Source organism: Paenibacillus praedii, from assembly GCF_049725345.1.
Taxonomy (GTDB): Bacteria; Bacillota; Bacilli; order Paenibacillales; family Paenibacillaceae; genus Pristimantibacillus.
In genome coordinates this window covers 57672-115342 of record NZ_JBMWAM010000012.1, presented here as the reverse complement: position 1 = coordinate 115342, position 57671 = coordinate 57672, and the positions used below count along the sequence as shown (strand labels likewise).

Below are 57671 nucleotides of genomic sequence, written 5' to 3'. Positions count from 1 at the left end.
CTTCCTCGGCAATGGCAATCGGCTTCTCGATCATGACATGCTTGCCTTCCTCCATCGCTTCGATCGCGATATCCTTATGAAAGGAAGGCGGGGTCAATATATAGACCAGGTCCGCTTCCTTGATACCGGCTCTCCAGTCCGTGCACGCCACAGCCCCGCAGGAAGCCGCAAGCTCCGCAGCCCGCTGGTTATCCACATCGCAGGTGGAGATCACCTGCGCATCTCCGATGCGTTTCAGGCTTTCAACATGATGCCGGGAAATCCCTCCGCTTCCGATGATCGAGATCTTAACCATTGCACACGCCTCCCGTCAATTCTCAATCTCCCCAATGGACCGGTTCCAGCCTGCTGGAAGCGACGGAACGCATCAGGGCGTCCGTGACGATGTAGTTGGCGAGCGAGTCCTTCACCGGAAAATGTGGGGCAGCGCCTTCTGTAATGCAGTGGTACAGATTGTCAAGCTGCAGCCCGTAGCTGCTCATGACATCGAACGAAAAGGTCTCGGTACGCATCGGTCTCAATTCATAAGCGCCGTCCATCTCCAGCACGATTTCCCGCTTCTGCGTCTTGGTGACGATAAGATGGGGAATAAGCAGCGTCCCCTTCGTGCCGCATACTTTGATTTCCTCCCTCCATACGGAGCGGTGATTGGTTTCGAACTGGGCGGTCACTCCGTTCTCATACAGAATCGTTCCCGTTTCGCCGACCTCCACATTAAAATCCGGATTCGTCGATTCAATACAGAAGGCTGCCTTTGCTCTCGAACCGGAGAACAGATTGCATGCGTCCACGAGATAACAACCTTTGGCGGTCATGGAACCGCCTCCCTGACTGCGGTTATTGCGCCAGTTGCCCGGGTTGTCGCTGGCATAATCGCTGAATTGCGCATGAATGTAGCGGATATCGCCGATCGCGCCGGATGCCAGAAGCGCCTTGGCTCTGGCCATCTGCGGATGGCTGCGGTACATCAATCCCTCCACGACCAGCGTGCCGCTTGATTCTGCAAGCTCCATAATCTGCCTGGCTTGCTCCGAGTTCAGTGCTAGCGGCTTCTCGCAAAGAATATGCCGGATCCCATGCTCGATGGCTTCCCGGATCAGCACCGGATGAACGGTCGGAAAGGCGACGATGATCAACAAATCCAGCTTATGGCTGGCGGCCATATCCTTCAAAGAGCCGTAGCTGTTTGCAATGCCATATGTGCGGGCGAACTGCTCCGCTCTGGCCGGATCAATGTCCGCACAGGCTGCCAGGACAGCGAACGAACTGTTCCGAATTGTGGCGGCATGCGTGTTCGCATGCCCTCCGCATCCAACGATGCCTACTGTAATCATTTTTCTAATCACCGCCTGCTTTCTATTCGAAACGTCACTTGTGTGCTTAACCTTTCAAGCCGGTTGTGGATACGCCTTCGATAATAAGCCGCTGGAAGAAGGTAAAGAAGACCAGGATCGGAATCAGCGACACGATGGACATAGCGAACATTGCTCCCCATTCCGACGCTCCCTGGTTATCGAGGAACATCCGCAGTCCCAGCGCTACGGTAAACAGCTTCGGATTACTGATATAGATCAGCTGACTGAAGAAATCGTTCCACGTCCAGATGAAGGTGAAGATAGCGGCGGTCACAAGCGCCGGCTGCAGCAGCGGAAGAATAATGCGTACGAACGTCTGAATCGGATTGCAGCCGTCCATGATCGCCGCCTGATCCAACTCATGCGGAATGCCGCGGATGAATTGAACCATCAGGAAGATGAAGAAGGCATCGGTGGCCAGGAACTTGGGCACGATCAGCGGATAATACGTATTGATCCAATCGATGCTGTTAAAGATAATGTACTGCGGGATCAGGGTCACATGATAAGGCAGCATAATCGTCACCATCATGGCGGCGAAGAAGACCCGCTTGAATGTGAAATCCATCCGTGCGAACGCGAAGGCCGTCATCGAACAAGTGATGATATTGCCCAAAATAGCGAAGCCGACGACAATGAACGTATTCACATAAAAGGTGGAAAAGCTGATTCCCGACAGGCCGACCCATCCTTTGGCATAGTTGGATAACGTAAATCCGGTCGGCCAAAGCCCCAGCTTCTGAAAGATAATGGCATTGGGCTTGAAGGAGCTGCTCAGCATCCATAACAGCGGATACATCAGGGCGGCCCCCATGAGTATGATCACCGATATGCGTAACCACTTCGTCACCGATGGTTGTATATTCACACGGGCTCCCTCCTAATTTTCATAATATACCCATTTCCTGGAGGTCCAGAACAAGAGCGCGGTAACAACCGAGATCAGCAGAAGCAGCAGCCAGGCCATCGCGGACGCATAACCCATCTCAAAATGCTGGAACGCCTTCATATACAGATAAAGCGTATAGAACAGAATCGAATCCAGCGCCCCTCCTGATCCTCCCCCTATGACATAAGCGGGAGTAAACGCCTGGAAGGCGGCGATCATTTGCATCACGACATTAAAGAAGATGACGGGCGTAAGGAGCGGAAGGGTAATCTTGAACAAAATCTGCGCCTTGTTGGCACCGTCGATGGCAGAAGCCTCGTACAATTCCTTCGGGATTTGCCTCAGACCTGCGAGAAAAATGACCATGGGCGAACCGAATTGCCACAGCTTTAGAGCAATCAGTGTAAGCAACGCATATTGCGGATCTGAGATCCAGCTCTTGCCTACAATGCCGAACAGCTCGAGAAATTCATTGAACAGGCCGTCCCGGCCGAATACTTGACGCCATAATATCGCGATCGCGACGCTTCCCCCGAGCAGGGAAGGGATATAATAAACAGCACGATAGAAGGACAGGCCGCGGATGCCTTGATTCAGCATCATTGCAAACGACAGCGAGACGAGCAGTTGAAGCGGTACACCGACCGCCACGTACGTCAGTGTCACCTTGACCGCTTGAATGTACCTGGTATCTTCAAAAAGATTAGTGTAATTTGCCGCTGCTACCCATCCCGGAGTATCAAACATGTTATAGTCAGTGAAGGACAAGTACAAAGAGGCGATCATCGGAATCAGACCAAGCCCCGTAATCCCGACGAACCATGGCAATATGAACAGCCAAGCGAATTTGTTTTTCTCCCAGAACATTTTAATTACAGATGGTCTCTTCATGTTGGTTTCCAATACGATTTGAGCCACATGACCAACTCCATTGCAGGTAATTGAAGAAAACAGACGGATCATGACGAGCTACCCCTCTGTTTTCTGTTTTAGTAAAACTTATTTGTTTATGATCCGCTCCGCTTCGGCGAAGAAATCATTCACCGCAGCCTCGGCGCTCTTGACGCCAAAATTGACTTCCTCATACGATTTACCGAGCTGTTGGAAAATTCCGGCAACCCCGGGAAGTCTCGAACTTTGAGGTTTTGTTGAGGCGATAACCGCCTGCATATTTTTCGTTGTTATTTCATCATGCGGATTCATTTCCAGCTGTTTCAGAATTTCCGTATTTTGAACGATGCCGTGCTCGTTCATGTACAGCTGATTGAATTCCAGATCATTGAGCCACGTGTTGATCAGCTTGGCTACCGCTTCGGGATGTTCGCTTTGTGCGGAAATACCGAGAAATGCGCCTGTCAGCACTTCGCCGAACGTTCCGTTGCCGCCTGGCAAACGAATAATCGTCAACTCGTCTTCCATGTAATTTTTGATCGTTTTCAGATGATTGCCCGGTCTGCCGGACATGATGACGCGGTGGGTGGCGAGCATATCCTGCTCCCACTGCAAAGCGCCTTCTTCCGCTGTGATTTCGGCAGGAGGGACCAGCCCTTCATTCTTCATGCTTTGCCACAGTTCAAACCATTCGATCAGATCTTCTTTAGCAAATCCGAGGCCGCTGCCGTCCTCGGCAAACATGTTCTTGCCTTTAAGCCTCAGGAAGCTCTCCAGTAACAGATCGTCCTTGGCATCATCCTCGATCGGAAAAATTTCTCTTCCGTTTTCATTCTTGCCAAGCAGCGGCTTGATCTCTTTCATATAAGCAATGAATTCATCCCAGGTGGCATACTCCTCTTTCGGAAGCGGGGCGCCTTTCTCTTTCAACAGACCGATGTTCGTCGTTAAGGATATAGCCGCCAGGCCCTTCGTAATCATATACGTCTTGCCTTTGTACTTCCCAAGCTCAATAATATTCGGCGGAACCTTGCTCACATCGATCGTACCGTCCGCCATATAATCGTCGAGCGCAAGTACCGCGCCCTTGTCCGCATACTCCGGCATTTGACCGACTGTCGTATACATCAGCACATCTGGCGCATTATTACCGGCGGTTTGCGTCGGGATTTTTCTCCAGTAATCATCCCATGAACCGGGTTCGCGGATCACCTTGATCCCCGGGTTTTTCTCTTCGAACATATCCATCATCTGATTATACTTTTCGTGGCGGGCTACACTGCCCCACCAGGGAAATCGAATTTCCACTGTCTTACCGTTATCGGAACCCCCAGATGTGTTGCCCGTACTGTTTTCACCGCCGGAACCGTTGCTTCCCGTTCCATTGTTCCCATTGTTACCGCTTACACAAGCCGACATGACAAGTGATAAGATAAGAATCAAAGCAACAAGCGATAATCTCCTCTTTTTCATTTGATCGACCCTCCCTGTAATTGGTTATACAAACCCCGGTTTCCCTACTGGGGAAACCGGGGGCGATACACAGGCTAATCATGATTAGGCGAACCGGTTCAGCGTGTAATCCGGCTCCATGCCGAGCACCTTATACTTGGCTGCGCGCGCTTTCTGGTCGGCTTCCAGGATAGCGATGGCAAACTCGACAACCTCCTCGGCGCGATCACGCGGAATGACCAGCACTCCATCGTCATCCGCACAGATCACATCGCCCGGATTGACGGTCACACCGGCGCACTCCACAGGAACATTGATACCGCCGTTGGACATGCGGAAGGACACGTGGTGGAATGTACGCTTCGTGCAAAATACATCGACTTCCTCCAGGTTGCATTCGTAGGAGTCGCGGCATCCACCATCGACGACTGCGCCAGCCATGCCTTTTGCTTTGTAATGAAGCATATTATCGGAGCCAAGCACGCCGCCCGGATAACCGCCCATATCGATCACAAGCACCCGATCCGTCACATCCTCCTTATCGATCTGCCGACTGAAGGAATAGGCATCAGAACACCATTCACCATTTGCTTTGAAATACTCTTCGACAGTTTTACAAGGCTGGCCTTTCCGCTGCGAAGGGACCAGCTTAGCGGTAAAAGCGAATCCTGCGAATGCGATGCCAGGTCGAAGCGGACGCATTTCCGTCGACATCGAGCCGACATTTACAAGACCGAGCGCATCCATTCCGTCGGAGAGATCTGCAAGTCTCAGCTTCCGGATTTTAGCCAATAGTTCCTTGTCTGTCATTGTCGTAGTCATTTTCTATTACCTCCCAATAGTGTTTGTGAATTGTGATGCTATATAAGATGGGTGAAACCGTTGTCAAAGCGGCGCGCCTACTTTTCAGTCAGATAGACCACACCGTGTTCATTCTTGACCCGATGGATGTTCAGGCCGGGAATTTCCGCCAAAATGATTTCCGCCAGGAACAGCACCTCGGTGCCTTCTTCAAGATGACCGACATAATTGTCGTTCTTGTCCTGGGCTACAATATGCATATGGGGATCGCCATCGATCACATTGCCGGACAATGAGCCCAGCTCTATGGGACCGCTGCCCTCCACAGTGATGAACCGGTCGTTGGATGTCGGTCCCATACTGGTCGGCAGATGATAGACCAGCTTCTGAAGGGAACCTACAGCCCCGAATAGAGCCGCATTGCGAATGCCTTCGGCCTTCAACCGGTCGCGAATACTTTCCAGCAAGAGATCCCCTCTGCCCAAATTAATAACGATAATTCTACCAGTGCCTTCACCATAAAATAATCCCTTCATATCCTCAGCCTCCTCGTATGTTTTGATTGCCGCTGATTCTAGCTCGAGCTCAGACTCCATCCGCCATCTACGACGATCGTCTGGCCAGTCATGAAGTTTCCGTCACGGATAATCGCGATCGTCATATCCGCCACATCCTCCGGATAGGCAGGCCTCCCCAGAGGCGTTTTGTCGCTATATTTCTGGATATGCTCCTCTTGTCCGTCCACCCAGCGGGTAATAACGATGCCAGGCGCTACCGCATTGACCCGGACATCGGGAGCAAGAACGCGCGCGAACGACTTGGTAATGCTGATGCCTGCAGCCTTGGAGGCGGCATAAGCGATGGAACTCCCTGCTCCATTAAACCCGGCAATCGAGGTGATATTGATAATACAGCCTTTATTTTTCCTGAGCTCGTCGGCACAAGCGCGGCTCGTATGAAACATGCCCTTGACGTTCACACCCAGCGCCCTGTCCCAGTAAGCATCAAGCAGTCCGTCGAGATCTGCAAGGGGAACAAAATCGGTTGTACCCGCATTGTTGACCAAAATGTCGATCCTGCCAAACCGTGCCAGACTGGCTTGAACCATACGCACAACCTGATCGTTATCGCTGACGTCGGCTTGTGCGATCCATCCGCTCCCGCCGCAATTCTCAACCTCTGCCAAGGTCGCTTCCGCTTCTTCCCTCGACCGGGAATAATTGATCACGACATTGGCTCCTTCTCTGGCAAGCCCGAGCGCAATCGCTTTCCCGATTCCGGTCGCAGATCCGGTAATTAACGCTGTCTTTGATCGGATTTGCATACGGTCCCTCCTTTACCGTGAAGTATATTGGCTTGTGTAAACGGGGTTAACGCCAACTGCCGCCAAGCACCAATCAACTTATCAATTTATTAATTTATCAATTGGTCAACCAATTTATTTGAATTATAGCGCCTAAATTTAAGCGCTGTCAATACCTTTTTTTGAAAATATTGTTTGTTTATTTTTGCATTAATTTAATCGCATTTGATACTCAGATGGACTCATCCCCGTAATATTTTTGAAGATTCGGCTAAAATAGGCGGGATCGGAGTATCCGACCATCGATGCGACCTCTCTTACCATCAAATATTGAGAAGATTGCATAATTTTCTTGGCTATGTTCACCCGATATTGAATCAGATAATTGGCAAAGGTCTCTCCTGTATCGCGATTGAAGAGATAACTTAAATAAGGCCGGCTTAAATGCATGTCTTTGGCCAGCTTCGAAAAGGAAATCTCTTCATGATAATGCTCGTCCACATACTTCTGAATATAGCTTACATAAGAGGATTGATTTTTCTTGGCGGGACCGGATTCCGCCAGCTGTTCCATAAGTCTGCGTACATAGGCGATCAGCTCACGCTTGGTCTGGTAATTCTGAGCCTCCAACAGCGCGGAGAAATCCTTCTCCTTCCTGCCCCCGGAAACGATCAGAGCGCTTATGAGACTGGCACAGAGCATTCTGACAAAATCGAAGGAAACTGTCTCTTCCCTTGCGGTGATAAAGGACGCGATGTCCTCCCACACTCCCTTGGCTTCCTTCCACTCCTTGCGGCTGACGGCTTCGATCAGCACCTGCATATCCTTTAACGGATATTCCGTCACCCCCGAATAAGCCGTTTCCTGAATATCTTCGATGAAGTCGATACGCTTATACCCTTCGAATTCACTAAATTTCAGCACCTCTATCGACTCTTTGAACGAGCGCGAATACTCGGCAGGATGCGGATACCATCTGCCGATCGCCGCGTTCACTTCAATCTCCAGATAAGCATAGATCTGATGAATGATCTCGCTTGTAGCGCTGCGTGCGGCCTCCAGTAATTGCCCCGCATCTGGGCCGACGAATATGACCGTCATCCGGTCGTCATGGAAGGGCAGATGATAGCTTGGCTGCCAGCCGCTCAGCACCTCATGCACGATGTTTTTGACTGCAAACCGGTAGATTTTCCAATGCTTCTCGCATGTTATCTTCCCGTTATTCGACCGGAAAGCCTGCAGCGTCATGACGATACCACCCTCGAGGAAGCCAGGGTGCACGCCGTAATAATCCAGTTCCTTAACGAAGTAATCGTCAAAGCGCGTAGGCAGCGTCAACACATCATATAAAAATTTTTCTTTAAGCGATTCCATATTGGTGCGGATTTGTTGGCGGCTGCGAAGCTCAAATTCCTGCAGCATCTTCTTGGCCTGCAGCTCTTTGACGACCTCACCGATCATCGCCTCGATATCCGCATAGACGATCGGCTTTAAAATGTAACGAGTGACGCCAAGATCCACCGCTTCCTTGGCGTAAGAAAACAGATCGTACGCGCTGAGGACAAGAATCGGCAGCGACTCATCCCGCTTGCGGATTTGTCTGATCATATCAAGGCCGCTTATTCCGGACATCATAATATCCGTAATGATAATATCGGGCACATGGTCCACGAATACTTGATAGCCCGATTCACCGCTGTCCGCTGTTAGCAATTCTTCAATGCCCAACTGCTCCCAAGGCAGGAATTCGCGGAGCCCCTCAATGATTCGCTGCTCATCGTCAACAATCAAGATTTTCATCAGCTCTCACCTGCGCTTTGCTTGGTAGTCTTATTCTCTCTTATTTTCGTTTCTATGTTAATGTAATAAGGTAAGGAAAGCATGGATTAAAGTAAGGCATTAGTCCGGTTGATGGTGACCTGTGTACTCCTCCACTTTTTTTATATCGTCAATTTTCGGAAGCTTGACGGTCACTCTAACTCCTGCAGGCTTTAAGTCGCCGATCTCTACACTGTAATCCGGACCGAAGAACAATTGAATTCTCTCCCTCACATTGCGGATGCCATATCCGCCGGGCGGTTTATGATCTTTGTTCGAATTGCCGGCCTCCCCAAGCGGATTGCCGTTGTCCTCTATGCAAATAAACAGATTGTCTCCTTCCAGCTTGGTTCGAATCCATATTTCCAATGGATGACCGGGGTGATGAACCGCTTTGTTGAACCCGTGAATAAAGGCATTCTCAATGAAGGGCTGCAGTATTAATCGCGGAACGAGAAAAATTTTGTGAACGGGGGACACGTCGATTCCGATCCTTACATCGTTCTTGTACCGCTCGCTTTGCAATTCGCAGTAGAGTGCTCCGTGTTCAATTTCTTCTCCAAGCAAAATAAAGGGATGTCCCCTGCTCAAGCTGATCCGGAATAGCCTTGACAGCTTGGCGATCATGCTGACGACTTCCTCCTGTTTGTTTTGAACGACCATCCACTGGATCGTATCCAGCGTATTATACAGAAAATGAGGATTAATTTGCGTCAGCAGCGCATTCAGTTCCGCTTTGGTCTTCTGCTTGTGCTCGGACTCCAGCCGCTGCAGCAGCATATCCAGCCGCTTCGTCATCCTTTGCAGGCCGACATGCATCTGTTGAATTTCCAAGATGGAATAGTTCGTGCGTTTGAGATCAAAGCTCCCCGTCTCCACCTGCTTGAAGGATTCAAGCAATCCGGACACAACATTCGTCATTTTCTTCGATAAATAATAAGAGATGATAAAGGAGAGCAGTATGCCAATGAGGCAGATGACAATTAGAACCTTTTTGACCGAGCTAAGAGGGCTGAACAATTGTTCATGGGCAACGATCTCCATCACCCTCCATCCGACATAATTCGGCTCGGAAGAAATAACAAGGAACGAATCTCCCCTGATTTCCAGATCGTCCAATCCGCCGAAGATCTCGTCCATTATTCTCGAATCGAAATCCGCTTCCTGCTGAATCATCAATGGATCGCTAACCGGGGCAACCAGCCCGCCTGCGCTATCGATCAGAAAGTGGGATCTTATCCCCGCTTGATCCAGCACGTAGGAGAAAAGATAGGATGACTTTACATTGATTTTCAGAAAACCGGCGAACTCGTTCCTCTGATCTTTCAGTACACGGACATAGGCCAGGACCTCCGTATTTTTATCTATTATCGTAGGATCCTGATGCGCTTTCATCCAGAACCCGTTCGTATCCCCGGAGCTGACATCACTCCATCTGAAGTCGGAGAGAGGGGCGAACGGCTCGTCGCTGGACAGGTTTCGGCCCGTGTTCAGCTTATCCGTATAAATCCGGATACTGCTGAAGTTCGTGCTTGTGAATATAAAATGATTGATCACATCGGAAATATTCCGCCTGGCCCGCAAGTTCTCGAGCAAGTTGTCCTTGGTGTAGGAAAGCGCATTCAATAATACTTGATGGGAGGCGATGTTTATTCCGGTTTCTTCGACGCTTCGCATCGACAGGGTAATTTGCTTGTTGACTTCATTAAGCAATTGTCGCCGCGCATCGCTTTCTTCATCAGCGATGATTCGAGACATAGAGGAGTAGACGACGAAGACAATCGCCAGCAGATAGAACAGATTGATGGACAGGAATAGCAGCAGCAATAGCGGTCTGATACGGAGCGTTACCATGGCAGCCTCCATTTAACTATCTTTCTAAGCACATTCAAGTGCGCAAGCTTCATTACTCGCACCGGCACCCGTTATTCTCACCATAGCACAAACCGGCATGAAGATGAAGCAGTTCTATGCTCCTGCGTAGCCTTGGCCATGCGCTTGTAGGGGTTGGGTTTTCTATGTGGGCAGACGATCTTGAATTTCTTCGTAATCCGAAACGGAGCAGGCAGGGAAAAATGGCATACCAGCAACATTAACAACATCTTGCGAAATGAGAAGTACATCGGCGATGCCCTTTTGCAGAAAACATACACCACTGACTTCCTCACGAAAACGCGGGTCAAAAACTACGGACTTGTCCCGCAGTACTACGTTGAAAACAGCCATGAGGCCATTATCCCGCGTGAAATTTTCATGCAGGTGCAAGAAGAGTTGATCAGGCGGCGTGTCGTCCACACCAGCCCGAACGGGAAGAACAGAACCTTCAGCAGCAACCATTGTTTCGCTCAGATGATCATCTGCGGGGGCTGCGGAGAGGTATTCCGCAGGGTCCATTGGAACAACCGGGGCAAGAGATCCATCGTCTGGCGATGCGTTAGTCGCTTGGAGAATACCGGCTTGTTCTGCGACGCCCGGACGGTGCTGGAAGGCGACATCGAGAACGTGATGGTCGCCGCCATCAACAATACACTGAGTGGGAAGGAATCTTTCCTTGCCACCCTGCAGAATAACATCGCCACTGTCCTCAGTATGGATAACGATAAAACCTTGAGCGACATCGACGACCGCCTTGCAGAGCTGCAAACGCAGCTTATGAAGCTGGCCAACGCCAAGGTCGACTACGAGGATGTCGCCAATGAGATTTACCGCCTTCGCGATCAGAAACAAAAGGTTCAAGTGGAAAACGCAGGTCGTGATGAACAGCGCAAACGAATCGCCGATATGAGCACATTCCTGCAGGAGCAGCCCACCACCATCACCGAATATAACGAGCAGCTGGTTAACGGCTGATTGAGAAGATCACCGTCTACGAGGACAAGTTCGCCGTAGAATTCAAGTCCGGCTTGACGGTGGATGTAGAGGAATAAAAGTAAAAATGAAGCACGGCACTCTACGAGAATCTGACGTAGAGTACCCTGCTTTTATCTTATATACTGTTTCAGCCAACCAGGCATGTTAGGGTCGTCAATTGCCCAAGATTCTTCCATGCGCTCGTCTTTGTCCCAGTTGTTTTCATCACCATCAAAGAACTTCTGTCTGTGACACTTGTACTTAACAACTTCATTTCCTTCAAGTCTATACTCGTTCCAATAATAGTTCTGCTTACCATAACCCTTCCACTCGTTAGTGGTGTAAATTGTCATATACATCATCCTTTCGTTATTTGCAAATTCCGATTCATTGCCCCGACGTAAACATTAGTTTAGAAATAAGAAATACTTAAGCCAGACGCATATAGACGCCTCCCATTTTGTCGTAGCTATTGTAGTTGCTACTAGCTTCGTCTACCCGAAAATCCTCTCCACATCGAACACATTTCATGGCAAATCTCCTTCCGATTTTTTATAAGTATAATGATCGCTCTCCCAGATTACTTCTGGCTTCGAGATTAAATATAGTTCAAGTTTTTCTCTCTCGGCTTCAGTCAGCCTGTGTACGTTGGCAATACCACCATTGGGAGCCGAGACCCAAAGTTCATAGTATTTCTTATCATCCAAATCCTGGTGAATGGAAACACTGGACGGTTCACTAAGATACTTGTAGCCTTCAGGTGGATCGGTCAGTTTCTCAGTCCAGACGTATCTTGTATCAATATAGCCTCTCTTGATCGGACTACTCAGTTCAGGTATTCTCCATTCCTGTCCCTGTTTGAATGCCGACCGGATCTTTGCCCTTCTGATCCACTGTCGCACAGCTCCTGATTTCACTCCGATTGATTTAGCATACTCATCAACCGTAAGAATCTGAGCTGGGAACTCGATCGCTTTCATTATGGTATCATGACTGCAGGTTATGCTCATATTAAAGTCCACTAGCACTCCCCGTGCATGTACTAGGTATAACACCGCCCCTCTGCTACTCAAGGAATATTGGTAAGACCACCAGTCCTCCAGATGTTTGAACAGTGTAGTCAGTTCGATTTTTTCCTTAAACTTCCTGAGAAAGCTTATCTTAGTTGTCGCAAACGTCGGATCATCATCATTATTTGCAACTCTTCTTTCGATATATTTGATGTGTAGGTCTAATTTGTGAAGTACCTCTTCCTTTGACGTCATGTACTGCTGATTATATAGCTTCAGTCTGTCTTCTGATGAGAACTGGGCTTCCCACTCGTTTATACCTGCTTCGTACTGTGAGTCGTCAATATCCTCAAGACTTTCTTTTTCCTTAAATCCTTCCATTGCCCCTCCTAAAAACGTATAACCGTTCAACGTTTATATGCAATGTATCATTTACAAATCTTATTGTCAATATTTTTCGTTGAACAATTCAACGATTTTTGATAGATAAATCAGGCATCCACGGTTGGGTGCCTGTTCAGTTTCCATCTGCTAATTTCAATACATACATCCAACCTGCTTATTCGACCTCGGAAAATTCAAAAAACATCCAATCCGCTCTCTCACAAAAACCAAACATCCAACCTGCTCTGTCACCAAGCACCGACATCTAATCCGCTCTGTACGCCGATTTTCCACTGCATGGACATGTTCCCACGGATATTAAAAAAAGGGATTTCAGAGCCTCCGGATTTCAACCCGAAAACTCCAAAATCCCTTACCTACAAGGCTTTCGCAGCCTTACTCTTTTTCCCTTGACATCCATACTACGCACTCAACATGCACCGTATGCGGGAACATGTTGGTGTTGTTTGGATTCTGTATCAGTTGGTTAAAACCCCTGATATATAAGGGTTTTAACCAACTCGTGTTGTTCGTTTTGTTTGAGTTTTATTAGTTGTTGACGATGTTCGTCAACAAGGTGTCAACAACCATTAGATCTGTTCCGAGAGGAGTCGAACTGCCGTTCCCAACTTATTAATTCGATTTATCTCGTTTAAAAAATTGCTGAGAAGCCTTGTGCGCGAACCCACATTGTCGCAATTCTCCTCATAATATCAATTGGTAATTGAATCGACCTTTTCTAAAGCTGCTTTGAGTTTGTCGAACTGAGAGACTAGCCATTCGAAATGTTGAATATATAATTTAGAATTATGAACATCTGTTTCAATCGAGTGCAGAATCCTTTTTGCCGTACTCTTTTCACGGCTAGTATACCATTCAAACGGAGAGCCATAATCCTTTTCTATTTCAGCTTTCATAGAGTCCAATCGAGCAAAATCCTCTGGCCGGTAGACATACAAACCGATGCGTAGTATTTTCTGTTTCACGAGTTGGAAGAAAATAAGGTAATCCCTGCTGCCTATTGTGACATCATACCAGTCGTCAGTAGAAGGTTTACGTGAAGCTATATCTTCGCCGTGCCCATTTTCTCTGCAGTAGTTTACGAAATTGCTCCAGAAGTCGAAGCGGAGATAATGTCTGTCGGACAGTTCCCGCGTGGTTTGGATTATCGGTGTTGGAGTTGGCTCGGTTTCAGGGATTTCATCAGGTACTGTACGCCCGTCATTAATAAATGAGACATGAAGCAACTCAGCCTTTTCATTGATTCCTAATTGGAGCTGCCAACGTTTCTCCATAAAATTCAAAAGGCACAGCCCACGGTTAAAGATGTTTTGAGCTGCCCAATGTTCTTCTTGGGCAACTTCTATCTCAGAATGGGAACCGTTGATATATCCCCTTCTACCCGCCGCAGTTGGGTTCTTTTTGTCCTGGAAACTATCGTTTTGGAGCGAGGAATTAATGCTCTGGGACAACAGTAGTAAATTTCCTAGCGAAGCGGATAGTTGCTTTAATTCCTTCTCCGAAAACATCCTGTAGGTATTTCGCCAATACCATTTCGTAGGCGTTTGGGGCAGGATGTGCTCAATGGTCACCTTGTCTTTTTCAACTCGCGTGAACATACTCCAGTCGACTTTCTGAATGTTATTCTTAACAGCCTTCTCATACTCATATTCGTAAAGGAAATAGCGTAGGTCCCGCCACCCGTAGAAACCCTCTCCAGAATCAAACCGCCTGTTGGTACGTGCGGTAAAAGCTTTGATTGCAGATACCATATCATTATCCACTGTGGAATTTAAGTCCCCAGAGATCGAGACGAGAGAGACATTACCACTTAAAACATCACGAGACTTGTTGTAATATACGCTGCTTTGGTAATTTGACTGAAAGCCGCCGAGACGGAATAATACAAAATGAACCGCTCGATAGATTTGAACAGCACAATGCGCTCTTCTGGCGTTGTGTCTTTTTTCGTAGACAATGCGGCTACTACCAGCGGCCGGAAATACCCTATGCCGACACGATTCAGTTTGTCTATCCAAACCTTCTCATCATTTGAGAAATTACTGTCAAAGGGGAAGAAGCTATAATACCAATATTCAGCCAATGATTTCAGGCTATTAACATAGTCGCTAATTTCCTTTGGCGTGAGCTTACTAATAAACTGGATTTCCAACTCGGACTGAACCTCCGGTGTTTCATCGTCCTCATCAGTTTCAATATCCGACAGAAGGAAAGCATCGTCGTTTTTCTGTATTGGAGCGTGTTTCTCAAAGACATGCTTAGCAGAAAACTTTCCGAGCAAGAACCGAATGTAGTCGTCCCCACCTTTACGGGAGTAGCGGAAGTAAGTAATCCAATGAGCACGTAGAAATTCATCATCGGAAAGAGGAGCGTTTTGATTACGTCCAAGCTGATAATAAACCTCTTTCCACGCATCATTGATGTTCTTACGTAATTGCTCCTTGTCTCTTGAGTCCAGTTGTCCGTCATCGAAAAGTGTAGTGAGGTAGATAAGGCGGTTCTTCAGTAATTCAAGATTCGTCAGCTTCTTGCCGCGGTTGTTCATCGTCTCGAAAGCAACAAAAACATCATAATCATCTTCAATTTCATGAAGGTTGAACATGAGGCGTAGTGTGAGTTTCTTGTACAATGATTGAATAAAAGTCATCCCATCTGTCTCATACATTGCACGAAGGTTCTCAGCAAAAAAACTCTTAGCGTATTTCAGATTCTTAGTATAGTAAGTCTCAAAAACAGTGCCACCGAATAGCTCTTCAAAAACTTTGTATTTTAGATAGTCAGAACTTGGGTTATCCGTTTCGTATCCAAATAGATATGTTGTTACAATATTCTGGGGAGGACGCTTGCGAAATACATATTTCGCCTTAATATCCTTAAGTGATTCGTACCCAAGGAATATCTCATCATCCTGTTTATCCTTGTTATCCGGGACACTCTTAACAAAAGCGGTTATTTCATACATAAGTATAGAAAACGTAGTCAGACGTTGCTGCCCATCAACAACATGGAAAGGCTTATACCCGATATCAAGCAACCATTCATCCTCATGCCACAAGCGCGTTTCTTTGCGGCTGACCGCCTTAAGAGAAAGCAGGCCGGTATAATGATACCTATCCTCATGGAGGTTCAGTAGATCTTCCCAAAAATCAACAAGTTGTTCATGCTTCCAGGCATACCCGCGCTGGTAGTCGGGTATGCGGAATAATCTATTTTGAAAAAGTACTGATAAAGATTGGAGTTCGTTTGGCAATATGATGCCCCCTTAATAGAAGTCTCCTCGGTTTGCCTCCGATGTTGCATTACTTTGTAAATTTAGCAGATCCACCGACTCCGAAATATTTCTCGAAGAAGGTTTTTAACTTATCAATTACCGTTTGCTTTTTCAATGTACGGTTTCCACCACCAAAACGGCTCACCGGCGGCATGATTTTGTCAATATCGGTGCCTACTGTCTTTATCTCGCCTTCTCGGAAGGAGTTTTCTAAGAAAATGCGAGTTTCTTCTGGTTTCAATTTCTCATCCTGAATGAGTGCAACAAGATCCTGCTCCCGCTGCTGGGCAACAAAACCATTCCATTCAATCAGAACATCGTCCACATCATTGATTCCTGCAATAAACGTTTCAATCAATTGTTTTTTACTACGTAGTTCCGGACTTGCATCGATGGCTTTCTTTATAGTGATTAGAACTTCCTTGTCTTCGCCATGCGTATCATGATACTTCTTCACCAACATGAGGATATAGTCGATGTTAATTTCAATTTGCTTAATCAGTTCAACCTCAAACACGATATCGTCAACAATATCGGTGCTTTCGCCGTTTTCGCGTTTTCGCTTCCACTCGTCTCTCAAATCCTGATATCTACCAAGATAATCCTGCAGATCTCGCTCGGTAATAATCTCTTTTCCAGCAAATTCATCGAAGGAAGAGAGTAGATTTCGCATGCGCAAAATTGCACCGAATAAAGAGATAAAGTCTTTCTGGTTTTGCTCACCGATAATCTGCGACTCAGATATTGGGAACTTAGCGGAAAGGTCCTCAATCATATTAACATAGCCAGGCATTTGCTTATCATCAGAGATATATCCCTCGTAGTAGTCTTTAAAGCTACGCAACAGGACGATACCACCTGCATTTTCATCTCCAAACCAAGAGATGGCACTATCTACGCGTTTTTGCAGGCTACGGAAACAGACAATATTTCCAAATGTCTTAATACTGTTCAAGATGCGATTTGTGCGGCTGAAGGCTTGGATCAGTCCGTGCATCTTGAGGTTCTTATCCACCCAGAGTGTGTTTAGGGTTGTTGCATCAAAACCTGTTAGGTACATATTGACCACAATCAAGAGGTCGAGTTCCTTATTCTTCATGCGAAGGGATACATCCTTGTAATAATTCTGGAACTTGTCCGAAGAAGTGTCATATGCCGTATGGAACATCGTGTTATAGTCAAGAATTGCTTCTTCTAGGAAATCACGCGAACTCTTGTCTAGAGCAGAAGTATCCTCCGGATTCTCCTCATCAATAATGCCATCGGCTTCATCTTCATTTGGGGCATAGCTGTAGATAACAGCAATCTTCAGCTGCTTGGTTGGGTCTGCGCCCATCTGTTTGCGAAACTCATCATAGTACAACTTTGCCATCGGAACAGAAGCAACTGCAAATATTGAATTGAATCCGCTAATGCGTTGCTTTTGCTTTATCTCTTCGACAGCACCTCTCTTGGCAGACGCAACATCAGAAATGTTTGTCAGTTGACTAAATATGTAGGATTTGTCTCCGCGGTAAGTCTTTTTATCAAAGTGATCCAAAATGTATTTAGTGACAAGAGAAATGCGCTGTGGTGCCATAAATGCCTTGTCGCGATCAATGTCCCAAACCTGCTCGTCATCGATATCTCGATCAGTATCCATTGTTTTAACATAGTCCACGCGGAACGGCAAAACATTCTTATCATTGATTGCGTTCACAATGGTATATGTGTGGAGTTTATCTCCAAAGGTCTGCTCAGTAGTCAAAAGCTTTCCGTTTTTGAACGAACCCGAATTGACGGGAAAGATTGGCGTTCCGGTAAACCCAAACATATAATACTTTTTAAAGCTTTTCACGATTGCGTTATGCATATCTCCGAACTGACTGCGATGGCATTCATCAAAGATAATGACGACTTGCTTGTTATATACAGGATGCTCTTTGTTTTTCTTGATAAAGGTGGATAGTTTTTGAATTGTAGTAATGATAATATGTGTTTTTGTACTCGCCAACTGCTTTTGTAGAATAGCTGTAGAAGTATTGCTGTTGGCAGCCCCTTTCTCAAAGCGGTCATATTCCTTCATTGTCTGATAGTCGAGGTCCTTGCGGTCAACCACGAACAGTACCTTATCAATGTATGGTAGTTGGGAGGCAAGTCTTGCCGTCTTGAATGAAGTTAGGGTTTTTCCCGAACCAGTAGTATGCCAAATATAACCACCACCAGCGATGTCACCGTATTTCTTATAGTTATGAGCTATATCAATTCGATTGAGAATTCGCTCAGTGGCTGTAATTTGATATGGACGCATCACCATCAACATGTTCTCAGCGGTAAAAACGCAAAACTTTGTCAAAATATTTATGATAGTGTGCTTGGTAAAAAAGGTCTTTGTAAAGTCGATTAAATCAGAAATGACTTTGTTTTTTGCATCAGACCAAAAAGAGGTGAACTCAAAGCTATTACTGGTCTTACCCTTTTTTGCTTTACCGGAATTCGCATCCTTAATGGCATTGAAGCGTGTACTATTAGAGTAATACTTGGTGTTCGTTCCGTTGGAGATGACAAAGATTTGCACATACTCAAAGAGAGCGCACCCTGCCCAGAATGAATCACGCTGATAGCGATTTATTTGATTGAAGGCTTCACGAATGGCAACGCCTCTGCGTTTTATCTCGATATGAACCAATGGGATTCCGTTTACAAGAATGGTCACATCATAGCGATTGTCATATTTTGCGCCCTCTTCCTTGCCAATGATATATTGATTGATAACCTGGAGCCTGTTGTTATGTATATTTTTCTTATCAATCAACATGATGTTCTTTGAGAGAGCGTCATCTCGTATCAAAACCTGAACGTAGTCATCCTGGATTTTTCGAGCTTTATCTACAATACCGTCGTTTTTATTAGCAATACAGTCGGCAAAGAACCGCTCCCATTCGGTATCGGAGAATTGGTAGTTATTCAGCTCCTCCAACTTTTTGCGGAGGTTGGCAATCAAGTCCGCCTCTGTATGGATTTGCAGATATTCATAGCCTTGCTCGCAAAGTAGGCGAACAAACTCTTTTTCTAACGCCTCTTCACTCTGGTAACTATCAGAGCGTGCCTTTTCTGGTGTATATTCTGTAACAACGGTGTTTTCCGATGTCTCGGCTACAATATTAAAATAAGGCATACGTTCACCTCCTTATTATGAAAGTTCTTTAAAGGTCAAAAGTTTATCTCGATAGTATTCATATTGTTTTTTCCTTGCCTCAATTTCGTCAGGCAATCCAATTGAAAAGTCGGTGCAAATCTTATCCAATTGATCTAATTGGTCACAAAGTTTGATTTGTTTATTTATTGATGGCAATGGAATATCGAATTCTTTGAGCCATCCTGTATTAAGATTTACTTTAGCGGCACCATGAACATTTTTACGTACCTGAGCCCAAAACAAGTCAGTATTCATCCAATGTTTGAGATACCTGTTTATTACAATACCTTCATCCTTTACTCTAAGGAATCCCAAACTAACGAAAATACACAATTTTTCATCAGTATCAACGATTACCGGATGCCCTAAGTTAGAACCTACTCTTGTAAATAGCAAATCTCCTCGATGAGGTTTAGCATTTGACGTTGCCTTTTCGTAATCAGATTCTGAAATATATTTTACATTTTCAAGATTAAGGAAATCGCTCGACGTATTTTGTGCTGAAATAAACTTCACGCCTGAGTCTACATAATTGGGCGTGGCTGTGAGTCCGAGGTAAATATAACAAATATCACTAAGTTTTACAGTTTTTTCCTTTATTTGGATTAATTGCTCTCTATAGTATTCGAGCTGCGTTTTTCTCGCTGTAAGCTCTGCTGTAAGCTCTGCTGTAAGCTCTGCTGTAAGCTCCGTGAAATTGTCCAGTATACGGACAATTTCCTCCTGAACTGGCAGAGGGGGAACGGGAATAACAAACTCCTCAGTCACTTTTAATGATATCTGTGGTAAAGACCCCATACCCGACGCAGCATCTCTAAACTGCTGAATATTGTTTTTGAGAACATAATACAAATATTTTACCGAGGTTCTATTCTCGTTTGTATATGCCCACATTTCATTTTTAAACGTGAATGGCTGCTCATAAAAAACAGCGTCAATTACTCCCCTTGACTGAACTAAAACAGCAGGAACTCTTGTAATATTTGCTTGCGAAATGTCCTCCTCAAATGCATCTATTACCGTCTTTCCGCCTGCAAAGATTCTTATGTCACCATCTGGATTTTCGATTTCCTTCATTTTTCCGGCGGTTATAGGTGTCCCCTTAAGCCGAGTATATACTTCCTTAATTTTACGGTACTCCACCCCGTTCGGGCATAACTCCGTGATAAGTTCATCAAACTTGCTCATACGTCCACCTCAATCTCTTCGATGATGTTGCGTATGGCTGCACGCAGTTCGTCCTCTCGTGCCACGATTCTTTCAATCTCGGCATTCAGCTTTACAATATCCACCTTTTCACGCTTCTCCTCTGCCTCTACATAGGTAGAAACTGAAAGGCTATAATCTTTTTCGACTACTTCGTCATAGCTTGCAAGGTATGAAAAATGCTTGATTTCTTCACGGTTTGCAAAGGTGGTTACAATACGCTCAATGTTATTAGGAGTTAATTTATTGTTGTTGGTAACCTTAATACATTCGTTACTTGCATCAATAAACAGGGTCTTGTTATCGTTCTTGTTTTTCTTCATTACCATAATGCAGGTGGCAATAGTTGTACCAAAGAACAGGTTGCTTGGCAATTGAATGACGCAGTCAACATAGTTGTTATCAACTAAATATTGACGGATTTTTCGTTCTGCACCACCACGATACATAATACCAGGGAAACAAACAATTGCAGCTGTGCCGTTCGATGCAAGCCAAGAAAGCGAATGCATAATAAAAGCAAGGTCTGCTTTGCTCTTAGGTGCCAGAACTCCAGCAGGAGAAAAGCGGGGGTCATTGATAAGCAAAGGGTTCTCGTCACCCGCCCACTTAATGGAATAGGGAGGATTTGAAACGATCAGTTCAAACGGCTCATCATCCCAGTGTTGGGGGTTGGTCAGCGTATCCTCGCACTCTAAATCAAACTTATCAAATCCAATATCATGCAGGAACATATTGATACGGCAAAGGTTGTAGGTGGTAATATTAATCTCCTGACCATAGAAGCCGGTGGTAACGGCACCCTTACCGAGGAGTTTCACAGCCTTGAGAAGCAGCGAACCAGATCCGCAAGCCGGATCATATACCTTATTGATGGTTTTCTTGCCAACCGTGCCAAGGCGTGTGAGCAGTTCTGAGACGTCCGCTGGAGTAAAAAATTCGCCGCCAGATTTACCTGCATTGGATGCGTACATGGTCATTAAGTATTCATAAGCATCTCCAAAAGCATCAAAATCGTGGTCCTTGACAGAACCGAGATTCATCGCTGCGATACCATCGAGAAGTTTTGTAAGTCTTTCATTTCTCTTTGCAACAGTGCTGCCGAGCTTGTTGCTATTGACATCGAAGTCATCAAAAAGACCAGCAAAACTATTTTCAGATGCTCTGCCCTTTGCAGACTCTTCAATGTTATTGAATACACGCTCTAGTGTTTCATTCAGATTGTCATCAAGCATCGCCTTAGCTCTGACATTGCAGAAGAGTTCGCTTGGTAATATAAAGAACCCCTTTTCCTGCACCAAGTCAGCACGCGCTTCTTCGGCATCTTTATCTGTCAATCTTGCATAATCAAAGTCGGTGTTTCCTGCCTCAATCTCGCCTTCGTTGATATATGCGGTCAGATTTTCCGAAATATATCGGTAGAACATAGTCCCAAGCACATAATTCTTAAAGTCCCATCCGTCTACTGCACCACGCAGATCATCTGCGATTGCCCAAATGGCGCGGTGTAATTCTTCGCGCTCTTTCTCTTTTTTCATATCATTCATGATTTGTACCCTCCAATATATTTTTCTTATCTACGTCAGCGCTGGCGCCGCTCTCAATCCAAGAGTCAACTTCTGTAATCCTGAATTTATACTGTCTTCCTACTTTGTGGAAGGGAATTGTATCCTTTTTAATCCATGCCCTAATGGTATCCTTGCTACAGCCCACGTGCTTTGATATTTCCTCAAGGCTTAACCACCGTTCTGTGTCATTTAGTCTATTATTTATCATGACCAATAAGCTCCCTCCCTAGGAATCAGTACCATATTTTTTAATTAGCTCTTCATAATATCCTTTTACTTTGCAGTAAGCTTTCCAAACATCTTCTTCCGGCGTTTTTAAGATATTGATTAAAGCGCTGTAGGTTTCCGGTGCTTCAAGTAATTTATCAAAGTCAACTTTATATTCGTATCCAAAGCATACGAGATGCTGATCATCATCACGAACATAATTCTCCACCGCATGCGTTCTCTCATATACTTGCAAATCGTTTGTATCCTGCCGCAGCAATCTACGAGGAATGATTTTCTTTTTCCCATCAAGCGAGTCGAAATAGTGCTCTCCAAATACCCCTGACGTCATAAATTCTGGATAGTCAAGTGCATATTCAAGGACAGCCAAACACAAAAAGCCGGAAATATCCAGCTGCCGTAGCAGTATTGAAAAAATTATACTTGATGGTTCTGTGATAATGGGTTTCAACGGAATCCACTCAGCGCTATTTTTTGATGCATGTACGGCAACCATATCAGTGTCAATCACCTGGTATTCGAACTCTTTATACCCATATCGCAGGAAAGATACAAATTCTACAATTTCAGATTTACCATTGAAAATATTATGTAGGAATGGTTTAAGAAAATACCTTTCAAACTTTTCCGATGAAAACTCGTTTAGCATTTCAAATGCATCATATCCATCAAAATCAGTTACGGACACATCCCAAAGAGTACGTCCAAGGGTTTCCAATTCTTCAGGAGCAGCTGAAAAATAGTGCTGAGCAAATAGGTACTCCTGAAAACCAGGGTCAATGTACAAAAGCTTTATATCCTCTTCATACATCATACAGGCCGTTGCGCAAGCATCATGGATGAAATTCTTACTCGTCATGATTTTTGGGTTTTCAAGTGTATATTTAGTAACCAGATTATTAAAGTACTCATCGAATGTATCGAGGTCGAACTCCGCTTCATTCTTTATGTATGTCGTGGCACAAAACTCCCTGAATACCTTTGTGAACTCCTCGGCATTTTGTGCACTCCTAAATACTCGTGAATAACCTTTTTTCTCCTCATCGTGTCCATATACAATCGCGTCATACACAGCTCTGTAGAATAATCTCTTTTTTCCTCGAATGGGATCTACAATCGGATATTTCATGATGACGAAAGTCAACAGCATTGGATTCGATGCAAAAACCTTATGCTTTTGGAGGTATTCACCCTCTATGTAATTTGTGATCTCATTCCTTATGGTCTCGTCTTCAGAATCCGCAAAAAAATTATTAATTAAGGTAGACGACTGTTCTCTGTTAAACGGGCGAAGGTGTAGTTTAGAGAATCCCTTGACAGCCTTTATTATGTCACACTCTCTCGATGCCACTACATACTGGTTATAAGGATATCTATCAGCAAGTTCAGAAATTTGTCGTTGAAAGGCATTCACATCCGAAGGGTCAATCTCATCGGCACCATCCATCAGGATTTGGAATTTACCAGATGACATCAGTTCTTCTACCTTTTTACTAGTCAAAGTTCTATCAAATGTCCCGGCCGTCTTTACAATATAATCGTTAAATAGATCGTTGTTTTCACTGAAGTCACGAAGTTCGATCATGATAGGAAGCAGACCTGTTTGCAGATGCTTATGGATGGATTCGAGGAATAGATGCTGAAGCATCATCGATTTACCCATTCCTCCGTTTGCAACAAGAATGACTTTCTTTGAGTACTCTGAAATCAAGTCAAGATTCGCGTTCAGGATAGTTTTTTCTTGAGTTCTACTGTGTCTATTCCTCGTGGCTGTAAGTCGACTGCTTAATATATTACAAACATAAACATCTTCTAATAAACGCTCTTCTCCATCCGAGAAGGGCGTTTCTGTTTTTTCATACTTTGATTTTGTTCTATTTGCATAATCGGGGAAAGAAATTATATGGGCGTCTGGCTTGTAAAAATGCTCGGCTACATCATCAGCATTACCGTTACCCTGGGCAATCGCATAAAACTGTTTAGCTAAAGCATAGGCAAAGAGACGTTTATCTGGGTCTTCACCTTCTCGCAATTCAATCTTGAAGCTGATCATGACATTACGTAGTACGCTATCGTTCAGGTCCTTTGAAATTTTATCAATAAAACCATCTTCGTTAAAGCGGGAGACAATTATGCCCCAAAGTCCATTTTCTGGGTTCCGTGTACCATCAAACCATTTACCGTAAGTACTACTCGATGTTGGTAAGTGTTCATAGCTATCCTCAAGCAGTGCAGCTTTCATGAAGTATTCCGGTATCTTTTCTTTGGATTTATGCCCAATAATGCCACAAGAGTTTCTACTTATATAAAATTTTGAGAAAAAATCCGTATATCTCAATCTAGCATCCCTCTCATATCCGTTGAATATGCTTGTCCAAATTGTCGGAGTAATGTCCGAGTCTGTCCGAATAATGTCCAAACCCCAGTCGACGAAGATAGAAACCTAATTTTCTATACTTAGCTTGTAAGGGAGGACACGAACTGTAGCATTCGACAAGCAAGCTTGAGCTCACACTGAACTTGATTCAGTTCAATTTATTCATACTTAATCACACTCAATTATACAAGACGCCTACAACTTTACAAGACTAACTAATATGGCGCCTATCAAATGCATTAAGCCTACAGCTTTTCATTTGTACAAGACCACATGTTAAAAGGATAATCACCCGGTTAATTCCTGGTTGATATAAATGGTCCGCAATTGACCTGAAAACTACGAGAATATCAATGCCTTAGGGCAACTGATATTGCCATAATCTCAGAACCCCAGAACCTCACAAAGGCAAGGGAAACCTGTCCGTAGGAGCCGCGGATTATATGGCTCTGGAAATATATCACATCGCTGAGATGGCCATGAGGCGGTGGAGGTTACATAGAAGTTTCGTGATCGGTGATAAAGACCGTTTCCGAAGCTCCGATGTGCCACCACCTTAGTTTCGTGCGCCCATTTTCGGCGAAACAGGGTCTGTGTCCATCGGATGCAGACCCTTCTTTTGTTTCCTCCGCCGCTGAAGTCTCAGCAAATTCCAGGAGGAAATCAAATGAAAAGCAATGACAATCAGCAGACAAACATTCAACGTTACATCGAAATCGAAGGCCAGCTAGTCCCTGCTTCTGAAGAAGTCTACCGTGCTTACAAACGTCCGGCTTGGGCAGAGCATAAACGCAAGGAACGAGAGATGCGCTGCCTAGATGATAAGGGCAATCGTTGCACCAAAAGCTGCCGTGTATGCGACTTAGAACGTGCGGGAAAAGGACTCCCGCCACTAGAGCGGACAAGTAGTGTCCTTTCATTGGAGAAGTTTACTGAAGATGGCTTTGAAGCAGCCGATGCAGTCGATATCGTTGAGCTAGTAGCGGACAAGCTCCTGCTCGAAGAATTGTTCACGGCCCTGGAGGAATTGGACCCGGACAACCGCAGGATCATGAACCTCTTCGGTATCGGCAAATCCGAGCGGGAAATTGCTGATGACATTGGGCTGTCACAGAAAGCAATAAATAAGAGGAAAACGAAGTTGTTTGCCCAGCTGAGAGAACGATTAAAAATTATTCGCTAGTTTCGGTACTCAAAATATCCTCATCTGTCCTTTGGATGGTGAGGGGGTTAAATCCCTATCATTCATGTTTCAGGTTCTATATTAGATCGCCCCAGGAAAGGAGAGAAACCCTAATGAATATTCTTCATGATATCATCCAGTGGTTCATAGATAACGTAGATACTATTCAGCAAGTTCATAATAATACAGTGGACGAGCTGATAAGATACTGCGAATTGTATGTAGCGTACCGTCAAGTTCGTGAAATCCATCAAGCGCCCAGCGCACCCGGCCAAAAGAACGTGGATTATTCTGTAAAAGACGTCAACAGCAACGACAAGGCTTAAGTACGCGACTGTAATCTGTCAATTATTCATTCCGCTGAACCTTAAAACTATTGGTGGCTTGTGGATCTAATAACTCTGTGAGTCACCGATTACGCTTTATCCTAGCAGCAATCTAAATTGTTACGCCCTGCTCCTTCAAACAAATAGATCAATACCTATGAAAATAAAATTTGTATAGATTAATCGGAAACATACGATCCGGTTCTTCCTTCATTAGCTGATCAACATATGGACAATGCTTAGGATTAGACTTATCAGTAGGCTTGTGCTTTTCTAGCTCTTCTAGACCTTGAAGAAATAATGAGCACCCCTTCGAGGGATCTTTAAAAGCATGACAATTACCTGCATGGAAATAAGAACTTACTGATTTACCCTTTAAATCGAAATCACTAACTCTAACCCTTAATTTTTTGAGGTCGAAGTAATAATCCCACTCATCTTTATTCAGCTTCATATAATTATTGATCCGATTTCTGTTTATGAAGATAATCTTTCCATGCCCCATACAGTAACTCCCTTGTAAATTACTTCTTCATAGCCGCTGCCTTTTTAAGCTGCATCGAATTGCTTTCTTGGATCGACATATCTAGATTGTGTCGGTTTATAACCGTTGGCTTTGTAGGATTAAATCGCTGCATCGAAGCAAAAGTATAAATACCGTAAAATAGGGGCATTTTCCTAATATAAAGCGAACCCTGCTTAGTTGTGACGTTGACTATTTCCTCGTAATTTGTCTGTAAGTCAGTCGCATCTGGTGTAGTATCATTATTTTTTAATCGACTCGGGATATATTCACATACTGTGCTCTCTATAGAATTCAGCTTCTCATCTAACTTAAAATGAGTAGTTCCATGCGTTCTACAAACCATAGGGCGTTTATTATAGACCGAACATTTTCCACTTTCCTGATCTAGAAGCGGGCATGGGAAGCTTGTTCTAGTTTTACCACCCTTAAATGACTTGAACTTACTTAAGTCGCCTTCATAATCAAGTTGGGTCTGGATTGCATTATCTAAATCTGGATGTTCCGATTGAAAAGCCCGGACATTATCCATCACTTTTTTATATAGGTTAATAATTTCCTGCTCAGTCCACGTAGTATGAATCTCATCCATGATTATCTCAAGTTCAACCTCTGAGACAGTAAAGAAATCGCTACAACAATTATTACATCCCGAGAAACACTGGTGGGAATTATCAGTATGCTTAAAGTATGTTCTAACTGTAGTTTCAACTTGATCATAGAGTTCGAATAGATGTGCCGCACGACTGTCAGAAGCGACCCGATGACAATTTTTCGAAGCCTTCCCGCTTCCACAGAAGCAACGTTCTTTCTTAGCCATAAACTACCTCCAACAAGTATGATATCCGCCTGTAAATATTCGCCAAAATATGACTAATTTCCTCCTCCTTTAGGGTGGTAGCCCTATCCCTATAAAAACTTAACCCCAATTAAAAAGCAAAGAGTCGAGCAGCAATCTGCTCGACCCCATTAATTACCGAAGAATTCCTTCTCCAATATTTCAACGACTTCACTTATAGGTATCACCCATAAAAACCCTGCTTCTGTAATCGAAACGGAATTTCAATATCTTCTCTTTGGTAAGAATAAGCAAATGAACCACTCATCCCACAAAATCGGGCAGTGGGTGACCTGTTTGACCAAATTCATTAGTCCCATCCAAATCTTCCATTAATACTATTCTATGCGATGATTCATCAACTCGATCAAAAAAGGTCGTATAAGGTGTCGTTGTCATATCGACTACGATTGCATCATAATCCACGTCGGTTTCTTCTTTTGAGATACCCGTATAACTCCCCAAACTCGCTCCACCATTGCACTCTTAGCGATCTGTATTACCTCTCACCAACAAAGCCACCGATTCTACGTGAACGGTATGCGGATTGCGCCGCGGCTCCGTTTGAATCTGTTATAGTCCGCCGAACCCTTCACTTTACTGGGTTTTTGTTGTTCGTATTGTGTTCTATTCGAGTCGTTTAAGGTGATTGTGGATAAAGTTTATCACCACCTAGACCTAGTACGAAGCTAAGTCCTTCCACATCTGTACGACCAAAATGTTCTCTTTATCATTCTCTCTCCCTGATATGAAAAATTAATGCACAAAATACGAATTTCATAAAATTCTGATATAATCGATTAATGATTATAAACTGATGGCATGGTATTACATTTATTTGAGTTGGAGGAGTATTTATATGCGTTCGCTGCTCTCAGGGATAGTAGAACTTCAGCCTAATGATACTGAACATGATTTTAGAAACAAACTACTAGATTGGATCGCTGAGAACGGTTGGACATTTAATGAGGTGGAAGAAATTATGGTTCCCTCCTCATTGCTTGCACCTGATCATGTCACCTACTTAGGCTCAGCAGTTTTTCACCCTAATTATCCTGCTAACTTAGATCCACAGAATCCCGATCTAAGTGCGAGGAGAGCATTTGAGGTGAATAGACGCTACTTTCTTCGGCGCATTTGGGCGCCTAATCGAACAACTCTGGCAGCTCTAATGATGAATCCTAGCGCGGCGGATGAACTTTGTGGAGACGATACGATTGATTTCTTGATGAAATATGCCAAGCATAATGGATATGGTAAATTGCTTATCGTGAATACAAGCCCAGTTATCAAGGGCAGCAATACAACCGCGACAGATTTCCCGCCTGATGATGTTAACTGGTTCTATATTAAGTGGGCTATTGAGCAGGCAGACGAAGTTGTTCTAGGCTGGGGAGAAAATGGTCGAAAATGGGGCATGCCAGCATTACGAAATAATTATTCTTTTGCTCAATTGCTTGAGGATCATCTCTCTAAGTTACGAGTTTTCGGCTATGTTGATGAAAATTCGAGAAGGCCGTATCCTAAGCACCCTCATCCTCAAAAGGTTGAGCATCGTTTTGGGCTTGATCATTTGCTCCTACCGGTTACAATAGATAAATTATTAGCAATGCTGCTGGACCCGAGATAGTCAAATCGTCGTAGATAGTTGGTTGGTCTTTTTAATTGATCGATACGAAAACGAGCTCGAGGCATTGTAAGAATTCTATAGTTAACTGTTAATCCTAAATTCTTAGTGTTTTTTGAAAGAAAATGTGTCCAGGGAGTCCATTTATGATGACCTTATTTTAGACCTGTAAACAGAAGAAAATATTACTCCTAACCTTTTTACATAGAACATATAACAAATGCTCCTGACGTTATGCTGTCACGGAGCATTTGTTCTCATAATAATTATGGCAGATTTTATTTTGGGAAGTTCCGAGTCTAACGTAATAAACTCATTAAATACTTCACCTCTAAATCAAAATAGTATGGAGGCGAACCGTGGCTTGGCAAATCCATAATCCGCCGCCGCGTGATGCTTAGGATGTTTGGGGAGGTGGCTTAGTCTATATTTTCACTTTGATTTGAATATTTGATCATCAAAAAGCCCCGTCTCAAGTTCACTCAAGCTATAGTCTAACTTGATATCTCTTCTTAACGCATTATAGTCAATTATTACTGTATGAATAATTTTCTTTATCAATTCAAACTCTTCATCGTCAAATGCTTTTTTAAGTTTTTCATCCTCCAAGCTCTTTCCAGAGCCCGAATAGTTACGGTGGGCAAACCGATAAGCGACGGCAAGCTTAAGTAACTTCTGCGAAGCAACATCCCCATTTGCTATAATAAAATCACAAATCTGATTTTTGTTAAATTCTGTAACTGAATCCGCTATTTCTTCTGTCTTTTGACTTAAGATAGCGCCAGAAAAAAGATCAGCGCTCATTTCCATACGTTTGCCGGTAATTTCAAAGAAGGGGACCTCACTCATTGGAGAAATCAAGCCTTGATATTTACCCGCGAAGTATCTGAAATACTCTGACTGGGCTACGATAGCATATAGTTTTGCGTAGAGCTGTGAATACTGCTTATAATAAAAGTCGTTTTTAAACTTCAACTCCGCGTAGAAGTCTGCAAATTGCTTCTGAAAAACATTCTTTACCTCTTCGGTCTTTTGGGTAATGTCACCAATATCCTCTTTGGTTGCTAAATTTTTGCCTTTTTCGTTCATATAAGTCGGTAAATAGTTCTTAATAAAAGTCCCAAACAAAAGAAGCCTACGACCATAACTAAAAGCAAAACTCCATCCCAGATAATTACCAGTTCCTTTCGTTTATCTTAAAGAATCACCTCATTTTTTCAAGCTACCCCTGTCCGACATTAATCGTAGTGGATTTGTATGGACAAGGGTTCATTTTTCCGAAACATGGATTAGCAAATCCACCATCCGTAGCCTTTGATGCTCAGGATGTTTGGAAAAGTGGCCTAGACCCGCTGGGTAACACCACGTCCATTTTACGAAATATGATAAGTATCAAATTCCCCATTAAACCCACAAGATCTTATTACCTTTTCATATTCCTTACGCTGTGCGAAACTATCATAGTCATTCAAATACCAAATAACATTAGCAGCAGGCATGTTTCGACATATATCCTGAATATATACTTTGTCAACATCTGAAAAAGAAAACCCGTATGAGTAGATTTTATCCACTGATTTTGATATGTTACTAAAAAAGCGTTGATTATTTCTAATTGCATCAGCCGTGTTCTTTCGCAATCGGCGTTGCATGTTTTGTAGCGAATCCTCGGAACCAACATTTCGACTCATATTTTCATCGTAATAATCTTTATCGTTCCCATGCCCAAACAATAATTCTCCGCCTTGTTCCCCGTGAATATGACAAACGTTTATCGCTTCGTACAATCCTTCTAATGTCTTTGTATAGTTAAAAGTTAAGAAAAAATCATTTTCTTTATCTATCAATTCCTCGAAGTAAGGTTTTGGAAGTATATCCATGATCTCAATTGTGTCGATCCAATCCGAAAAATAGTCCGTTATTTTAAAAACCGCTCCAACAAGGTTATCAGCTAAGTCCTGATTCCTATAAACTTCGTGATAAGGATTATCGTCCTCACCCGCGCTCCAACCATCAAAATATTCGTCTAAATCTAAAAAGCCAATTGATGTTTCGAGATCACTCCATCTCTCACCTTTTGGCTCAGCATTAGTAATAATTGTACTGAGGAAACTTACAACAATATCATCGTCGTAAATTAAACCACCATCAGGCGCTGTACTGGATTCTGGCATCACAAATTCATCGAATGGTGCATCAGGGTTAGTATCTATAAGATATTGATGAAAGTCCTCGTACGATGTTTTCAAACCATGAGCTAGGTCAAAGCCATTACCAATAACAAACAAGCTTCCCATTTTCACCACTTCCCCATAAAATCATGTATTTTTCAAATGTTCGAGGAGGTAGCCTAAACCCTCAGGGCGCCTCAGCTTTTACCCCTAGCATCAATCCTGCCGAAAGAGTCTCTTGAACAACCTGATTCCATAAAATTTGTGGGTCATCTAATCCTTTATATTTGAATCCCCTAAATCGTCCTTTATTGTATTGATCAAGTACAATAGGTCGGGAAAATCCATTCGGCTTTTGACTTACAGCTGCGGAGGGAAAAAAACTAAACATTCCACTAATAGGTTGACTACTTGTAGCACCAATGTACAATTTGTGAGTTAACGCCAGAAAATTTAATGTAAGATCATAGTACCATAATGGCACCTGATGAATAGACTTACTTTTTACCTGCCTTCTATTAAAAGATACTACATTTTGTATTACCAAAACTGTATCTGCCACAAAATGTCCATATACGTAGGAGCCAAAGAATATTACATCGCCAGGATCTAGGTTTTGCAGGACTGTCGCTTGCTTGCCCTGACAAGTGTATTGTTGACAATTTGAATATAAAAAGTAATCACCGAAAACACAAGGGTCAGTGTTTAATAATTGGTATGAGTTAGGATTAACCGGTTTCAGAGGAGTATGTATATAATGTGGGAATCCCGAAATGGTATTATTGGTTATCTTAAATGATGAGGGTGCTTCCCATTCTGTCCAAAATCCTAACATGGCTTTCACCGGTGTAGCACTCAAAGAAGATAAGTATTCTCCCTCTGCTTCTACATATTTTCTCGAATGTATTCCTGAATTCCACAAAGTAATTTTGTTCACAAGTTCAGAGGAATTAAGTACTCTCTCTCCCCCAGGATGGTTGAACATTATAGAAGTTGGTTTCCCATTCATTTAAGCCCACCACCCAATTTATTTTTCTAAGTGCTATGAAAAGGAAATCCAGAGTCACTTGAAGAATTTTCCTAATAAGATTTTATAACTTAATAACATAAATGGAAAGGAGCTATAGACAAAAATGAACATACCTGACTATATAGAATTTCTTCGAAAAGCCATTAATAATGTAAACGAAGTTTACTATGGTTCTCAAGATTGGGTTATATCTATGCTGAATGCTCATGGTATTGGTGATGAGGATCCGAGGCGGGAACAATTGATGCCTTATTTGACGCGGTATCATGAGCGTGTTTTTTGTTATGAACTATATCATCAATTTCGAAAGATTATGGAGCAAAATAACCTCACCGAAAAAGTCATTCTTCAAGCAGAATTGCGGAAATCTCAAGTTGGAAAGGAAATCGAACAACTGTTTAGTATTCAAAGCACCGATGCAATATATTACCCCGATTTTTTGATTCATGAGCCTGGTACATTTGATCATCAAGATTTGATTATCGAAGTAAAAGCAAACCCCAAGGTTACACGAGAAGAAATGCAGAATGATCTCTTAAAGATTGATCAATTCATTAGCAGATACCACTATGAAAAAGGAATTTTCTTGGCAATAAATATAAATGATGATAAGCGCAATCAACTTACCACAAATCCTGAATTTCTACATTTCCTTGAGAACCAAATTGAAAATAAAACTAAAATTTTGCTTATGTTTAGAGAGTCCGCCAAGAAGTCGACAGTATCAATAAATGCAGCTAAGTTGTGCAAGGATAGTGAGCGATATAAGCGAAATACCGTCAAAAGCGCCTTGAAACGCATCTGACGGTATTTTAAAAAAAATGACAAAAGCTTATTTCGGATTGTAGCGCATCGAATACCTTGTTCGGCATTAAACGTTGTGGTTTTGTATGGACAAGGGGTCGATTTTCCGAGGGGAGTCAAACCCCTGTCCTTCCTAATAATTGAACTCGACTCAAGAATCAGGGATCTCCATATTAATCTATTAATTTCGTCAACAATCAGTCAACTCTACTATTTTTAACCCTCTGTTTTACTTTTTCATTTCATCTGTACTACTCTCCAAACCCGCTCCACCACTGCAACCTTAGCTATCTGTACCATTCCTCACCAACAAAGCTACCGATTCTACGTGAACGGTATGCGGGAACATATTATCTTGGGATGTGAACTATCACAATCCACAGAAACCTTGTTCTGACATAGTTGTAAAGGATACAGAATCCTAACCCCTATCATCCAGTCGGTGCGGCTGGCATGATAGGGATGAACATCAGTTCTTCGTACCAGAGCGTGCTAGATGGCTTTTGAAGCATTAGAAGAGGAGAATGTGACTCATACTTGATTAAGCAATTTGCCGATGATGCCGGGAAAAAAGGCAGAGATTTTCACTCGCCGAGTTGTCTCCTCGTTATGGACTCCTGGCCACGAAGCCGCAAGAATCCTGGTCTTTCCTTTAAGGATAGCCAATCCGGACTTGCAGGGATGCGAAGGGTGTTCCATTGCAGTCCAAGCTGTGCTCTATCAAAGTGGTCGAGGCTCGGTTCAGTGGGGAATGGATGTGATGGCAATTGAGGTGCTTGCAACACATATTGCGGCGAATTGGCTCCTCCATCAACAGTTATCCAATCATCATCCGTCCAGTGACAGATTCGCGGGATCGACTTCATAAGGACCTTCGATATGCCGAGAACGCGCCATCATGACAGCGTGTTCATATTGCGTTCCACCTTCAGCTGTCAGCAAGTAATAGTATCCATTTCGTTTATATAAATGCGACCCTTCGGTTAATCTCAGCTGTGTGCCTAGAAAAATATTTTTCTTAGGACCAATAAGTTTCTTCTTTTCCTTCGAGTATTCCTGAAGAATAGTGCCAGCGAAAGAGTTTGTCCCTTTCCTATGATCCCAGATCATACTCACTAAGGCCCCATTCTATCGTCCGCCGTCACCATATAATTATGAGTATCCTTGAAGGCTCCCGTGCGACTTTTTACATCTGTATAAATAAGATAGAAAATGCCGTCATGATGGCTTAAACATGGCGCCCATGCCCCACCGGAATTGATGCTGCCTTCCATATTCAATTGTGAAGTACGTGTCAATATGGAGGTGAGCGGACGCCAATTCACCAAATCCTTGAAGTGGTGAAGACGTACTCCCGGGAACCATTCAAATGTCGAAGTTGCAATATAATAGTCTTCCCCTACACGCAAGATAGATGGATCAAGATGAAATCCTCGCAGTATGGGATTGCTAATCATGTTCCCCACTCTACTTTAAATCTGGTTTAACTGTTCATTATTTCCTGGCCTTCTGCCGTGTTCATACCCGCTTCCAGCAGTTTGACGATTCTGTCTACGTCATAGACACATCCCCGCCATGTGCCGCCGCTCGCTGCTTGCAGTGCAGCCCATAGCCGAGTGTCTTCAGGAAGATCAGGGTCTTTCCCAAGATCGGGATGAGGTTTTCTAGAAGCCAATACCTTCGCTCCCACTTCCGGATCCTCCGGCACCTCACCGCTGCCTACCATTTCGACATGTCCCTCTAATTGACGGAGGTCGATACGGATGTCAATCCAATCGCCATTGCGAAGCTGGCCAACGGGTCCGCCAGCAAGGGCCTCGGGTCCAATATGACCTATACAAGCACCTGTTGACACGCCCGAGAAGCGTGCGTCCGTAAGCAGTGATACTTCCTTGCCGAAGGGCAGATGCTTAAGCGCTGAAGTCAGCTGATAAGTCTCTTCCATCCCCGTACCCGATGGGCCGCGTCCAATGAGTACCATAATATCCCCGGCAACGATGCCTTTGTTTTTTATCGCATGGATTGCCGCACGTTCCGTCGTGAACACTTTCGCCCTGCCGACGTGGCGATAGACCCCATCACTGTCAACCATCGAAGGATCAATTGCAGTCGATTTAATAACAGAGCCCTCGAGGCAAATGTTTCCAGTCGGGAAGGTCACAGTCGAGTGCAGCCCCGCTTGTTTGGCGCGTTCCGGGCTGAAGATGACGCGATCAGGATCAACCCCCTCGTTCTCCAGCAAATGTCGGCGCATGCGGTGGCGGCGTTCTGACGATTCCCACCAATCCAACGTTTCCCCAATCGTATTGCCTGTTACCGTAAGCGACTTCTCTTCCAGTACGCCAAGTTTACGCATATGCAGCATAACCTCAGGCACACCACCGGCAAGGAAAGCTCTTACTGTCGGGTGATGTTCTGGTCCATTAGGAAGAACGCTAACTAATCGCGGGACACTACGGTTGACTTCTGCCCAATCAGCGACAGTTGGCAAGGAGAGCCCCGCCGCATGTGCGATTGCAGGAATATGGAGCAGCAGATTTGTAGATCCGCCGAAGGCTGCATGAACGGCCATCGCATTACGAATGGCATGATCTGTTACAATCTGGCCTGTCGTCAGTCCGCTCTCCGCCATTTTGAGAGCAGCTCTCGCAGATTGCCGTGCCATTTCCTCCCACACCGGCTGTCCTGACGGTGCTAGTGCCGCATGGGGAACGGTCATACCAAGAGCCTCCGCTATAACCTGTGCCGTTCCCGCTGTACCTAAGAACTGACAGCCTCCACCAGGTGTCGCGCATGCGCGGCAACCGAGGTCAGCCGCTTCCTCAAGCGAGAGTTCACCATTCGTATACCTAGCGCCAATCGTTTGGACCTTGCCTGCATCCTCGCCTTGGGTCGGTGGAAGCGTAACGCCGCCTGGAACAATTACGCCAGGAAGTTTGTCCATCCCTGCCAGGGCCAACATCATGGATGGCAATCCTTTGTCACAAGTGCCTACTCCCAATACGGCCGAGCGTTGCGGCAAGGAACGAATAAGACGTCTTAATACCATAGCCGCATCATTACGGAACGGCAGTGAATCGAACATCCCCGTCGTCCCTTGCGAACGGCCATCACAAGGATCGCTAACGAATCCCGCGAAGGGCACGCCACCGAGACCTGCGATTTCCTCCGCTGCGGCTTTCATCATGATTCCAACTTCCCAATGCCCCGTATGATAGCCAAGAGCGATCGGGCGGCCGTCCTCATCTCGAATGCCACCTTGGGTTCCAAGAATGAGTATTTGCTTTCCTAAAAGCTTCTTCGGATCCCATCCCATGCCAACGTTCTGTGTTAACCCGAATATATCACCGCTTGGTGAATAACGAAGCATATCCGGGGTAAGCGGCAATGAGCCGCTTGGTCCCGGAGCATGCGTATAGATGTCAAAATAAGAATCGGTATCCTTACCCATAATCGTTTCGAAACCTTCATTCATACGTACACCACCCATCCCTTGTGTTGTCGTTAAGGCTTAATGAATACGGTTTTGATTGAAGTATAGAATTCAATAGCAGCTTGGCCTTGCTCCCTTGAATGCGAACTGGACTGTTTCATACCGCCGAACGGTGCTTGAAGCTCAACACCGGCTGTTTCTGCATTAATACGGATGAGACCTGCTTCCATATCTTGAACGAACTGCAAAGCGTTTCCGATATTACGGGTATAAATTGAAGCGCTAAGACCATAGTCCGTATCGTTCGCAAGCTCTATCGCTTCTTGAATGTCATTCACTTCAATTAATGTAAGCACAGGTCCGAAAATTTCATCTTGAGCAATCGACATTTTTGAAGTCACTTTATCAAAAATCGCTGGCGTGACATAGAAGCCATCGGATAATGCGCCCTCAGTTGGTCTTGTGCCGCCATACAGCAATACTGCCCCTTCTTCTACACCCTTACTAATGTAAGATAGAACGGTTTCCATTTGTTTTTCATTCGCACATGGACCTAACCATGTCTGTCCATCCATCCCATCTCCAACCTTCAATTCAGTCACCTTCTGGAGCAGCTTCGACTTGAACTCCTCATAAACATCCCTCACTACGATAACTCGGCTTGTCGCAGTGCACTTCTGACCAGTAGAACGAAGACCCCCGCTAATTGTCGCTTCAACCGCAAGATCAATGTCTGCATCTGCGGCAATTAGGATCGGATTTTTCCCGCCCATCTCTAGCTGATACTTAGCCCCGCGTGCCAACGCCGCTTGCCCTACCGCTTGCCCTACCGCATTGGAGCCCGTGAAGGTAATTCCGTTAATATCAGCATGTTCCGCAATACCTTGACCAATGACGCTGCCACTGCCTACGATCATATTCAGAACACCGGCCGGTAAGCCTGCATCATGGAAGCATTGCATAACTTTCGCTGCTGTAACCGCTGTTTCCGTTGCCGGCTTCCATACGACCGAGTTCCCATATATTAAAGCAGGTGCCATTTTCCAAATAGGAATAGCAACTGGGAAATTCCAAGGGGAGATCACCCCTACCGTTCCGAGCGGTGACCTTGTAGTATACAAGAATGCATCTGCATCGGAAGAAGGTATAACATCACCTATTTTACGCATGCCTTCTCCTGCGTAATAACGCAGAATGGCCACTCCACGTGCCGTCTCGCCCTTCGCCTCGGGTAATGTCTTACCCATTTCCCTCGTCATCGTTTCACCGATTTCATTCATTCTACTTTCCATAATATCAGCTGCTTTGAACAGCAAATTGCCCCGCTGTAATCCAGTTAGCTTACGCCAAGCGAGCTTGGCAGCCTTTGCAGCTGCAACAGCATCCTCTAAATCCCGTTTAGACGAATCCGGGATCATACCGACGACTTCATTTTTATTTGCTGGACTTATACTTTTCTGCGTTCTGCCACTCTCGGAGCTTCTCCATTCGCCATTAATGTAGTTGTGATATATTGGGTAATTTATATTTACCATTTTAATCTTCCTCCCTTTTTTTAAATGACTATTTAGGCCAAAACAGCAGTATTCACAAGTATTCCTAGGCTGGTGATTTCAATTTCAATGATATCTTCAGGTGCAAGTGTGAACTGATTCGGAGGAACGATACATGTGCCCGTAAGGAGAACCGTACCATCGTACACAATATTATCCCTATGCAGAAAGGAAACGAGTTCCTCCAGCTTGCGTTTAAGCTGTCCCGTGCTTGCTGATTCATCGACTACTTTTTTTCCATCTCTATATATCCGCAAAGTGATCTGCAACTGGTAGGGATCTTGAACCGTTTCGGCTAATCTTATGACCGGTCCTATTGAGCATGATTGTTTCCAAACCTTGGCTTGCGGAAGATATAACGGATTCTCTCCTTCAATATCGCGGCAGCTCATATCGTTGCCAATAATGTATCCTACAATTTCGCCTCGCTTATTCAAAACCAAACCAAGCTCTGGTTCCGGAACCTGCCAATTCGAGTCGCTTCTCAAGCAAACATTATCTAAATGGCCAACCGTTCGAGCTGCTGTAGATTTCATGAACAATTCTGGCCTTTCCGCATCATACACCTTGTCATAGTAGGTGGATGCATCCAGCTTGCCGCCAGTCGCCTCATAATTTCTAGCTTCCTTGCTCCGCGCATAGGTTACACCGGCCGCCCAAACTTCAGGGGCAGCTACAGGTATAAGTAATTCAAGACTAGCAAACTCCCTGTCCAGCGGCTGAGTTGAAAGGATCAGATCGTTCACGTCTTCAAGTGGTGTTTTTCCTTCCTTCTCGATTCGTTCAAGGAATGATATAAAGTCCGAATCCGCCAATTTGAATACCTTATCCTCATCAGTTACTGCTGCCAAACATTGGTCTACGCCATCACGATACCGAATAATTCTCATTTTAACCTCTCCTTGTTTTATAATATAAAACGACGTTCTTAAATTATGATATAATCGACTCGCTTTCATCACGTTTCGATCTATCATTAACTTAAAAGTAATTGCTCAGGAACCTAAACTTAGATCTGATAACCTAGTTGCCGAGAAATTTCACTCGTTTCCTGCCGAATCAGGTCAATTAATTGTGCCAGTTCTTGATCATCAACGTGTGCTACCATGGTGGATATGCTCATCGCCGCTATCACTTGTCCGTTATGATTGTATATCGGAGCAGCGGCACACCGGACCCCCGGCTCATTCTCCTCATTATCAATAGCATAGCCTTGCTTCCTTACTTGCTCCAACTCTTTCAAGAAAGCTTCAGGGTTATCGATCGTCTTATCCGTATGCTTAACAAACGTATGCCCTTCCGCAATCTGCACCCATTCGTTGATAGACCGGAAAGCCGCCAATACCTTACCCACGGCGCTGCTATGCAAAGGTATTCTGCGACCGATACGTGAATACCGAATTGCCGCCTTGTGCCCCTCTACTTTATCAATGTATATCCCTTCTTTTCCATCATCCATAATGACCAAATGTGTCGTTTGGCCGGTGGCGGCAGACAAAGCTCTGAGATGCGGTCTAGCGATTTCCCGAATATCAAAATAATTGAGAAGCAATTGCCCCTTCTCTACAAACCTCATCCCGAGGCGGTATTTCCCAGTCTGCTCATCCTGTGTAATGTAATCATGAATTTGAAGCGTTTTCAACAAAGAATGAACTGTACTTTTGTGCAAATCCATTTCTGAGCTTATTTCAGACAGTTTGTACTCCATATGGTGCTCATCGAATAAGTCGATAATTTTCAGTGCTCTATCCAATGCTTGAATGATGGGCATATTCCTTCCCTCGCTCCCCTCCTAGATGCGGTTTTATATTATAAAACCTCGTTCTAAAATGTTATTGAATAAATAATAGCAAACCCTATTTGCGATGTCCATCTTCTGTTATGATACAGCGGACCACTTTTTAATAATAAAAGCGCGTCACGGACCTGGGGATCGGTGCCCCCGCAGCGGGCCGGGGATTGGTATCTGACTGGACGGAGGTAAAATGGATATACATGCTGGAAGGCTTCACCAAAGAAGGTCCGGCGGGCTGCGCCTACATCGTGCCGCGACCTCGTCACCTCATTGATTGAAGTCGTCTCAGGCAGAAAAGCACTTGACTATATTGTGTTTGCTCAGATGCTCGCGAGCGGCGGACGTTATGGCAACGAACGCATTCTGGGAAGATAGACAATCGATCATATGCGGCGCAACCATCTAGACGAGGTTCAATTAGCCGATTTCACAATTCGCACCTTGCCGGTTACGGTTACGGACTGGGCGTACGGACCATAATCGATACGGCTGCGGGGCATTCGAACGGATTGAAACCGGCTCTTGTATATTGTAAAGCAATAGTAAGTTTTCCACAGTCAACAGCTCCTGAATTATACATAGAGTAAAGTGGGCCCTCCATTTGGAAAGCCCACTTCTGCGTTTCATTATCGAGATGTTCCCCTTCGTGCCTCTTTATCGCATGTTATCAATAAGGATTGATCGTCTGAATCGTGCCATCCACATTGTACTGCAGTTCCGTATATTTGACGCAGCGCTTGTGGTTCACACCTTCCGACAGAGAGCTGTCGTGATAAAACAGATACCATTTATCCCCGAACTGTACAATGGAGTGATGGGTCGTCCAGCCGATGACGGGGGTGAGAATCGTTCCTTTGAACGTATACGGTCCCATCGGATTCCTGCTGACCGCGTAGACCAGTTTGTGGGTGGTGCCTGTCGAGTAAGATAAGTAGTATAAGTCATTATATTTGTGCACCCAGGGACCTTCAAAGAACCGCCGTTCCTCGTCGCCCGCCAGAATCGGATTGCCATCTTCGTCCTCGATTAAAACCTCCTGAGGTCCACCCTGGAAGCTCATCATGTCATCGCTGAGCAGTGCCACGCGCGGTCCAAGCGCAGGTTCGTCCCCTGCCGGCCCCGTCTCATCCGGCTTGAACTCGCCGGTCTGCCATTTCTCTAGCTGGCCGCCCCATAACCCGCCGAAGTAGATGTAGGCCTGTCCTTCGTCGTCGACGAGTACGGCAGGGTCGATGCTGAAGCTACCTTTGATATAGCTCTCTTGCGGAGTAAAACGGCCCGCCGGTGATTTCGACGTCGCAACGCCGATGCGGAAGTTTCCGTCGTGGTCACGCGCCGGGAAAAACAAATAGTAAGTATCGTTCTTGTAAGCCGCATCCGGCGCCCAGAGCTGTTTGGAAGCCCAAGGAATATCCTTCAGGTGAAGTACTTGGCCGTGATCGACGACAGGCGAATCGAAACTATCCATTGAGAGCACATGATAATCCTCCATCGCGTATTGGTCGCCGTTATCGTTGCTTGGACCGTCGTGATCGAGGTCGTGAGACGGATAGATGTAGATTTTCCCTTCAAAAACATGAGCCGACGGGTCCGCCGTATATATATGCTTCACTAGCGGCTGATTCGGTTTAGGCGCATTGTCCATTTTCTTTTCTCCTTCTCAGTCGTATTCATCCATAATGATGCTTTCTGTCCATTCATAGTAATCGCCGTGCAGGCTGCAGTCAATTTTGAAAATCTTGTTTATCCGTAATTGCGAACGTAGGTTTGGAATATCCGCTACAGGTCCGCATAATAAGCCCGCTCCCACTCAGATGCTCCGCGAAATGACCATACATATTGCGATGGATCGTACTCTTTGGCTGATCCGTATGAATGATCGCATGCGGCAAGCTTTTCGCCCTCCTCGGTCACCGCATCAGAGATGTGCGGTTCTTGCTGCTTCCCGAAACTCTTGCGGGGTGACTCCCGTCATTTTTTTGAAAAATCTCGTAAACGAATGCGCCGCTTCATATCCGACTCGAGCACCGACCTCATGAATCTTCGACTCTTCTTTGATCAGAAGCTCCTTCGCTTTCTTTATCCTGGCCTGATCGATATATTCGGACAGATTCTGCCCCGTCTCCTGCTTGAACAGACGGGATAAATAAGAAGGATTAAAATGCGACTGCTTGGCCAGCCGAACAAGCGATAAATCCTCGGCCAAGTGCTCTTCGATGTAGGAGCAGATGCCTTCCATCGCACCTGTTGCTCTGCTGTTCTCCCTCTGACGTCTGAGCGTAAACAGCGTTTCTGCCGTACGGGTTAAAAATTCAAACGCTTCGTGCCACGAGACATGCGGATCCATCCGCAGCAGGGAGGCTGCTGTAAGTTGGTCGTCGGTAGGCCTCTGATTGATGTAGGAGAGAATTACGAACGCCACGGAATAGTACAGCTCCATCAACTGTGCAGCCTCCATCATCCGTCCGCTGCGCGCGGGTTCGAAAATCTCTCTCAGAAGCTCCATAAAGGCGTCCATTCGTCCGCCATTCAAATGACCGGAGAGGAGTTCAATCTTTTCCGTCCGCACGCGTTCCCGGATCGGCTGTTCCGATTCATGATTCCCGACGTTTACCGTCATCACCATGCTTGCTCCGTCACCCACTCGGTCATGCTGCAACTGCCGTAAGCGATCGTAAGCTTGAGGGAGCGATTCCCAGTACAGTGGTACGCTGCCAATCATGAACGAGATATCGACAGCCAGCGATTCGGAGCATGCCGCCTGGATCAGTTCCAGCGTCCCCTCCAAAAAACGTACAGTACCAGTGAACTCCGCATCCGGCCCTCCATGCTTTTCTGCAGTCGGCTGGACCAACCATAGCAGGTCGCCAAAGCGGTCAATAATGCCAACACAACGGGTCATATCGCGCAGATACGAATCTCCGAGAAGCTTCACGGCCATTGCCGCTTCCTGTCGGTCAGCATAAGACGGGATCTCCGCAGCTCTAATCAGGCTGGCGAATACAGGAAGGACAAGCTCCGACGGATCGAGCTGAATGTTCAGCTTCCGGAAATCTTCGGCGCGCACTCCCTCGTTGAAGGTGCCGGAACCGGCGAGCAGGTGGCGGAAATATTCGCCATGCGCAAGCGCTTCCAAAGTATTTCGCTGTTCCCTGGCTTGCGCCAGGAGACGGTCGGTCCGGAGCCCCTCATCCAGTTCGCGGATCGCCTCCTGCACGGCGGCGATTACTTTGTCGTAGCCTTCAGTCTTCAGTAAATAGCGGACGCCCCATGTTTGAATAGCCTGATAGATGGCATCAAAATCGTTAAAACCGGTAAGAAAAATAATACGGCACCTCGGCCAGTTCTTGCGGATAATTTCCATCAATTCAAGTCCGTCGATGCCAGGCATGCGGACGTCCGACAGTACGAGGTCGATTCGCGTACTGTTCAGCCAATTCAGCGCCTCTTCGCCTGAGTATGCCTTACATATATCCAACTCAGGATTGTCAAGTCTGGCCAAAATTTCGGCCATACCGTCGGTAATGATTGCTTCATCGTCAACGATCAGCAGTCTGTACAATTGTACTCGCCTCCCTCAGCGGTACGCGGATCGATACCTTGAGACCGCCCAGTTCCCCGCGTGCGGCTTGCAGCCCACTACCTTCGCCGAATGTAATTACGATACGGCGGTGAATATTTACGATTCCTGTTGTTTCCAATTTCTCGTCTTCATGGGCGATGGCCGACGATATCCGTCTAAGCCCTTCGTCGGTCAACCGATCGCCGTTATCCTCAATCACAATACAGGCCCACTCTTCCGAACGCTCGAAGCGCACCTCGATTATGCCATCTTGGGCCATTTTCTCCAGGCTATGCTCGAACGCATTCTCAATGATTGGCTGCACGATGAGACGAGGCACCATGACCCGTTCTAACTCAACCGGCAACTCGTCGAAACGGACTTTCAATCTCCTTGAGAAACGAAGCTCCTGTATCTTGGTATACATTCTGGCGTGGTGGACTTCCTGTTTGAGCGTTACTTCGTCCGACGAATTACGGGTTACGAACTGAAAATACTCGCCGAGCTGCGTTGTGAATTGCTCGATTCGATCCGTGTCTCCGATCTTGGCCATCGTATTAAGAATAAAAAAGCTGTTATACAGAAAGTGCGGATTGATTTGGGACTGAAGCTGCTTCAATTCCGCCCGCTGCGCCATAATTTTCTGCTTATACGCCTGATCGATCAACGTACGCAGATTGGCGACCATCTGGTTGAAGCGTGCATAGATATAGCGAAATTCGTCGTTCGCTTCGTGAGCGATGGCTTGCTCCAGATCCCCGCTTTCCAGGCGGCGGAACCCCTTGACCAGCTTGAGGAGCGGCTTGTGAATAAACTTGTACGTTGATAGGGCATACACGGCTATGATGACGAAAGCTCCCGCCGCGAAAAGCCATGCCCATGTATAAAATTTGTCCAGCGGCTTGTGTACGATTCGCTCCGGAATAAAACGGTAAATGGACATATCCAGCCGGTCCGAATAGGCATGGGAAACGAAATACCGGTCACCCTCGAGAGTAATCGTTCCGGACCTACCGTCGGCGATTCCGGAGAGCATCCGCTGCGTCTCGCTTTCCAGCGCGCTGATGAAGCCGCTTCCGAGCACGAATCCCGGCTGACCCGAGATCAGGATCGTACTGCTGCCCGGATACGTATTGAACTGCTGCAACGACTGCCTCAGTTTGCGGCTGTCTAGCTCGATTTCGACAGTAAACAGCGGTTCTCTCCCCTTCATGCCGCTCGGCTTGGCGGCGCTCAGGAAAAGTTTTTCCTTCCATTTAATAGGTCTCAACCCCTGTCCCCCGAATTCGGCACGAATCGCCCGATACCGTTCTCCCTCGAACTCTCCCGCACCGTTGAGCGAGGAGAAAGTTTTGGCGATTGGTTGGATATGAACACTGACATTATGAATGTAATCGCTGCTGTTCTGAATGGAGTATATTCGATTCAGCACCGAAGTGATCTTTTCCATCCGCTCGATGTCCCCCATCGTTTCCCAAGTGATGGCGAGCATGTTCAGGTCGGTGTCCTCCAACATTCCGTACTGAAGCAGCTTCATCCGTTCGATCTCTTTTTCCAGGTCGCCGAGATAGAAAAAAATTTGGGAAACGGCCGTCTTCGAAATATCATCGCTTGCAGTACGAATACTCCACTGATAGATATAGACGCCTAGCAGAATGATCGGCAGCATGATCAGCACAAACGTCGTCACCAATCGGATAAAAATCGTGTTGCGCAAAGAAAATTCTGGACGCTTGAACAACGCAGTCTCCCCCAGTCTTTTCCTTCAGTATAAATCAAGTGCTGCGCTGCCGCCTTATCCAAAATTGGCTACCCTTTCACGCTGCCCAATACAATGCCCTTGACGAAATATTTCTGCAGGAACGGATAGGCCGCCAGGATAGGCAAAGAGCCGAGGAAAATCTGTGACGCTCTAAGCGTTCTGTCCGAAATCATCGCCATATTCAGAATATCTTCGCGCGACATTGATGAGAAATTTTGCTGAATAACGATGGTTTGGATATAGCTTTGCAACGGATAATTGACCGGGTTTCCCATCAGGATCAATCCGTCGAACCAACTGTTCCAGTGATCCACCATTGAGAACAGAGCCAACGTCGCAATCGCGGGCTTGGAGATCGGCACATAAATCCGCCAGAGCGTCGTCCACTGGCTCGCGCCGTCGATCACGGCCGACTCCTCCAGTTCTTTGGGCACTTCACGGAAAAAGTTCAGCAGCAGCACGATGCTGAATACCGGAACCGCTCCGGGAAGAACGAGCGCCCAGATGGAATTGAGGAGCCCGAGCTCTTTAATAGTGACGTACCACGGAATTAGCCCGCCGTTGAACAGCATCGTCATGAAAAATATCCAAGCATAGACGAGACGAAAACGGAAGTTCTTCGACTCTTTGGACAGCGGATAGGCGATCATAATTGTCAGGAGCAGGTTGAGCGGCGTTCCGATCGCGATTCGTTTCAGGGAGACAAGCATCGAGCTCCAGAAGCCTTCCCGGCCTCCTGTGAACTCATAGGACGCGAGCGTGAAATCGACCGGCCACAGCTTCACGTAGCCAGCGGCGGCGGCAGTGCTGGAGCTGAACGATACCGCGATGATATGGATGAGCGGAAGTACGCACAGAAGCGCGACGAGAATTAGAAACGTCGTATTGACGGCCGCAAACCAGTCGAAACGCTTGCCGGCTTTCATGGTTTGGGACAGCGCGGGAGATGAAGGCTTTAACGTTTGGTCGGACATTCAGGGTTCCTCCTAGAAGATTCTGTATTTTGCGAACCGGTACGCGAAGAAGTACGAACCCGCGATCAGCACGAACGATACGATCGATTTGAAGAAGCCGACCGCCGTCGCTACACCGAATTGGGCATCCAGCAATCCGATTCGGTATACAAAGGTGTCGAGAATATCGCCGCTCTCGTAAACCTGCGGACTGTACAGGTTGAACACCTGATCAAAGCCGGCATTCAAAAGCTGACCCAGACTCAGTACCGACAGCAGCACAATCACCATGCGCATGCCGGGCAGCGTAATATGCCACGCTTTCTTCCACCTGTTCGCGCCGTCGATCGTCGCCGCTTCATACAGACCCGGGTTGATCCCGGATATCGCTGCCAGATAGATAATGGTGCCGTATCCGAAGTTCTTCCAGATGTCCGAAACGATCAAGGTGGTCGGGAACCACTTGTTGTCACCCAGGAAAAAAATCGGCTGCATTCCTAAAGACTGCAGCAAACTGTTGACAATGCCGCCGGTTGGAGACAGCAGGTCAATCAGGATTCCGCCCAAGACGACCCATGACAGAAAAAAGGGTAGGTAGATCGTCGTCTGAACGGACCGCTTGATAACTTCGTTCTTTAACTCGTTCAGCAGAATCGCAAATACGATCGGCACGAGCAGTCCGAGCACCAGCTTGAAGCTGGAGATGTACAAGGTATTCCAGAGCACTTGCATAAAGCTAGGGAGATCCATAACGTAATAAAAATTGTCCCAGCCCACCCATTTCTGGTCGCCGAACAGCCCTCTGGCCGGTACGAATCGCTGAAACGCGATCGTGATGCCGGCCATTGGGATATAGGAGAAGATTCCGACAAGCAATAGTCCCGGTATTATCATCAAGTGCAGGGGAAGCTCCCTCCACGCTCTTTTATTTCGCATGCATATCCCCTCCGTCTCAAGTGCAAAGAAGCAAGAAGGCAGGTGCCGTAAGCGCCTGCCCTGCTAATCCATTACTTCGTTGTTGCGTACCATTCGTTGACTTCTTGCGTAATCTGTTCGCCGCCGAGTTTCTTCCAGTCTTCGACGAATTTATCGAATGTTTCGATCGGCTGGCCGAGAATGATTTTGACGAACGTCTCGTCCTGGAGCTTCTGTAGGGTTGATTTCCGCTCGACCATTGTCGGGGTAGGCGCCCCAACAAACTTTTCAATCAGGAATTGATTGTTCTTGTCATACTGGTCGGTGATGCCCATCGATCCCTCCGGACCGTATATGCGCTCCCAGCCCCATACCGCGAACCCTTCCTTCGAGCCTAAATTATACAAATCGATCTTCTCCTGGATCGTCTTGGCTTCGCCCTTCAGCACCGACATATCGCCTGCTTTGCGCGCCGCGTCGATCTCGCGATACGCCGTAACGTTTTTCTTCGGCGGCGCCGGCATTACCGGAGACAACTGCCACACGCTCTCCGCTTCCTTCGGAGCGTAGTACGTGTCGAACTCGGCCGTTTCGCCCCAATTCTTCTCCAGGTGCATATTGAAGAGCTTAATGACCGCTTCCGGATGCTCAGCACCCTTCCGGACGACGAAGAATTTCGTCGTGCTGAACCTCTGGGGCACTTTTGGCAGGTCGTCGTTCTCCGATACGATCGGGAAAGCACGCCATTGCGCATTTGGATCGTTGTTCTTATTGAGTTGCAGCGGCCAGATGGAGTTCCATTGTTCGCCGTACTCCATGCCGATTTTGCCGGCCGTAATGTCTTCCGCTACTTTGCCGCCGTCCTTGATGCCGAATTCTTTGTCAAGTTGGCCGCTCATCATCATGTTCTGTAGTTCTTGAAGCGCCTTCTTCACTTCCGGCTGGATGCTGCCGAACACAAGCTTGCCTTCCGCATCCTCCACCCATATGTTCGGGTACGCCTTGTAGCCGGCCATAAAACCTTCAAGACCCATAGCCCCGCCCCAGACGCCCTTCGTCATGCCGAGACCATACGTATCCTTCTTGCCGTTGCCATCCGGATCGTTCTCGGCGAACGCCTTCGAAATAGCGAGCACGTCTGCCATTTTCTTCGGCGGCTCAAGGCCGAGCTTCTCCAGCCAATCGGTACGAATCCAGATAAACATGGATCGCTCGATCGACGGTTCGACTTGTGGAATTGCCATCAGTTTGCCGTCGAGCGTCGCCGCGTCGAACGGGCCGCTGCCTTCTTGGGACAAGATGTCCTTCGTCAGCGGGGACGCATATTTCTCATATAGTTCCGTCAAATCCTCGATCTGATCAGATTCCGCCAGTTGCTTTAGCTGGATGGCGCTTACCGGAAGAAAGTCCGGCAGCTCTCCGGAAGCCAGCGTCACGTTCAGCTTCTGCAGGTATTGGTCCGAATCGGGGTTGCCCTTTATGACCCAGTCATATTTCACTTTAATGCCGAGCTGCTCTTCGTACAGGCGCGACCACCTATTGTCTTCCAGCGTTTCGCCTTGAAGGACGCCAAGCACGTTATTCTCGACAACATCGCTCAAATTCCGTACGGTCGTCACTTCAATCGGGGGATCATACTTACCCATCGGATCCGCCGACGTGTCGTTGCCTGCCGTTTCGCCGCTTCCTTCCTTCACGCCATCGTTCGTTTCAGCTGTACCTTGATTCACCGTTGTATTCTCATTGCCGCCTCCGTTATTGCCGCTGCAAGCCGAGAGCACCATGAATGCCGCAAGGATCAGCGTCATTGCTTTGGCATAACGTTGTTTTCCGGTCCTGCCTCCCATTTTCATTCCCCCATCTTCCTTATTCGAGACAAAGCCGCATGCGATGTCTACGCTTTCATTATAGTAAGCCCGATCTTGCAGCCACAATGTGCAAGTTTTTACTTCGTTATCCGGCCTTTACAACATGCAAGCGCTTTATTTATATGGTCATGCCGGGAAACCTTCCTTTGGCATAGCGGAAATAATCAAAATCAGCATGCCCGCCGGTTTCCTTCGCTGCATAGGTGAACAGACCGATCCGATAACCCGTAAAATGATGCAGCGTATACTTCATCTGCAATGTCCGGCCGATTGCCAGCCAAGACTCGCCTTCAACCGAATAATAGAAATGCTCCAAATCCACGCTGTCCTCAAAGTTGATTGATCAACCGAAAGGCGTATTATGACAAAAAGTACATCATGCCAAACAAAGAATCTCACCCTGGTTATCCCAACATTAAAACATTACTTAAACCACATGGCCCGCCTTTTGAAGATCGCTTTTTTAAATACTGATCTAAACCCCACTCTCTCAGACACACACATACATCTCTGTTAGCGGAGGCTGGTGTTCCTATACAAGAAATCATGGATAGGTTAGGTCACAAAGATGACGATACAACCAAACATGTGTATCTGCATGTGACCAAAACAAGAAAAAAAGAGGCTTCGCAAAAGTTCGATGAACTCATGCAAAACCTCTAAATTCAAATAACGGTGACCAAAATCACTATGGGCACCCTAAAAGCCCTGTAGAATCAAGGGTTTTCGGGCATCATTACATCATGCCGCCCATACCGCCCATGCCGCCCATGTCTGGCATGCCGCCGCCTGCACCCTTAGGCTCAGGTTTGTCAGCGACAACCGCTTCAGTTGTCAGGAACATTGCCGCAACGGATGCTGCGTTTTGCAATGCGGAACGTGTAACCTTAGCTGGGTCAACGATACCCGCTTCGAACATGTTCACCCATGTGCCGGTAGCTGCGTTGTAGCCTACGCCGATTTTTTCATTTTTCAAACGCTCAACGATAACGGAGCCTTCTTGGCCCGCGTTAGCCGCGATTGTGCGAAGCGGCTCTTCAAGGGAGCGAAGAACGATGTTAACGCCTGTTTGTTCGTCGCCTTCTGCTTTAACAGCTGCAACCGCATTGTATACGTTAATGAGGGCTGTACCGCCGCCCGATACGATACCTTCTTCAACCGCTGCGCGAGTGGAGTTAAGGGCATCCTCGATGCGGAGCTTGCGCTCTTTCAATTCAGTTTCAGTAGCTGCACCGACTTTGATTACCGCAACGCCGCCAGCAAGCTTAGCAAGACGCTCTTGCAGCTTCTCACGATCGAACTCGGAAGTTGTATCTTCCAGTTGAGCGCGGATTTGGTTAACGCGAGCAACGATGTCAGCGGAGTTGCCGCTTCCGTCAACGATGATCGTGTTTTCTTTTGTTACGCGAACTTGACGAGCGGAACCAAGCTGTTCAACCGTAGTTGATTTCAGATCAAGTCCAAGCTCTTCTGTGATCACTTGGCCGCCAGTTAGAGCAGCGATATCCTGCAGCATTGCTTTGCGACGGTCGCCGAAGCCAGGAGCTTTGACAGCCACGCAAGTGAATGTGCCGCGAAGCTTGTTCACGATAAGCGTCGCTTGAGCTTCGCCTTCAACGTCTTCAGCGATGATCAGAAGCTGCTTGCCTGATTGAACAACCTTCTCCAGAACCGGAAGGATCTCTTGAATGTTCGTTACTTTTTTGTCTGTGATCAGGATGTATGGATTCTCAAGAACAGCTTCCATTTTATCCGTATCCGTAATCATGTAAGGAGAAAGGTAACCGCGGTCGAATTGCATACCTTCAACCACTTCAAGCTCTGTTACAAAGCCTCTCGACTCTTCAACAGTGATAACGCCGTCGTTGCCTACTTTTTCCATTGCTTCAGCGATTAATTGACCAACTTCATCGTCAGCAGAAGAAATCGAAGCAACCTGTGCGATCGATTGTTTGCCTTCGATTGGCTTCGAAATTACTTTCAGCTCTTCAACAGCAGCTTTAACAGCTTTCTCGATCCCTTTGCGGATAACCATAGGGTTAGCGCCGGCTGTTACGTTTTTCAAGCCTTCGCGAATCATCGCTTGTGCCAGAACAGTAGCAGTAGTCGTACCGTCACCTGCTACGTCATTTGTTTTTGTTGCTACTTCTTTTACAAGCTGAGCGCCCATGTTTTCGAAAGCATCCTCAAGCTCGATTTCCTTTGCAATGGATACACCGTCATTCGTGATGAGCGGGCTTCCGAATTTTTTCTCAAGTACAACGTTACGGCCCTTAGGACCTAGTGTTACTTTAACTGCATTTGCAAGTGCGTCAACACCACGCAGCATCGAGCGACGTGCGTCTTCACTAAATTTAATTTCTTTAGCCATTTTCAGTAACCTCCCAAGTAATTTTTAAGTACGTTTCACTGCGTACTGTCTGTCTTCTATGTGACCCTAAACCGGGCTGTTTATGCAAATATTGCGTGAATGTCGCTTTCTTTCATAATCAAATACTCTTTACCTTCGTATTTGATTTCAGTTCCTGCATATTTGGAGAACAATACGCGGTCACCTTCTTTTACTTCCAAAGCAACACGAACGCCATCCTTCAGCGTACCGCTGCCAACTGCTACCACTTTACCTTCTTGCGGCTTTTCTTTCGCCGTATCCGGCAATACGATTCCGCTAGCGGTTGTTTCTTCCTTCGCGATTGGTTCGATCAATACGCGTTCACCCAAAGGTTTGATCATTGAAAATAGCCTCCTTTTAAATTTGTCGCTTATTTTTATTTCGTTAGCACTCATAAGCTTGAAGTGCTAACAACCATTTTTATCATACTCATTTTCGCAATCAATTTCAAGTGCTTCATTTCAATTTTCCGATAATTAATATCCTGTTTGGATAAACGGCTTCGACTGCTTCGTCTCGACTGCCTATTTTTTCATTTCAGAGCCGAATCTATACTAAAAGCTGTCCCTGACCACGCTTTACTCGATGTCGAAGCCTCGGGCGCACCACTCCAGAAGGAATGCCCGCTCGGGAGCCCTAGCGGCAGGAATACCTCTGCCCATAACTAGAGGCTTCCCGTAGAAATGTAACGCTCGCCAATCGCCGGCTGATGACCACAGAAGCCGATCGTCAGCTAGCCGTCAGCAATAAACGCCTCCAGTTCGCTTAGTCATGACCTATGCCGCTGCTTTGAATTTTTTTTACGCAAAAAAAACCGCACGGCGATTTACTCGCGTACGGTTCTTCATGCCTCTTACTATTTAGATTTGCGCTGCAGCGCGTTCATCACGAACGTCGTTAAATCCTCGATCATCTCCTCAGCGCTAGGCGGCGCCTCCTCCAGAAGGACCTCCCAATACGACGTATTCCGGTGAAACAGCAGTGTACCAATCACCGACATCAAGGTGGAGTCCAAGGATTGAAAATGGAATATTCCCTGCTCGCGGCCCTGCTCCAGCCAATGACGAAGCAGCCTCCACATCGGCATCACATGCATGCGTATTTTCTGAATCCGCTCCGTATTCATGATGATTTCCTGCTGGATGATGCTAATCAGCTCAGGATCACGATAACGAAAGCTCGTTACTTCACGAATGACAAGCCTTACGCCCTCTATAGGATCAATCGAAGGATCAACCTCGGCAAGCTGATCATTTGGAAAATAGCTTTCGAAAAGCGCCGCGAACATATTTTCTTTGCCGCCAAAATGATACGACACGAGCGCGAGGTTAGCTCCTGCCTCCTCGCATATTTGCCGCACGGTCGTCTTCTCGAAGCCGTATTCGGAGAACAGCTTTTTGGCTGCCTGCAGTATTCTCATCTTGACATCCGCTTCTCCTGTTGTCATCATTCATGGCCCCCAGCAAAGCTTATTTCCTCTTATTTTGAAGTAAAATATATTAAACAGCAAGCTATGATTGTCTTTACCGCTTCTGAGCTGCAATGACGGCTGATGGCTCTTTCAGTGCCGCTTGCCGCTTCATCCCAACTGCAAGGAAGCTAACGGCTGCGGCAATGATCCCAATGATCGCAAGCCCCGCGGCATCGGCTCCAACAGATGGTCCCCCGAATAAAATATTCATATTGCCATCCACAGCATAGGTCGCTGGAAGAGCTGCGCTCAGCTTAGTGTAAAAGTCTGATAGCAGCTCGCGCGGTACGATCGCGCCGGAGGAAACTAGCTGCGCAGACAGCAGCATGATATTAAACAGCATGCCTGCCATCCCAAACAAGTATAGAAACATTTGCGAAACAAAAATAAACGTTAGCATGAACAGCATCTGGAACAGCCACAGATGGAGGAAGCCCTGCTCCATTTGTCCGCCGAACAATGCGAGCAGCGATGAGCCGACTAACGAGACGAGCACCGCCGCAGCCACATTAATGATGGTTCTTGCCCCGAACCGGCGCCATCTGCCTACGGTCGCGCTGATTGCCATGGACGATTGCTCCAGGTTCATGCCCATGATCATCGCGCCGACATAGGAGGCAAGCACCATCATCATCGGCACCATCTGATTGTTCATCCCGTTTACGACATTCGTCGACTGTATGTCCGCCGTTACCCGCTGCGACAAGCTCTGCGCCGCTGCTGCAATCTGCTCGGTCGGAAGGCTCATATTGCCAAGAACCGTCTGAACGCCTCCGGCAACCGCCTGCCGGTTAACCTCCGCTGTCATTTGCGCGGCGGCTCCGCTCATGATGCTTTTGATTAAAGCCGGATTGGACTCATTAATGAAATATTGAATCGAAGCGGTTCCACCCTCCTCCATCGCCTTCTGCGTGAAATCCGCCGGTATGAACACAACCATCTGAAGCTCACGCTCATCAAGCTGCTGTTTTGCCGAGTCGAGACTGTCTGCTTGCTGCATATCAAAAGGAAGATTCTGAAGGAAGCCTGACGTAATCGACAACCCCATTTGCTGATCCTCATTCACAACCGCGATGCGCAGCTGATCCACCCGATCCGTAACCCCGTTGTAACCAGTCATCCAAATGACTGAGAAGATGACTTGAAACATGAATGCCGTAATAATGCCGACCCACGTAGTGGGACGCTTCATAAATGCTTGCAGCGCGTTTTTCATAATATTCCACTCCCATTTTTTAAACAAACGTTTTAAACAATAGTTTAAAACGTTTGTTTAAATATTACGACCGCTCATTCTTTTTGTCAATACAAAAAAGCTGATCCCTGTCCGGGACCAACTTTTTTGTTGCAAGGCGAATGCATAGCTTTATTGGAGATGGAGAGCATGGAGAGGCTTCTTCTCGATTGCTAGGTTTATAATATTTTTCTTCCATCCATTAAAATAAATAAGCTGCCGATTGGCAGCCTACACTTTATTTAATGACTCTCCATACTCTGCTTCAAACCTCGCATCAGCGGCCAGCTGTTTTTTATAAACGGATGCAGATAGAAACACACTGACCTCGTATAACAGAATTAAGGGAATGGCTACGAGAATGTCGGATATAAAGTCCGGAGGCGTAATCATAACCCCGATCAGCACCATGATGAAATAGGCGAGACGCCGCATTTTACGAAGCCGCTTCGGATTTACAACACGTATCGCCGTCAAAAACATAATAAGCAGCGGCAGCTCGAACAACAACGAAATAGGAATCAAAAGATTGAACATAAACGTAAAATATTGTGCAATTCCGTAAGTTTCCTCCAGATTCAAATGCTGTGCTACCGTTCTCGTGAAATTAAATGCGAGCGGGAACACAACAAAATAAGAAAACGCCAAACCAATCAAAAACATCACTAGCGCGAAGGGAACATACTTCAACGTAGAACGCTGCTCATTTTCTCGTAACGCCGGCTTGACGAAAGCCCATAGCTGAAAAGCGATAAACGGAAGCGTCAAAATCAATGCGATAACAAACGCAAATTTCATATACATGCCAATTCCGTCCCAAAGTGAAAACGTATGTAAGGAAATGGAGTTGGCCGGCTCTTGGCTCATTAGAAAATTATAAGCTGGTTCTGCGAATATAAGTCCTATGACTAACCCAAAGGTAAGTACGATTAGCACGTAAAAAAGACGTTTTCGCAGCTCTCCGAGATGCTCCAGAAGGGGCATTAGTCCTTCCTCGCGAATCAGCCTTTTAGATGATTTTTGCTTCGATTTGCTGTTTGCTTCGGTACCCAATTACCCTTGCCTCCTTCGCCTTGGTCAAGAAAAAAGCGGGCCCGATTAGTCCGGAAGCCGCTTATTGTCTTTCTCGATATTTTCCGAGCGATTCACTTCAACACGATTGCTTTCCTTGTCCTTGCGGTCGTCCTCATCCATCATCTCTCTCGCGCCGGACTTGAACTCGCGCAGTGTCCGTCCGAATGCGCGGCCCAGCTCAGGCAGCTTGTTCGGTCCAAACAGAAGCAAAGCAACCAACACCAGTAGAATAATACCCGTTGCACCTATTCCAGACATTTTACTAACCTCCTTAAATGTTCGAAGTAAAAGCACTTCACAAGAATTGTTTCGAAACGTTGTGTCCAATGAGCGGCTCCGGGCACCTATGCTTAATGAAACATTTTTACCGCTATTTTATGACGATATCCGCTTATTTAACCAAAAGGAAAAACTAGCAGCGGTTCAAGCCGCCGTAGCCCATGTTAACAATATCTTCGCGTACGATCGTGTCCCCTGCGAGAATGCGCGGCAGAAGAACGTCAAAGGATGTATATGGATCATGCATGACGCAGCCTGGCAGCCCCATAATCGGCACTCCGTTTATGTAGCCCATAAGCAGCATCGAGCCCGGCAGCATGGGGGCTCCATAGCTTACAATGTCTGCTCCTGCAGCTTTAATCGCACCCGGCGTCCGATCATCAGGATCAACCGACATTCCACCAGTTACTAGTATCATATCATACCGTTGTTCAAGCAAATAGTGTATTTCCTTGACAATTGTTTGTCGATCGTCCGGAGCGAATCGTTGTTCAGCAACCTCCGAGCCAAGCTCCTCGAGCTTACTTCTGACGGCTGGGCCGAATTTATCTTCTATGCGGCCATTAAATACTTCACTGCCAGTCGTGATCAGCCCTGCCCGAAGCTTCCGGAAGGGACGAACACGAATAGGCGCTGTACCGCCATGCGATTGACGATATTGCGCAGCTAGTCGCTCAACCGTCTCTACCTTCGCTTTCGAGACGACAAGAGGAATCGCTCTTGTTGCCGCAAGTGGCTGCCCGGGCTGTACGACCGTATTTGATTTAATTGTAGCCAGCGCAATTTCGCCCAGCTCATTAATGGCATCAACGATTTTTTTGTCTACCTCTGCTAATCCTAGCAGCGTAGATTTCAAGCTAACCTTTCCCTCATGCGGCTCCGATAGCTCCAAATACTCGCCATAAAGTGCCTCTGCCATTCGAATAGCAGCATCATCCTCATGAAGCTCACTTTCACCTAGCTCCATAATGTAAATATGCTCCTTACCAATATCCAGAAGGCTCGGAATATCCGCTTCCGTAATCACATGACCTCTCTTGAACAACCGGCCTTTAAACTGGCCGGGGACAATTCTCGTCAAATCATGTGCCAAGCGGAGGCCTACCGCATCGTGAACCGATACTTCCTTCAGTACGGTCGCCGACTGCTTGATCATTGCTTCAGCTTCATCTGAATTCTTCTGTACGCTCATACGTTATGCTCTCCAAGCTGCCCGGATAGAATGCCCAGCGCATGCGGCAGTTGGTCCATGATTGCCATTAAGCTTTCATGCACGCCCTTCGGGCTTCCAGGCAAGTTAACGATAAGAGAGCTTCCTCTAATACCGCATACACCGCGAGAAAGCATCGCTCTTCTCGTCTTTTGAAGTGCGCCCATCCTCATCGCTTCTGCTAAGCCCGGCACTGCGCGATCAATAACCTTAAGCGTAGCTTCAGGCGTAACATCGCGCGGCGCAAGTCCTGTTCCGCCTGTCGTCAGAACAAGATCGGCATGGAAATATTCGGTCATTTCTATAATAGCCGCCATAATCTCATCCTGCTCATCCGGAACGATTCGATAATCGATAATCTCGCCGCCCAGTTCTTCCTCAATCAGCTCACGAATTACCTGTGCGCTTGTATCTTCACGTTCCCCGCGTGAGCCTTTATCGCTTGCTGTTAATATTGCTACCTTCCACCGCATGTACCATTCCTCCCATCCCTGCTCCGATTATGGATTTGACGAAATTCGATAATCGCCGCTCTTGCCGCCGGTTTTGGAGACAAGCTGCGTAGGACCGATTATCATATCCTTTTGCAGCGCCTTGCACATGTCGTACACCGTTAATGCTGCAGCCGACACGGCCGTCAACGCTTCCATTTCAACCCCGGTCTTACCCGTTGTTTTTACAGTTCCTTCTATGTAAAGCTCATCCGCCCCATTATCGCTAAATACAATATTAATGCCTGTTAGCGGAAGCGGATGGCACATTGGTATCCAATCAGCCGTTTTCTTGGCGGCCATTACAGCAGCAACCTGAGCTACCGCAAGCACATCACCTTTACCAACCTTGCCTGCCTTAATCTGCTCAAGCGTCTCCACGTTCATCTTTACCGTCGTTTGAGCGATTGCTGTACGTGAAGTGACTTCCTTGTCAGAGATGTCCACCATACGCGCCCGACCCTGCTCATTAAAATGCGTCAGCTCCACTGTTAACGCTCCTTTCAAAAGTTTTCGAAGAAAGCTTACTTCGTAAGCATCTTCTATACCCTATAAATGCCCCGCTCCGTAACAAT

52 protein-coding genes and 2 pseudogenes (2 of these 54 cut by a window edge) are annotated in these 57671 nt (G+C 46.1%); 6 read left to right on the top strand and 48 right to left on the bottom strand.

Going from position 1 to position 57671, the window contains the following annotated elements; genetic code table 11:
- The 10 genes from ACO9K6_RS13205 to ACO9K6_RS13160 form a co-directional block, all read right to left on the bottom strand.
- On the bottom strand, nt 1-295 hold the beginning of the coding sequence (locus tag ACO9K6_RS13205) for a Gfo/Idh/MocA family protein (RefSeq protein ID WP_424768022.1). 692 nt of this gene lie to the left of the window's left edge; the window shows 295 of its 987 coding nt (coding positions 1-295); the start codon lies at nt 293-295; the stop codon falls past the left edge of the window.
- Between the two features lie 22 nt (nt 296-317).
- On the bottom strand, nt 318-1334 hold the full coding sequence (locus ACO9K6_RS13200; RefSeq protein ID WP_424768021.1) for a Gfo/Idh/MocA family protein: 1017 nt from the start codon (nt 1332-1334) through the stop codon (nt 318-320).
- Nucleotides 1335-1380: 46 nt separating this feature from the next.
- Nucleotides 1381-2223: a carbohydrate ABC transporter permease gene (locus ACO9K6_RS13195; RefSeq protein WP_229725093.1), complete on the bottom strand. Its 843-nt coding sequence runs from the start codon at nt 2221-2223 to the stop codon at nt 1381-1383.
- Between the two features lie 12 nt (nt 2224-2235).
- Nucleotides 2236-3135, bottom strand: coding sequence for a carbohydrate ABC transporter permease (locus ACO9K6_RS13190; RefSeq protein ID WP_424768047.1), 900 nt, complete (start codon nt 3133-3135; stop codon nt 2236-2238).
- 108 nt (nt 3136-3243) lie between these two features.
- Complete coding sequence (locus ACO9K6_RS13185) at nt 3244-4608, bottom strand: ABC transporter substrate-binding protein (RefSeq protein WP_424768020.1); 1365 nt, start codon at nt 4606-4608, stop codon at nt 3244-3246.
- Between the two features lie 84 nt (nt 4609-4692).
- On the bottom strand, nt 4693-5409 hold the full coding sequence (locus tag ACO9K6_RS13180) for an RraA family protein (RefSeq protein WP_424768019.1): 717 nt from the start codon (nt 5407-5409) through the stop codon (nt 4693-4695).
- A gap of 77 nt (nt 5410-5486) precedes the next feature.
- A complete protein-coding gene (locus tag ACO9K6_RS13175) occupies nt 5487-5924 on the bottom strand; it encodes a PPC domain-containing DNA-binding protein (protein ID WP_424768018.1) in 438 nt (145 codons plus the stop codon).
- Between the two features lie 38 nt (nt 5925-5962).
- Nucleotides 5963-6712, bottom strand: coding sequence for an SDR family NAD(P)-dependent oxidoreductase (locus ACO9K6_RS13170; RefSeq protein WP_424768017.1), 750 nt, complete (start codon nt 6710-6712; stop codon nt 5963-5965).
- A gap of 189 nt (nt 6713-6901) precedes the next feature.
- Nucleotides 6902-8491 (bottom strand): response regulator, encoded by a 1590-nt coding sequence (locus ACO9K6_RS13165; protein ID WP_424768016.1) that lies wholly within the window; start codon nt 8489-8491, stop codon nt 6902-6904.
- Between the two features lie 99 nt (nt 8492-8590).
- Nucleotides 8591-10363, bottom strand: a complete 1773-nt coding sequence (locus ACO9K6_RS13160; RefSeq protein WP_424768015.1) for a sensor histidine kinase — start codon at nt 10361-10363, stop codon at nt 8591-8593.
- Between the two features lie 180 nt (nt 10364-10543).
- On the opposite strand from ACO9K6_RS13160, the gene ACO9K6_RS13155 reads away from it, so the two are divergent.
- On the top strand, nt 10544-11359 hold the full coding sequence (locus ACO9K6_RS13155; RefSeq protein ID WP_424768014.1) for a recombinase family protein: 816 nt from the start codon (nt 10544-10546) through the stop codon (nt 11357-11359).
- Between the two features lie 131 nt (nt 11360-11490).
- On the opposite strand, the gene ACO9K6_RS13150 is transcribed toward ACO9K6_RS13155, so the two are convergent.
- The 9 genes from ACO9K6_RS13150 to ACO9K6_RS13110 all read right to left on the bottom strand — a co-directional run bounded on the left by ACO9K6_RS13150 (nt 11491) and on the right by ACO9K6_RS13110 (nt 24563).
- Nucleotides 11491-11712 carry a hypothetical protein gene (locus ACO9K6_RS13150; RefSeq protein WP_424768013.1) on the bottom strand — a complete coding sequence of 74 codons (222 nt, stop codon included), beginning with the start codon at nt 11710-11712 and terminating at the stop codon, nt 11491-11493.
- Between the two features lie 174 nt (nt 11713-11886).
- Nucleotides 11887-12750 carry a helix-turn-helix domain-containing protein gene (locus ACO9K6_RS13145; protein WP_424768012.1) on the bottom strand — a complete coding sequence of 288 codons (864 nt, stop codon included), beginning with the start codon at nt 12748-12750 and terminating at the stop codon, nt 11887-11889.
- A 716-nt stretch (nt 12751-13466) separates the two neighbouring features.
- A complete protein-coding gene (locus ACO9K6_RS13140; RefSeq protein ID WP_424768011.1) occupies nt 13467-14537 on the bottom strand; it encodes a DUF4268 domain-containing protein in 1071 nt (356 codons plus the stop codon).
- A gap of 47 nt (nt 14538-14584) precedes the next feature.
- Nucleotides 14585-16024, bottom strand: a complete 1440-nt coding sequence (locus tag ACO9K6_RS13135) for a DUF262 domain-containing protein (RefSeq protein ID WP_424768010.1) — start codon at nt 16022-16024, stop codon at nt 14585-14587.
- 49 nt (nt 16025-16073) lie between these two features.
- Entirely contained in the window at nt 16074-19202 is a 3129-nt protein-coding gene (locus ACO9K6_RS13130; protein WP_424768009.1) for a type I restriction endonuclease subunit R, read from the bottom strand.
- Between the two features lie 15 nt (nt 19203-19217).
- Nucleotides 19218-20411: a restriction endonuclease subunit S gene (locus ACO9K6_RS13125; protein ID WP_424768008.1), complete on the bottom strand. Its 1194-nt coding sequence runs from the start codon at nt 20409-20411 to the stop codon at nt 19218-19220.
- On the bottom strand, nt 20408-21976 hold the full coding sequence (locus ACO9K6_RS13120; protein ID WP_463357672.1) for a type I restriction-modification system subunit M: 1569 nt from the start codon (nt 21974-21976) through the stop codon (nt 20408-20410). The genes ACO9K6_RS13125 and ACO9K6_RS13120 overlap by 4 nt, the downstream gene beginning before the upstream one ends.
- A complete protein-coding gene (locus ACO9K6_RS13115; protein WP_424768007.1) occupies nt 21969-22205 on the bottom strand; it encodes a helix-turn-helix domain-containing protein in 237 nt (78 codons plus the stop codon). The genes ACO9K6_RS13120 and ACO9K6_RS13115 overlap by 8 nt, the downstream gene beginning before the upstream one ends.
- Before the next feature lie 18 nt (nt 22206-22223).
- Complete coding sequence (locus ACO9K6_RS13110) at nt 22224-24563, bottom strand: NACHT domain-containing protein (protein ID WP_424768006.1); 2340 nt, start codon at nt 24561-24563, stop codon at nt 22224-22226.
- A gap of 706 nt (nt 24564-25269) precedes the next feature.
- On the opposite strand from ACO9K6_RS13110, the gene ACO9K6_RS13105 reads away from it, so the two are divergent.
- Entirely contained in the window at nt 25270-25785 is a 516-nt protein-coding gene (locus tag ACO9K6_RS13105) for an RNA polymerase sigma factor (RefSeq protein ID WP_424768005.1), read from the top strand.
- 113 nt (nt 25786-25898) lie between these two features.
- Nucleotides 25899-26111, top strand: a complete 213-nt coding sequence (locus ACO9K6_RS13100) for a hypothetical protein (RefSeq protein WP_424768004.1) — start codon at nt 25899-25901, stop codon at nt 26109-26111.
- Between the two features lie 524 nt (nt 26112-26635).
- On the opposite strand, the gene ACO9K6_RS13095 is transcribed toward ACO9K6_RS13100, so the two are convergent.
- Together ACO9K6_RS13095 and ACO9K6_RS13090 are read right to left on the bottom strand one after the other, a co-directional pair.
- Complete coding sequence (locus ACO9K6_RS13095; RefSeq protein ID WP_424768003.1) at nt 26636-27454, bottom strand: YkgJ family cysteine cluster protein; 819 nt, start codon at nt 27452-27454, stop codon at nt 26636-26638.
- Between the two features lie 282 nt (nt 27455-27736).
- Nucleotides 27737-27937 carry a hypothetical protein gene (locus ACO9K6_RS13090; protein ID WP_424768002.1) on the bottom strand — a complete coding sequence of 67 codons (201 nt, stop codon included), beginning with the start codon at nt 27935-27937 and terminating at the stop codon, nt 27737-27739.
- Nucleotides 27938-28331: 394 nt separating this feature from the next.
- Here ACO9K6_RS13090 and ACO9K6_RS13085 point away from each other — a divergent pair, with 394 nt between their 5' ends.
- Nucleotides 28332-29102: a DUF1643 domain-containing protein gene (locus tag ACO9K6_RS13085; RefSeq protein WP_424768001.1), complete on the top strand. Its 771-nt coding sequence runs from the start codon at nt 28332-28334 to the stop codon at nt 29100-29102.
- Nucleotides 29103-29531: 429 nt separating this feature from the next.
- Here ACO9K6_RS13085 and ACO9K6_RS13080 read toward each other — a convergent pair whose 3' ends face one another.
- The 3 genes from ACO9K6_RS13080 to ACO9K6_RS13070 form a co-directional block, all read right to left on the bottom strand.
- Nucleotides 29532-30227: a hypothetical protein gene (locus ACO9K6_RS13080; protein WP_424768000.1), complete on the bottom strand. Its 696-nt coding sequence runs from the start codon at nt 30225-30227 to the stop codon at nt 29532-29534.
- A 245-nt stretch (nt 30228-30472) separates the two neighbouring features.
- Entirely contained in the window at nt 30473-31396 is a 924-nt protein-coding gene (locus ACO9K6_RS13075) for a bacteriophage abortive infection AbiH family protein (protein WP_424767999.1), read from the bottom strand.
- Nucleotides 31397-31457: 61 nt separating this feature from the next.
- Nucleotides 31458-32279, bottom strand: coding sequence for a hypothetical protein (locus ACO9K6_RS13070; RefSeq protein ID WP_424767998.1), 822 nt, complete (start codon nt 32277-32279; stop codon nt 31458-31460).
- A 124-nt stretch (nt 32280-32403) separates the two neighbouring features.
- On the opposite strand from ACO9K6_RS13070, the gene ACO9K6_RS13065 reads away from it, so the two are divergent.
- Nucleotides 32404-33105: a hypothetical protein gene (locus ACO9K6_RS13065; RefSeq protein WP_424767997.1), complete on the top strand. Its 702-nt coding sequence runs from the start codon at nt 32404-32406 to the stop codon at nt 33103-33105.
- A gap of 604 nt (nt 33106-33709) precedes the next feature.
- Here the strand turns inward: ACO9K6_RS13065 and ACO9K6_RS13060 are convergent.
- The 14 genes and pseudogenes from ACO9K6_RS13060 to ACO9K6_RS12995 form a co-directional block, all read right to left on the bottom strand.
- Nucleotides 33710-34561, bottom strand: a pseudogene (locus tag ACO9K6_RS13060) (family 43 glycosylhydrolase); the annotation flags it as partial.
- Nucleotides 34562-34587: 26 nt separating this feature from the next.
- Nucleotides 34588-36579, bottom strand: coding sequence for a YjhG/YagF family D-xylonate dehydratase (locus tag ACO9K6_RS13055; RefSeq protein ID WP_424767996.1), 1992 nt, complete (start codon nt 36577-36579; stop codon nt 34588-34590).
- 29 nt (nt 36580-36608) lie between these two features.
- Complete coding sequence (gene gucD, locus ACO9K6_RS13050; RefSeq protein ID WP_424767995.1) at nt 36609-38072, bottom strand: alpha-ketoglutaric semialdehyde dehydrogenase GucD; 1464 nt, start codon at nt 38070-38072, stop codon at nt 36609-36611.
- A gap of 32 nt (nt 38073-38104) precedes the next feature.
- Complete coding sequence (locus tag ACO9K6_RS13045) at nt 38105-38980, bottom strand: fumarylacetoacetate hydrolase family protein (protein WP_424767994.1); 876 nt, start codon at nt 38978-38980, stop codon at nt 38105-38107.
- A gap of 119 nt (nt 38981-39099) precedes the next feature.
- Entirely contained in the window at nt 39100-39861 is a 762-nt protein-coding gene (locus tag ACO9K6_RS13040; protein ID WP_424767993.1) for an IclR family transcriptional regulator, read from the bottom strand.
- A gap of 441 nt (nt 39862-40302) precedes the next feature.
- Nucleotides 40303-40440, bottom strand: a complete 138-nt coding sequence (locus tag ACO9K6_RS13035; RefSeq protein WP_424767992.1) for a hypothetical protein — start codon at nt 40438-40440, stop codon at nt 40303-40305.
- Nucleotides 40441-40552: 112 nt separating this feature from the next.
- The gene (locus ACO9K6_RS13030) at nt 40553-41530 is read right to left on the bottom strand and encodes a glycoside hydrolase family 43 protein (RefSeq protein ID WP_424767991.1); all 978 of its coding nucleotides are present in this window, start codon (nt 41528-41530) and stop codon (nt 40553-40555) included.
- A gap of 79 nt (nt 41531-41609) precedes the next feature.
- Nucleotides 41610-41777 carry a hypothetical protein gene (locus tag ACO9K6_RS13025; protein ID WP_424767990.1) on the bottom strand — a complete coding sequence of 56 codons (168 nt, stop codon included), beginning with the start codon at nt 41775-41777 and terminating at the stop codon, nt 41610-41612.
- A gap of 26 nt (nt 41778-41803) precedes the next feature.
- Nucleotides 41804-43447 (bottom strand): response regulator transcription factor, encoded by a 1644-nt coding sequence (locus tag ACO9K6_RS13020; protein ID WP_424767989.1) that lies wholly within the window; start codon nt 43445-43447, stop codon nt 41804-41806.
- Nucleotides 43425-45188 (bottom strand): sensor histidine kinase, encoded by a 1764-nt coding sequence (locus ACO9K6_RS13015; protein ID WP_424767988.1) that lies wholly within the window; start codon nt 45186-45188, stop codon nt 43425-43427. Before ACO9K6_RS13015 ends, ACO9K6_RS13020 begins: the two co-directional genes overlap by 23 nt.
- A 68-nt stretch (nt 45189-45256) precedes the next feature.
- On the bottom strand, nt 45257-46135 hold the full coding sequence (locus tag ACO9K6_RS13010) for a carbohydrate ABC transporter permease (protein ID WP_424768045.1): 879 nt from the start codon (nt 46133-46135) through the stop codon (nt 45257-45259).
- Nucleotides 46136-46195: 60 nt separating this feature from the next.
- Nucleotides 46196-47098: an ABC transporter permease gene (locus tag ACO9K6_RS13005; RefSeq protein WP_424767987.1), complete on the bottom strand. Its 903-nt coding sequence runs from the start codon at nt 47096-47098 to the stop codon at nt 46196-46198.
- Nucleotides 47099-47169: 71 nt separating this feature from the next.
- Nucleotides 47170-48924, bottom strand: coding sequence for an extracellular solute-binding protein (locus tag ACO9K6_RS13000; RefSeq protein WP_424767986.1), 1755 nt, complete (start codon nt 48922-48924; stop codon nt 47170-47172).
- A gap of 139 nt (nt 48925-49063) precedes the next feature.
- Nucleotides 49064-49267 carry a beta-xylosidase family glycoside hydrolase gene (locus tag ACO9K6_RS12995; RefSeq protein WP_424767985.1) on the bottom strand — a complete coding sequence of 68 codons (204 nt, stop codon included), beginning with the start codon at nt 49265-49267 and terminating at the stop codon, nt 49064-49066.
- A 167-nt stretch (nt 49268-49434) separates the two neighbouring features.
- On the opposite strand from ACO9K6_RS12995, the pseudogene ACO9K6_RS12990 reads away from it, so the two are divergent.
- Nucleotides 49435-49608: pseudogene (locus ACO9K6_RS12990) on the top strand (tyrosine-type recombinase/integrase); the annotation flags it as partial.
- Between the two features lie 73 nt (nt 49609-49681).
- Here the strand turns inward: ACO9K6_RS12990 and groL are convergent.
- The 10 genes from groL to ACO9K6_RS12940 all read right to left on the bottom strand — a co-directional run.
- Nucleotides 49682-51316: a chaperonin GroEL gene (gene groL, locus ACO9K6_RS12985; protein ID WP_424767984.1), complete on the bottom strand. Its 1635-nt coding sequence runs from the start codon at nt 51314-51316 to the stop codon at nt 49682-49684.
- Nucleotides 51317-51396: 80 nt separating this feature from the next.
- Nucleotides 51397-51678: a co-chaperone GroES gene (gene groES, locus ACO9K6_RS12980; protein WP_424767983.1), complete on the bottom strand. Its 282-nt coding sequence runs from the start codon at nt 51676-51678 to the stop codon at nt 51397-51399.
- Nucleotides 51679-52193: 515 nt separating this feature from the next.
- Nucleotides 52194-52787 (bottom strand): TetR/AcrR family transcriptional regulator, encoded by a 594-nt coding sequence (locus ACO9K6_RS12975; RefSeq protein WP_424767982.1) that lies wholly within the window; start codon nt 52785-52787, stop codon nt 52194-52196.
- Nucleotides 52788-52860: 73 nt separating this feature from the next.
- Nucleotides 52861-54024 carry a YhgE/Pip domain-containing protein gene (locus tag ACO9K6_RS12970; protein ID WP_424767981.1) on the bottom strand — a complete coding sequence of 388 codons (1164 nt, stop codon included), beginning with the start codon at nt 54022-54024 and terminating at the stop codon, nt 52861-52863.
- Between the two features lie 249 nt (nt 54025-54273).
- Nucleotides 54274-55026, bottom strand: a complete 753-nt coding sequence (gene tatC, locus ACO9K6_RS12965; RefSeq protein ID WP_424768044.1) for a twin-arginine translocase subunit TatC — start codon at nt 55024-55026, stop codon at nt 54274-54276.
- Between the two features lie 114 nt (nt 55027-55140).
- Nucleotides 55141-55374, bottom strand: coding sequence for a twin-arginine translocase TatA/TatE family subunit (locus ACO9K6_RS12960; protein ID WP_424767980.1), 234 nt, complete (start codon nt 55372-55374; stop codon nt 55141-55143).
- A 154-nt stretch (nt 55375-55528) separates the two neighbouring features.
- Entirely contained in the window at nt 55529-56587 is a 1059-nt protein-coding gene (locus ACO9K6_RS12955) for a molybdopterin-binding protein (protein ID WP_424767979.1), read from the bottom strand.
- Nucleotides 56584-57078, bottom strand: coding sequence for a MogA/MoaB family molybdenum cofactor biosynthesis protein (locus tag ACO9K6_RS12950; RefSeq protein WP_424767978.1), 495 nt, complete (start codon nt 57076-57078; stop codon nt 56584-56586). The genes ACO9K6_RS12955 and ACO9K6_RS12950 overlap by 4 nt, the downstream gene beginning before the upstream one ends.
- A gap of 27 nt (nt 57079-57105) precedes the next feature.
- Nucleotides 57106-57585: a cyclic pyranopterin monophosphate synthase MoaC gene (gene moaC / locus ACO9K6_RS12945; protein WP_424767977.1), complete on the bottom strand. Its 480-nt coding sequence runs from the start codon at nt 57583-57585 to the stop codon at nt 57106-57108.
- A 53-nt stretch (nt 57586-57638) separates the two neighbouring features.
- Nucleotides 57639-57671, bottom strand: the 3' portion of a protein-coding gene (locus ACO9K6_RS12940) for a 5-formyltetrahydrofolate cyclo-ligase (RefSeq protein WP_424767976.1). 567 nt of this gene lie beyond the right edge of the window; 33 of the gene's 600 nt are visible here — the last part of the coding sequence; its start codon lies off the right edge, out of view; the stop codon is at nt 57639-57641.

Bases quoted from the DNA above. Each gene is read 5' to 3' on its own strand.
- ACO9K6_RS13200 (WP_424768021.1), bottom strand. From the start codon at position 1,334: ATGATTACAGTAGGCATCGTTGGATGCGGAGGGCATGCGAACACGCAT.
- ACO9K6_RS13190 (WP_424768047.1), bottom strand. From the start codon at position 3,135: ATGAAGAGACCATCTGTAATTAAAATGTTCTGGGAGAAAAACAAATTC.
- ACO9K6_RS13185 (WP_424768020.1), bottom strand. From the start codon at position 4,608: ATGAAAAAGAGGAGATTATCGCTTGTTGCTTTGATTCTTATCTTATCA.
- ACO9K6_RS13180 (WP_424768019.1), bottom strand. From the start codon at position 5,409: ATGACTACGACAATGACAGACAAGGAACTATTGGCTAAAATCCGGAAG.
- ACO9K6_RS13175 (WP_424768018.1), bottom strand. From the start codon at position 5,924: ATGAAGGGATTATTTTATGGTGAAGGCACTGGTAGAATTATCGTTATT.
- ACO9K6_RS13170 (WP_424768017.1), bottom strand. From the start codon at position 6,712: ATGCAAATCCGATCAAAGACAGCGTTAATTACCGGATCTGCGACCGGA.
- ACO9K6_RS13165 (WP_424768016.1), bottom strand. From the start codon at position 8,491: ATGAAAATCTTGATTGTTGACGATGAGCAGCGAATCATTGAGGGGCTC.
- ACO9K6_RS13160 (WP_424768015.1), bottom strand. From the start codon at position 10,363: ATGGTAACGCTCCGTATCAGACCGCTATTGCTGCTGCTATTCCTGTCC.
- ACO9K6_RS13150 (WP_424768013.1), bottom strand. From the start codon at position 11,712: ATGACAATTTACACCACTAACGAGTGGAAGGGTTATGGTAAGCAGAAC.
- ACO9K6_RS13145 (WP_424768012.1), bottom strand. From the start codon at position 12,750: ATGGAAGGATTTAAGGAAAAAGAAAGTCTTGAGGATATTGACGACTCA.
- ACO9K6_RS13130 (WP_424768009.1), bottom strand. From the start codon at position 19,202: ATGCCTTATTTTAATATTGTAGCCGAGACATCGGAAAACACCGTTGTT.
- ACO9K6_RS13125 (WP_424768008.1), bottom strand. From the start codon at position 20,411: ATGAGCAAGTTTGATGAACTTATCACGGAGTTATGCCCGAACGGGGTG.
- ACO9K6_RS13120 (WP_463357672.1), bottom strand. From the start codon at position 21,976: ATGAATGATATGAAAAAAGAGAAAGAGCGCGAAGAATTACACCGCGCC.
- ACO9K6_RS13115 (WP_424768007.1), bottom strand. From the start codon at position 22,205: ATGATAAATAATAGACTAAATGACACAGAACGGTGGTTAAGCCTTGAG.
- ACO9K6_RS13105 (WP_424768005.1), top strand. From the start codon at position 25,270: ATGAAAAGCAATGACAATCAGCAGACAAACATTCAACGTTACATCGAA.
- ACO9K6_RS13100 (WP_424768004.1), top strand. From the start codon at position 25,899: ATGAATATTCTTCATGATATCATCCAGTGGTTCATAGATAACGTAGAT.
- ACO9K6_RS13095 (WP_424768003.1), bottom strand. From the start codon at position 27,454: ATGGCTAAGAAAGAACGTTGCTTCTGTGGAAGCGGGAAGGCTTCGAAA.
- ACO9K6_RS13085 (WP_424768001.1), top strand. From the start codon at position 28,332: ATGCGTTCGCTGCTCTCAGGGATAGTAGAACTTCAGCCTAATGATACT.
- ACO9K6_RS13075 (WP_424767999.1), bottom strand. From the start codon at position 31,396: ATGGGAAGCTTGTTTGTTATTGGTAATGGCTTTGACCTAGCTCATGGT.
- ACO9K6_RS13070 (WP_424767998.1), bottom strand. From the start codon at position 32,279: ATGAATGGGAAACCAACTTCTATAATGTTCAACCATCCTGGGGGAGAG.
- ACO9K6_RS13065 (WP_424767997.1), top strand. From the start codon at position 32,404: ATGAACATACCTGACTATATAGAATTTCTTCGAAAAGCCATTAATAAT.
- ACO9K6_RS13055 (WP_424767996.1), bottom strand. From the start codon at position 36,579: ATGAATGAAGGTTTCGAAACGATTATGGGTAAGGATACCGATTCTTAT.
- gucD (WP_424767995.1), bottom strand. From the start codon at position 38,072: ATGGTAAATATAAATTACCCAATATATCACAACTACATTAATGGCGAA.
- ACO9K6_RS13045 (WP_424767994.1), bottom strand. From the start codon at position 38,980: ATGAGAATTATTCGGTATCGTGATGGCGTAGACCAATGTTTGGCAGCA.
- ACO9K6_RS13040 (WP_424767993.1), bottom strand. From the start codon at position 39,861: ATGCCCATCATTCAAGCATTGGATAGAGCACTGAAAATTATCGACTTA.
- ACO9K6_RS13030 (WP_424767991.1), bottom strand. From the start codon at position 41,530: ATGGACAATGCGCCTAAACCGAATCAGCCGCTAGTGAAGCATATATAT.
- ACO9K6_RS13010 (WP_424768045.1), bottom strand. From the start codon at position 46,135: ATGAAAGCCGGCAAGCGTTTCGACTGGTTTGCGGCCGTCAATACGACG.
- ACO9K6_RS13005 (WP_424767987.1), bottom strand. From the start codon at position 47,098: ATGCGAAATAAAAGAGCGTGGAGGGAGCTTCCCCTGCACTTGATGATA.
- ACO9K6_RS13000 (WP_424767986.1), bottom strand. From the start codon at position 48,924: ATGGGAGGCAGGACCGGAAAACAACGTTATGCCAAAGCAATGACGCTG.
- groL (WP_424767984.1), bottom strand. From the start codon at position 51,316: ATGGCTAAAGAAATTAAATTTAGTGAAGACGCACGTCGCTCGATGCTG.
- groES (WP_424767983.1), bottom strand. From the start codon at position 51,678: ATGATCAAACCTTTGGGTGAACGCGTATTGATCGAACCAATCGCGAAG.
- ACO9K6_RS12975 (WP_424767982.1), bottom strand. From the start codon at position 52,787: ATGATGACAACAGGAGAAGCGGATGTCAAGATGAGAATACTGCAGGCA.
- ACO9K6_RS12970 (WP_424767981.1), bottom strand. From the start codon at position 54,024: ATGAAAAACGCGCTGCAAGCATTTATGAAGCGTCCCACTACGTGGGTC.
- tatC (WP_424768044.1), bottom strand. From the start codon at position 55,026: ATGCCCCTTCTGGAGCATCTCGGAGAGCTGCGAAAACGTCTTTTTTAC.
- ACO9K6_RS12960 (WP_424767980.1), bottom strand. From the start codon at position 55,374: ATGTCTGGAATAGGTGCAACGGGTATTATTCTACTGGTGTTGGTTGCT.
- ACO9K6_RS12955 (WP_424767979.1), bottom strand. From the start codon at position 56,587: ATGAGCGTACAGAAGAATTCAGATGAAGCTGAAGCAATGATCAAGCAG.
- ACO9K6_RS12950 (WP_424767978.1), bottom strand. From the start codon at position 57,078: ATGCGGTGGAAGGTAGCAATATTAACAGCAAGCGATAAAGGCTCACGC.